Source organism: uncultured Phascolarctobacterium sp. (assembly GCF_934190775.1).
GTDB lineage: Bacteria > Bacillota > Negativicutes > Acidaminococcales > Acidaminococcaceae > Phascolarctobacterium_A.
The window spans coordinates 1-57,671 of record NZ_CAKPTG010000003.1 but is presented as its reverse complement, the minus strand read 5'-3'; the positions used below and the strand labels follow the sequence as shown (position 1 = coordinate 57,671).

The 57,671-nt window shown below is 43.3% G+C and carries 48 protein-coding genes and 3 tRNA genes (1 of these 51 running past the window's edge); 6 read left to right on the top strand and 45 right to left on the bottom strand.

Features of this window, described 5'->3' with window-relative positions; genetic code table 11:
* Both rpoD and dnaG read right to left on the bottom strand, forming a co-directional pair.
* Positions 1–834, bottom strand: the 5' portion of a protein-coding gene (gene rpoD, locus Q0G26_RS02270) for an RNA polymerase sigma factor RpoD (protein ID WP_293828199.1). 774 nt of this gene lie to the left of the window's left edge; 834 of the gene's 1,608 nt are visible here — the first part of the coding sequence; the start codon lies at positions 832–834; its stop codon lies beyond the left edge, outside the window.
* A gap of 25 nt (positions 835–859) precedes the next feature.
* Positions 860–2,632 carry a DNA primase gene (dnaG, locus tag Q0G26_RS02265; RefSeq protein WP_293828197.1) on the bottom strand — a complete coding sequence of 591 codons (1,773 nt, stop codon included), beginning with the start codon at positions 2,630–2,632 and terminating at the stop codon, positions 860–862.
* A 179-nt stretch (positions 2,633–2,811) separates the two neighbouring features.
* Here dnaG and Q0G26_RS02260 point away from each other — a divergent pair, with 179 nt between their 5' ends.
* Complete coding sequence (locus Q0G26_RS02260; protein ID WP_293828195.1) at positions 2,812–3,291, top strand: hypothetical protein; 480 nt, start codon at positions 2,812–2,814, stop codon at positions 3,289–3,291.
* A 185-nt stretch (positions 3,292–3,476) separates the two neighbouring features.
* On the opposite strand, the gene Q0G26_RS02255 is transcribed toward Q0G26_RS02260, so the two are convergent.
* Genes Q0G26_RS02255 through Q0G26_RS02245 form a run of 3 tightly spaced genes read right to left on the bottom strand, consistent with a single transcriptional unit; the run spans position 3,477 to position 6,606 of the window.
* Positions 3,477–3,827: a CGGC domain-containing protein gene (locus Q0G26_RS02255; RefSeq protein ID WP_293828194.1), complete on the bottom strand. Its 351-nt coding sequence runs from the start codon at positions 3,825–3,827 to the stop codon at positions 3,477–3,479.
* Positions 3,828–3,839: 12 nt separating this feature from the next.
* Entirely contained in the window at positions 3,840–5,648 is a 1,809-nt protein-coding gene (locus tag Q0G26_RS02250; RefSeq protein ID WP_293828192.1) for a TonB-dependent receptor, read from the bottom strand.
* A gap of 13 nt (positions 5,649–5,661) precedes the next feature.
* Positions 5,662–6,606 (bottom strand): ABC transporter substrate-binding protein, encoded by a 945-nt coding sequence (locus tag Q0G26_RS02245; protein ID WP_293828190.1) that lies wholly within the window; start codon positions 6,604–6,606, stop codon positions 5,662–5,664.
* Between the two features lie 145 nt (positions 6,607–6,751).
* Between Q0G26_RS02245 and Q0G26_RS02240 the strand changes: the two genes are divergently transcribed.
* On the top strand, positions 6,752–7,618 hold the full coding sequence (locus Q0G26_RS02240; RefSeq protein WP_293828187.1) for a LysR family transcriptional regulator: 867 nt from the start codon (positions 6,752–6,754) through the stop codon (positions 7,616–7,618).
* A 168-nt stretch (positions 7,619–7,786) separates the two neighbouring features.
* Here the strand turns inward: Q0G26_RS02240 and Q0G26_RS02235 are convergent, their stop codons facing one another.
* The 4 genes from Q0G26_RS02235 to Q0G26_RS02220 all read right to left on the bottom strand — a co-directional run bounded on the left by Q0G26_RS02235 (position 7,787) and on the right by Q0G26_RS02220 (position 11,595).
* Positions 7,787–9,010 carry a GNAT family N-acetyltransferase gene (locus Q0G26_RS02235; protein ID WP_293828185.1) on the bottom strand — a complete coding sequence of 408 codons (1,224 nt, stop codon included), beginning with the start codon at positions 9,008–9,010 and terminating at the stop codon, positions 7,787–7,789.
* A gap of 8 nt (positions 9,011–9,018) precedes the next feature.
* A complete protein-coding gene (locus Q0G26_RS02230; protein WP_246869339.1) occupies positions 9,019–9,864 on the bottom strand; it encodes a phosphatidylglycerol lysyltransferase domain-containing protein in 846 nt (281 codons plus the stop codon).
* Positions 9,865–10,211: 347 nt separating this feature from the next.
* Entirely contained in the window at positions 10,212–10,718 is a 507-nt protein-coding gene (locus tag Q0G26_RS02225) for a hypothetical protein (protein ID WP_293828183.1), read from the bottom strand.
* Positions 10,711–11,595, bottom strand: coding sequence for an aminotransferase class IV (locus Q0G26_RS02220; protein WP_293828181.1), 885 nt, complete (start codon positions 11,593–11,595; stop codon positions 10,711–10,713). Before Q0G26_RS02220 ends, Q0G26_RS02225 begins: the two co-directional genes overlap by 8 nt.
* A 208-nt stretch (positions 11,596–11,803) precedes the next feature.
* Between Q0G26_RS02220 and Q0G26_RS02215 the strand changes: the two genes are divergently transcribed.
* A complete protein-coding gene (locus Q0G26_RS02215; protein ID WP_293828179.1) occupies positions 11,804–14,107 on the top strand; it encodes a cation:proton antiporter in 2,304 nt (767 codons plus the stop codon).
* A gap of 104 nt (positions 14,108–14,211) precedes the next feature.
* Here Q0G26_RS02215 and Q0G26_RS02210 read toward each other — a convergent pair whose 3' ends face one another.
* Both Q0G26_RS02210 and Q0G26_RS02205 read right to left on the bottom strand, forming a co-directional pair.
* Entirely contained in the window at positions 14,212–15,198 is a 987-nt protein-coding gene (locus Q0G26_RS02210) for a PilT/PilU family type 4a pilus ATPase (protein WP_293828177.1), read from the bottom strand.
* The gene (locus tag Q0G26_RS02205; RefSeq protein ID WP_293828174.1) at positions 15,191–16,369 is read right to left on the bottom strand and encodes a GspE/PulE family protein; all 1,179 of its coding nucleotides are present in this window, start codon (positions 16,367–16,369) and stop codon (positions 15,191–15,193) included. Before Q0G26_RS02205 ends, Q0G26_RS02210 begins: the two co-directional genes overlap by 8 nt.
* A 198-nt stretch (positions 16,370–16,567) precedes the next feature.
* Between Q0G26_RS02205 and Q0G26_RS02200 the strand changes: the two genes are divergently transcribed.
* A complete protein-coding gene (locus Q0G26_RS02200; protein WP_293828172.1) occupies positions 16,568–17,647 on the top strand; it encodes a secretin N-terminal domain-containing protein in 1,080 nt (359 codons plus the stop codon).
* Positions 17,648–17,944: 297 nt separating this feature from the next.
* On the opposite strand, the gene Q0G26_RS02195 is transcribed toward Q0G26_RS02200, so the two are convergent.
* From Q0G26_RS02195 to Q0G26_RS02130, 14 genes are all read right to left on the bottom strand, one after another.
* Positions 17,945–19,342 carry an ATP-binding protein gene (locus tag Q0G26_RS02195; protein WP_293828171.1) on the bottom strand — a complete coding sequence of 466 codons (1,398 nt, stop codon included), beginning with the start codon at positions 19,340–19,342 and terminating at the stop codon, positions 17,945–17,947.
* A gap of 592 nt (positions 19,343–19,934) precedes the next feature.
* Positions 19,935–21,122, bottom strand: a complete 1,188-nt coding sequence (locus Q0G26_RS02190; protein WP_293828170.1) for a transposase — start codon at positions 21,120–21,122, stop codon at positions 19,935–19,937.
* A gap of 355 nt (positions 21,123–21,477) precedes the next feature.
* Positions 21,478–21,972, bottom strand: a complete 495-nt coding sequence (locus Q0G26_RS02185; RefSeq protein ID WP_293828169.1) for a hypothetical protein — start codon at positions 21,970–21,972, stop codon at positions 21,478–21,480.
* A 16-nt stretch (positions 21,973–21,988) separates the two neighbouring features.
* Positions 21,989–22,294 (bottom strand): ribosomal protein L7/L12, encoded by a 306-nt coding sequence (locus Q0G26_RS02180; protein WP_293828168.1) that lies wholly within the window; start codon positions 22,292–22,294, stop codon positions 21,989–21,991.
* 4 nt (positions 22,295–22,298) lie between these two features.
* Complete coding sequence (locus Q0G26_RS02175; RefSeq protein ID WP_293828167.1) at positions 22,299–22,817, bottom strand: zinc ribbon domain-containing protein; 519 nt, start codon at positions 22,815–22,817, stop codon at positions 22,299–22,301.
* A gap of 17 nt (positions 22,818–22,834) precedes the next feature.
* Positions 22,835–23,623, bottom strand: a complete 789-nt coding sequence (locus Q0G26_RS02170) for a hypothetical protein (protein WP_293828164.1) — start codon at positions 23,621–23,623, stop codon at positions 22,835–22,837.
* 4 nt (positions 23,624–23,627) lie between these two features.
* Positions 23,628–24,362, bottom strand: coding sequence for a hypothetical protein (locus tag Q0G26_RS02165; RefSeq protein WP_293828162.1), 735 nt, complete (start codon positions 24,360–24,362; stop codon positions 23,628–23,630).
* On the bottom strand, positions 24,362–28,474 hold the full coding sequence (locus Q0G26_RS02160) for a hypothetical protein (protein ID WP_293828160.1): 4,113 nt from the start codon (positions 28,472–28,474) through the stop codon (positions 24,362–24,364). Before Q0G26_RS02160 ends, Q0G26_RS02165 begins: the two co-directional genes overlap by 1 nt.
* Before the next feature lie 81 nt (positions 28,475–28,555).
* Entirely contained in the window at positions 28,556–30,130 is a 1,575-nt protein-coding gene (locus Q0G26_RS02155; protein WP_293828152.1) for an AAA family ATPase, read from the bottom strand.
* A 15-nt stretch (positions 30,131–30,145) separates the two neighbouring features.
* The gene (locus Q0G26_RS02150) at positions 30,146–30,607 is read right to left on the bottom strand and encodes a hypothetical protein (protein WP_293828149.1); all 462 of its coding nucleotides are present in this window, start codon (positions 30,605–30,607) and stop codon (positions 30,146–30,148) included.
* Between the two features lie 4 nt (positions 30,608–30,611).
* Complete coding sequence (locus Q0G26_RS02145; RefSeq protein ID WP_293828147.1) at positions 30,612–30,890, bottom strand: zinc ribbon domain-containing protein; 279 nt, start codon at positions 30,888–30,890, stop codon at positions 30,612–30,614.
* Positions 30,891–30,904: 14 nt separating this feature from the next.
* Positions 30,905–32,653, bottom strand: coding sequence for a hypothetical protein (locus tag Q0G26_RS02140; protein ID WP_293828145.1), 1,749 nt, complete (start codon positions 32,651–32,653; stop codon positions 30,905–30,907).
* A 17-nt stretch (positions 32,654–32,670) separates the two neighbouring features.
* The gene (locus Q0G26_RS02135; RefSeq protein ID WP_293828140.1) at positions 32,671–35,343 is read right to left on the bottom strand and encodes a DUF87 domain-containing protein; all 2,673 of its coding nucleotides are present in this window, start codon (positions 35,341–35,343) and stop codon (positions 32,671–32,673) included.
* A 15-nt stretch (positions 35,344–35,358) separates the two neighbouring features.
* Positions 35,359–36,273: a hypothetical protein gene (locus Q0G26_RS02130; RefSeq protein ID WP_293828137.1), complete on the bottom strand. Its 915-nt coding sequence runs from the start codon at positions 36,271–36,273 to the stop codon at positions 35,359–35,361.
* 371 nt (positions 36,274–36,644) lie between these two features.
* Here Q0G26_RS02130 and Q0G26_RS02125 point away from each other — a divergent pair, with 371 nt between their 5' ends.
* Positions 36,645–37,928 carry an IS110 family transposase gene (locus tag Q0G26_RS02125; protein WP_293828135.1) on the top strand — a complete coding sequence of 428 codons (1,284 nt, stop codon included), beginning with the start codon at positions 36,645–36,647 and terminating at the stop codon, positions 37,926–37,928.
* Positions 37,929–38,113: 185 nt separating this feature from the next.
* On the opposite strand, the gene Q0G26_RS02120 is transcribed toward Q0G26_RS02125, so the two are convergent.
* The 8 genes from Q0G26_RS02120 to Q0G26_RS02085 are packed head-to-tail and all read right to left on the bottom strand — an operon-like array spanning position 38,114 to position 44,066.
* Positions 38,114–38,569 carry a hypothetical protein gene (locus Q0G26_RS02120; RefSeq protein WP_293828132.1) on the bottom strand — a complete coding sequence of 152 codons (456 nt, stop codon included), beginning with the start codon at positions 38,567–38,569 and terminating at the stop codon, positions 38,114–38,116.
* Positions 38,570–38,589: 20 nt separating this feature from the next.
* Entirely contained in the window at positions 38,590–39,198 is a 609-nt protein-coding gene (locus Q0G26_RS02115; protein ID WP_293828130.1) for a L,D-transpeptidase, read from the bottom strand.
* A 14-nt stretch (positions 39,199–39,212) separates the two neighbouring features.
* Positions 39,213–39,929: a peptidoglycan recognition family protein gene (locus Q0G26_RS02110; RefSeq protein WP_293828128.1), complete on the bottom strand. Its 717-nt coding sequence runs from the start codon at positions 39,927–39,929 to the stop codon at positions 39,213–39,215.
* Between the two features lie 20 nt (positions 39,930–39,949).
* Positions 39,950–41,269: a hypothetical protein gene (locus Q0G26_RS02105; RefSeq protein ID WP_293828126.1), complete on the bottom strand. Its 1,320-nt coding sequence runs from the start codon at positions 41,267–41,269 to the stop codon at positions 39,950–39,952.
* A 27-nt stretch (positions 41,270–41,296) separates the two neighbouring features.
* The gene (locus Q0G26_RS02100) at positions 41,297–42,016 is read right to left on the bottom strand and encodes a lectin-like protein (protein ID WP_293828124.1); all 720 of its coding nucleotides are present in this window, start codon (positions 42,014–42,016) and stop codon (positions 41,297–41,299) included.
* Positions 42,017–42,027: 11 nt separating this feature from the next.
* Entirely contained in the window at positions 42,028–43,665 is a 1,638-nt protein-coding gene (locus Q0G26_RS02095; protein WP_293828122.1) for a hypothetical protein, read from the bottom strand.
* Between the two features lie 19 nt (positions 43,666–43,684).
* Complete coding sequence (locus tag Q0G26_RS02090; RefSeq protein WP_293828119.1) at positions 43,685–43,927, bottom strand: hypothetical protein; 243 nt, start codon at positions 43,925–43,927, stop codon at positions 43,685–43,687.
* Entirely contained in the window at positions 43,902–44,066 is a 165-nt protein-coding gene (locus Q0G26_RS02085) for a hypothetical protein (RefSeq protein ID WP_293828113.1), read from the bottom strand. The genes Q0G26_RS02090 and Q0G26_RS02085 overlap by 26 nt, the downstream gene beginning before the upstream one ends.
* A gap of 386 nt (positions 44,067–44,452) precedes the next feature.
* On the opposite strand from Q0G26_RS02085, the gene Q0G26_RS02080 reads away from it, so the two are divergent.
* On the top strand, positions 44,453–45,910 hold the full coding sequence (locus Q0G26_RS02080; protein WP_293828111.1) for a hypothetical protein: 1,458 nt from the start codon (positions 44,453–44,455) through the stop codon (positions 45,908–45,910).
* Between the two features lie 183 nt (positions 45,911–46,093).
* Here Q0G26_RS02080 and rd read toward each other — a convergent pair whose 3' ends face one another.
* From rd to Q0G26_RS02020, 12 genes are all read right to left on the bottom strand, one after another.
* Complete coding sequence (rd, locus tag Q0G26_RS02075; protein WP_009146201.1) at positions 46,094–46,252, bottom strand: rubredoxin; 159 nt, start codon at positions 46,250–46,252, stop codon at positions 46,094–46,096.
* Positions 46,253–46,388: 136 nt separating this feature from the next.
* Positions 46,389–48,236 (bottom strand): excinuclease ABC subunit UvrC, encoded by a 1,848-nt coding sequence (gene uvrC, locus Q0G26_RS02070; RefSeq protein ID WP_210684142.1) that lies wholly within the window; start codon positions 48,234–48,236, stop codon positions 46,389–46,391.
* Complete coding sequence (gene uvrA / locus Q0G26_RS02065; protein ID WP_293828108.1) at positions 48,233–51,082, bottom strand: excinuclease ABC subunit UvrA; 2,850 nt, start codon at positions 51,080–51,082, stop codon at positions 48,233–48,235. The genes uvrC and uvrA overlap by 4 nt, the downstream gene beginning before the upstream one ends.
* Positions 51,083–51,295: 213 nt before the next feature.
* The gene (locus Q0G26_RS02060; RefSeq protein WP_293828107.1) at positions 51,296–51,484 is read right to left on the bottom strand and encodes a hypothetical protein; all 189 of its coding nucleotides are present in this window, start codon (positions 51,482–51,484) and stop codon (positions 51,296–51,298) included.
* A gap of 38 nt (positions 51,485–51,522) precedes the next feature.
* The gene (locus Q0G26_RS02055; RefSeq protein ID WP_293828104.1) at positions 51,523–52,266 is read right to left on the bottom strand and encodes a PD-(D/E)XK nuclease family transposase; all 744 of its coding nucleotides are present in this window, start codon (positions 52,264–52,266) and stop codon (positions 51,523–51,525) included.
* Positions 52,267–52,483: 217 nt separating this feature from the next.
* Entirely contained in the window at positions 52,484–53,206 is a 723-nt protein-coding gene (locus tag Q0G26_RS02050) for an amino acid racemase (RefSeq protein WP_293828102.1), read from the bottom strand.
* A gap of 166 nt (positions 53,207–53,372) precedes the next feature.
* Positions 53,373–53,747: a cell division protein SepF gene (locus tag Q0G26_RS02045; protein WP_293828100.1), complete on the bottom strand. Its 375-nt coding sequence runs from the start codon at positions 53,745–53,747 to the stop codon at positions 53,373–53,375.
* Positions 53,748–53,858: 111 nt separating this feature from the next.
* Positions 53,859–55,685, bottom strand: a complete 1,827-nt coding sequence (gene typA, locus Q0G26_RS02040; RefSeq protein WP_293828098.1) for a translational GTPase TypA — start codon at positions 55,683–55,685, stop codon at positions 53,859–53,861.
* Positions 55,686–55,950: 265 nt separating this feature from the next.
* Positions 55,951–56,024: transfer RNA gene (locus Q0G26_RS02035), tRNA-Trp, on the bottom strand.
* A 1-nt stretch (position 56,025) separates the two neighbouring features.
* Positions 56,026–56,100: transfer RNA gene (locus Q0G26_RS02030), tRNA-Gly, on the bottom strand.
* A gap of 2 nt (positions 56,101–56,102) precedes the next feature.
* Positions 56,103–56,179: transfer RNA gene (locus Q0G26_RS02025), tRNA-Asp, on the bottom strand.
* A 178-nt stretch (positions 56,180–56,357) separates the two neighbouring features.
* Positions 56,358–57,170: a hypothetical protein gene (locus tag Q0G26_RS02020; protein ID WP_293828096.1), complete on the bottom strand. Its 813-nt coding sequence runs from the start codon at positions 57,168–57,170 to the stop codon at positions 56,358–56,360.
* Positions 57,171–57,671 lie beyond the last annotated feature (501 nt).

The following is a 57,671-nucleotide window of genomic DNA, read 5'->3' as shown; positions in this document are numbered from 1 at the left end:
GCAGTAGGCCTCAACAACCTTAGTATCCTTTTCTCTGCCATCACTCAGGCGTGCCTTGATTTCATCAAGAATTGCCTTAATATGGTAAAGCTTATGGTCATCCTTGTCGCTTGTCTCACGTGCAACAACAAACTGCTCGCAGTCAGGAATCATAGTTTTCTGTTCTGCCATCAGGCGCTGCAGATGCAGGCGTTCGTCCTTAGTGAATTCAAAAATCAAATCCTCGTAATCAGCGATAGTATAAGGATTACCTGCTTTATGACGCTCCTTAATCATTTGCGCTACGCGGAAAACAGAACGCATTCTGGTAATATGCCATTCCTCTTTCATGTTTTCACGCAGCTTTTCGATCAAGGTGCTGCCGCTGTCCTCAGCAGTAAACGCAGGCTCCTCCAGCTCAATCATCTTGCCGCGCTGAATACGCTCTGCCTGACGGCCCTTATCCATGCGCTTAGCCAGCTTAACCTCGTCCTCGCCTACAAGCAGAGGCACTCTGCCGATTTCCTTCAGATACATGCGTACAGGATCATCAATGCTGATGCCTTCCGGCACAGACAGATTAGCCAGCTCAGATTCGCTGACCTCCTGATCGTCACTATCGTCATCATGGCCTACCAAAGGCAGGACATCCTCATCAGCTGAATTGTCATCAACTAAATCTAACCCCTTGCGTGCAATAACCTCATAGAGGTACTCAACATCCTCAGTAGTAATGTCTTCAATAGTATTAGTGAGGCTCATTACATCGCTATAGGTGAGAACACCCTTATTAGCCTTGCCCTTGCGGATAAGCTCTTCAATTTGTTCTGGAGTTATTTTGCTCGTTGTAGCCATGGTGTCCCCTCCTTCCATAGTTTTTTTAGTTTCCATAGAGTTTTTTGATTTCATTCTTTATCCTTTGACTTTCCATTAATTCCCCAAGAAAACGCTCATCTGCCGACCTCTCGTATTCATCTGCCAACAGACGGTGTTTTTCATATTCCTTTTCCAAACGCAGCCGTCGCATCTGTCTGAGGCAGTCCTGCAGCAGCTTATCCGTATCGCCTTCCGGCAGCTGATGTGCCAAAATACGTGCCAATGCTGTCTGCGCTGCATCATCCAGAATATTATTCAGCTTATCCGTCGTATAACCAATGCCAAGCTCGCACAACCGCTCAAAAAGCTGTGCCAGCACAGCATTCTCAAAGCCGATTTCCTGCACATCCATGCTGCATGCATCACACAGCTGCGGCTGCTCCAAAAGCAGCCTGAGAAGCAGCTCCTCGGCCTGCTGTCCAACGCCGGCGCTTTTTTCTTCGGGCACCACCTGCAACTGCCCAGCCTGCTGTCTGCCACCCTTGCGTGCTGCCTTGCGGTATTCCTCCGCTATCAGGCCTTCATCGATAGTCAGCCGCTGCGCCAATCTTCGGATATGCTCCGATGCTTCAATTTCATTTTTACATTCTAGTAGGAATGGTAGTATATTCGACACAGCTTCAACTTTTCCTGCTAAATTTGCTACATTATTTTGCAGGATTGTTTCATCTATTTGAAAATCTATACCATTCTGCGCTGCCGCCAGCACCTTCTCAAAAGCATCCCTGCCATGCTGGCGAACATATTCATCAGGATCCTTGCCGTCAGGCACACCGGCAATACGCACCTTCAGACCTGCTTCCCTGGCAATGCTCACTGCCCGCACCGAGGCCTTACGTCCGGCGCTGTCGCTGTCATAGCAGAAGATTACTTCATCCGCCAGACGCTGCAGCAGCTTAGCCTGCTCCTGCGAAAAGGCCGTACCCATAGACGCTACCACATTATCAAAGCCGGCAGCATGCAGGCTGATGGCGTCCATATAGCCTTCAACAACTACAGCCTTACCGCTTTTGCGGATTGCCTTCAGCGCAATATCCAAACCGAACAACAAGCGCCGCTTATTGAACCACTGCGTTTCCGCTGTGTTCAGATACTTAGGCGTACTGTTGTCCAGCACACGCCCGCCAAAGCCGACTATACGACCGCGGGCATCGCGGATAGGGATAATCACCCTGTTGCGGAATTTGTCATAATAGCCGCCGCGTCCTTGTGCTGCCAGGCCGGCAGCCTCCAAAACCTGCGGCTGGCAGCCACGCTTGCCCAATGAGGTGACAAGTGCCGTAAAGTTATTCAGCGCATAGCCTATGCCAAAACTGGCAATAATCTCTCTGCTGATGCCACGCCCGGCAAGATATGCCAGCGCCGGTTCACCATAAGCAGTTTTTGTCAGACAGGCCTGAAAGAATTTTGACGCCAGCTCGTTAGCACTGTAAATGCTTTCTCTTTGTTTCTCGCGTGCAATTTCTGCGGCTGTTTTCTGCTTTTCCGGTATCGGGATACCGTATCTGCCAGCCAGCAGCTTTAATGCATCCATAAAGCTGCAGTTTTCGATTTTCATAATAAACTTAAAAATATCTCCGCCCTCATGGCAGCCAAAGCAATAAAACATGCTCTTGCCGGGGTTCACCGAAAAGGACGGTGTTTTCTCTCCGTGAAACGGGCAGCAGCCCCAATAGTTCTGGCCTTTCTTTTTCAACGGCACGTAACCGGAGATTATTTCTACCATATCGGCTGTGCTGCGCACCTGCTCTTTAAAGTTTTCAAAATCTCCGTTCATTACCCTCTCCGCCTCCAACTATATTTCACACATAATTTATATTCAATGTATAAAGGGAAAATCCTCTTTTTTTCTAAAAAAATCTTTTTTAACGCTTGCACCGACTCTCTAAAAATACTATAATAAAGAGTACACTAAAAATTTTTCCTGTTTTTCATGCTACAAGAGGTGATTTATTCATGAAGAAATTTCTTTTAATATTAACTATGCTTGTTATGATGCTGCCTTCGATGTGCTTTGCCGACCCGGTAATCACTAGCGACAGCCGCACCTTTAACCCGCTCACCGGCGTATATGACCTGCAGGGACACGTTTTTGTACAGTTCCCGGCACATGATACTACCTTAACTATTACCGGTGATGCCACCAAGGTATATCTTTATGCTATGGAGGTTCACGGCCAAGGCAATATTCATCTGAGCTTCGGCGATATGAGCTTTGCCTGCGATAAGGTAGATGTATATCATTCTGACAGGACTGCTTATGTAAATGGTAATCTGGTTTTCAATGACAACGTCAACAAAATCACTGCAGACAGCGGCAGCTACTGCTGGAAGACGAAAATTGCAGCCTTCCACGGCAACGTTACTGTCAACGGCCAACCGCATGACGGTGATTTAGCTTATAACGTTATGGAAAAGAGAATAACAGCGCAGTAAATATTTGCACTAACGAAAACAGCCCATGCTTTACAATACGTAAGGCATGGGTTTTATGTTGTAAAAAGCAAGATATGGCATCACTAATATTTTATATGGATAAGGTAGTTATTGCGGGCAGCATCCGCTAATTCCAAAAAAACAAAGAAGAGCTGTCACCTTTTCAGCAACAACTCTTCTTTATATTAGAATCCCTTCTCTACTCTTACACCTATTTTTTCCAATTCGGAAACAATAGCACTAACTTGGGGGCATATTTCCTCTGAACCATCCGTTTTCTTCTTAAAAACACAATGAGACAAATGAACTATATCAACTGTAAAACGCTCCATGGAAGCTATTTTCCGCCTGAGACCTTCTTCGTCACCCAACGATATATCTTTGCACCCATTGCAGGTCCAAAATGCTGCAAGCTGTATGTCTTCTTCCTTATATTTAGAATATACCTTCTCTTTATTAAATAAGATTTTCAAACAACCAGCACCGCTACAGTGAGAAGAACTTTTTAAACAACGTAAAACTGCTATTCTTTTCATATCTCTATGGCATTAAAAATCTAAATAATAAGTCAGGCTAACAGCTCGCTTCGGCAATTGGCTTCCACATGATTCAAACGACTTATCACTATCTACAATATTCTTAACTCTGAAAATTACAGAAGAGTTTTTATCAAATTTATAGCCCATATTAAAGTTGAAATTTACTGCATCCTTATCCTTGCTTGAAAGGGTTTGCAAGCCGTAATACTGAACATTCAAAGATGCATTATATTTGTCGAGCTGATAATGAATTCCTGCAGTACCCATAAATTTATAGTCAGCCTGAGTCCATCCTTTAGCAGCTGATTTTTCTTTAGGATTAGAATAAGTCATACCTACATTATATTTCCATTTACTGTCAATATTTTGCTCGTACAATGCCTCAACACCTGTATTTTTAAACTTATCATTATTCACAAAAGTTTTAGTAGCATCTTTTGAAATTCTGTTTTTGATATCCATATTGAAAACAGCAATCTTTACAGATTTATCATCAAACTGCTTTTTCCAGCCAATTTCACTTAACCAGCCTTCTTCAGGTCTCAAAGCAAGATTACCCGTATATCCATGGCCTGCATTACCAAATAATTCCTCTGCCAAAGGAGTTCTGAATGCTTTATTCACATTCAGGAACAGGCTGCTATTTTCATCAAGTTTATGCAACACATTGAATTGCGGGCAGAATTTATTACCCAGATCACTGATATACACCTGACGACCGCCAACACTTACAGAAGTTTTTTCACTTACCGGAGCATCTAACAGCATATATATTGCAGTTGTATCCTGTGTTCTACGATATTGGCCTTTGGTCTGTGCCATGCGTTCGCTGTCAAAGTTACCGCCAACAACAAGGGAAGCCTTCCCGATATCAAACTTATTATTTATATCAATACCGTAAATCTTGCTCCAGTTATCGGTAGTAAGGCCTTTTTTATCATTTACAATAGATAATTCATAATCCTTCCAATACGTGGACACATTCAAATCCTTATTTTTATATTTTACATTCAACAATCTGGATTCGGCATCAGGATCATTATAGCCATTAGGACCATGGTAGAAGTAATCATTCGAATAATCGCGCTGCATATATACTACATCGAAATGTTCATCGGGAACAAGATGTGCGAAATAGTTACTGCTGTCATATTTGCCACCGTATCTGATATTAGCTGGGACGCTGCTGTTGCCTAAAATGCCATCATGACCTCTTTCGCTGATTTTTCTGCCATCGTACGCAAGAGATAATTTATCAGCCTGGATAGCAATACCACCTTCACGATAACCATGCGTACCATAGCCGCCATAAAGCCTGTTTTTAACAGTATCTTTAAGAATAATATTAACCATACCATCTAATGCGTCAGTACCATAAAGAACAGAGCCACCTCCATTGAGCACTTCGATTCTTTTGATAGCGGTTACAGGAATTGCTGAAATATCTGCTCTACCCTGAATGTTAATAGGTGTGCCATTAAGCATTATTAAAGCTGAAGTTCTCATTCTTGAAGAAGAACCTGTACCTCTAAAATGTACACCATTTTTTGCAGGTGCGGTTGTATCCAGGACCTCCGCCCCCAAAACATTATACATAAAATCCATTACATTAGTTGCGCCGGTTCTTTCGATATCTTTTTCGTTATATACCTGAGTCATAGCGGGCACATCAATATCTTTTTTCTCGATACGCGATGCCGTAACGACCATCTCATCCAGCTTAAATTCTCCTTGAATATTGTCAGCAGCAGCGCAGCAATTAGCAGCAGCTAACATAGAGAAAAGAATACCTGTTGACAAAATTAATTTTTTCTTCACTCAACTCATCTCCTTATTTTTTATAAACAATGTTTGTCAAATCTTCTATTGATTCGCAAACATAGTGAGTAAAACAAACCGTTAGCTTCATCGGTATAAGAATAACATTATTGTTTTTTACAGCTTTTACATCTTGCAGTGATTCATCACTCATATAATCTTTATATACTTGAGATTCTCCTCTGTTAATCTTTTCAATATTCCAATCTATCAAAAGTAAAACATCAGGATTTGCTTTAATGATTTCCTCTTTACTTATGTTCAAATTAGCATCATTAGGTAAATCAGTATCATCCACAGCATTTTTCAGTTGGCTTTTATGGATAACATCATCTACAATCGTACCTTTAAAGCTTCTTGCACCCAAGGAACTTGCTATTATCACACTCTTCTTGTCTGCTTCCTTAATATGCAGATTATTAATTTTCGCTAATCTGCTTTTAAAAGTTTTGATAAGCTCTTCGCCTTTTTCTTCTTCACCTACAGCCTTGGCAACCTGCATAATATAGTCAGGTATATCATCAACCCTTTTAGGATTTTTTATTACAACCGTTTTAATATCAGAGCTTTCTAATGCGTCAATAAAATCCTTTTTAAAGTTTTCCCTTATGATTACAAGATCAGGTTTATTTGCCAGCATAAATTCTATATTTTCTTCTGTTGTCTTGTTGACCGCCTTAGCTTTGTCTACAACATGTGATAAAGCTCTTTCTTTGCCACCTTTGCTAACAGATAAAATTCTCCCGGAATCAACCATATCCAAAAGAATTTCATCAGTGGAGACATGCAAGCTGATAATTCGTTCCGGTTTTTTATCAAAACTAATCCTCTTACCGCGAGAATCTACAATACTATATGCCGTCTTCAGATCACTTTTACTGTTATCGGCAGTATTTCCGCCACAACCAGCTAAAGCAAGAATTACTACCAGAAGTACCAGTGTAATAACTCTATTCACACCGCATCCCCTCCTAAATATAAGACTATTTCTTATTGAATCGCTCTGCTACTTGTGGTATGATTATATCAGATAATTATACTTTTTAAAAGAAACATCTTTTTATAGCGGTATAACTTCTTTTTATGCAAGGATTTGATGTTCAATGGATTTTAAGCAATTAGAGTATTTTTTAGAGACAGCCGATGCCAAATGTATAAGTAAAGCAGCAAAAAAACTATTTGTAACACAGCCTGCTATTAGTCAGAGTATTAAAAGCTTAGAAAGAGAGCTTGATACTAAGCTATTTAACAGAGAAGGCTCAAATATTGTTTTGACAAACTCCGGAGAGATTTTTTATAAATATGCTCGTGACAGCATTCTATGTATTGATACTGCTGTTTCAAAAATAAAAGACCTGCAAGCAGGTAAATCTGGTATTATTTCTATAGGCTCCTGGAACTCAATCGGTTTAGAATATTTACCAAAACTTATGCAAGGATTCCATAAAAAATATCCGAATATCAGGCTAGATATAATTCAAGATGACAAGCAAGCTCTTTTCTCCAGACTTAACTTAGGTACAATAGACCTATGTTTTGCCAGAAAGCTTCCTGAAAACAGCAAATTTACTAAGCTTTCGCTCCCCAATGATTATTTGGTGATCATCGGAAAGAAAGAATTTTTTACAGATTCTAATGACTGCATCAATATTGCTTCTCTCAAAAACACACCTTTCATTATCAAAAAGAATCTTGTAAATTCACTTACTGCTTTATGCGAAAAAAACTCTTTTCAACCATTTATATATTGTTTTTGTGATGATTTAAATACGTTAGTTATGTTGGCCAAAGCAGGCTTAGGTATCACCATCATTCCTAAGTCTTACCTTAGTGAATATTCCGCAGATTGTCTAGCAGTGAAGAGAATTGTTGAACTCAATAAAATCAAGGAATGTTCGATACTCTACAACAAAAGCAATATTTCCTCGTCTGCTAAATTGTTTATAAATTATTTGAGACAGATACAATAAAACACTTTTCTATAATTACAGTAAAGCTAAATTTATCATCCGTACAATTGAAAAGTTATTGGTAATTTTTGCCCCCAATACTAACCAAAAAGTATTGGGGGCATTCTAATAATTTACAGATATAGATAAAAAACAGGCTGTCGTTTTCTTCCGACAGCCTGCATAGCTTTAAAAGTATTCGTTATTATACGTGCGGCATTTTGTGAAAAGCTCGTCGAGCAGCTGCAGCTTCTGCACATCGCTGCATTTGATGCGCCCTGCCTCCCACAGCTCCGTAGCGCTGAAGGTACCAAAGTAAAGCTGAGTAAAGGCGCCCATATCCATGGTAACCTCCTCCTGCTCCAGCGTGCTGACTGCCTCCAGCTTACCCGGCGACATCCGCAGCTGCAGCAGATGATTATTGCGCTCAATCATCTTATCCGTAAGCAGCACAACAACGCTGCCGCTGCTCATGCTTGCTGCTACCGGCAGCTTGGCGAGCGCTGCCCGTGCATCGAGGCAGCGCGCCATCATAAACGGCTGCAGCCTGCCTGTAAGTGCCTGGTCCGCAAAGCCCAGATATGTTTTATCCCACGGCTCCGCCAGCCAGCAAAGCTCCTGCGCTTCACTCTTGTGTCCTGCAGCATATTGCAGCAGACGGTTCTTCGCCGCAGCGTCCTGCGCCAACAGCTCCTGCACGTTGAACGTGCCGTCGCTCAACGTATAAAGCATATAGCCAACTGCTTCTCCCGCACGATAAACAACAGCGCACAGCACATTTTCCTGCGTAACTACCGACAACAGCTTGCGCCATTGGAAAGCGGTGCGCTTAGGCACACCGTTCCACGCTGCGGTAACACTTGCGTAAATATCTCCCAAAGGATTGAAAGGCTGAGCTTTTTCCTCAGTCACAGACTGCTGCAAAGAAGCTAAATCCAGACGTTCTACCGACAGGTCATCACCTATTGCAGGAAGCTGCAGCTGTGCCAGCGGCAGCTTATACTCGTGACGATAATAGCAATAAGCAAATTCGTATGGCAGATAAATTCCGGCGTTGATTGGCATCAGCGTCACAAAGGGGAAGCCCTGCGAGCGCAGCACCTCAAAGGCAGTTTCCAAAAGCGGACGCAGCAGGTGCTGCCCACGTGCTTCCGGAGCGGTGGCAATGCCCACAAGATACGGCAACAGCATCTCCTGCCCGCGCAAACGCAGCATATAGGGATTGACGTGCAGCATTGTGCGCAGTCTTTCGTCCTCGCCAACCTTGTCAAAGCCACCGATAACCATATTGTCCTTGCCGCAGTACTGCTCAAAATAGTACTGAAAGAAAGGCTCTGTCTTTTTTTCAAAGCAGTAATCCCAAAGCTCCTCCGCCTGGTACATACGCTCCTTGCTCACGACACGGTAAATCATAAGCTACCTCACCCAATAATTACATTATATTTTTTCACCATAAATTCCGGATGCAGCGCCATTTTTGCCTCACGCAGACCGGGATGTCCCATATCCTCCTCACGGTTGAGATATTTTACATCCGTCCAGGCATGAGCGGCGAACTCCTTGGTAATAGCAGTATACAAGCCGCGTACATCATGACGCGCCTTTTCTACATGCAGCACCGCTGTATCGTCGTTAATCTTCTTGCCAAAGCTGAATGCTTGAATTTTACCGTCGAAACGGATTGCACCGCCGCGCAGCTCCAGCTGTTCAAAGCTCAGAAAGGCCTCCTGGATAGCATATTTTTCGCACAGCAGCGAAGGATCCTCCGCCATATGCTCATCGCACCAGCGCTCGCCGAAGTTCAGGCATTCCATCATATTATCCATAGTAATCGGCTCATAAACGAAATCCGGATGTGCCTTGACAAAAGCATTGTAGTGATTCTTCTGTCCGTGCAGCTTGCGGCCGGAAAGCGTTGCCAGCTTTTCCTGCAGATATACATAATCCCAGTTATCGCGGTCTTCTTCATATGTCAGACCCGGCATCACGCGCTCAAAGCGCTCCTTGGTAAAATCATAGATACCATGCATTTCAAACGGTTTGCCCTGGTGCTCCTCCTTCAGCTCCTGCATCAGACGCGGCAAATCCTCATCGCGTCCGCCAAAAGGCTGAATGTAAAAATCAACGTTGTTGCGTTTAACCTTCAGCAGCAGGAAATCGTGCGCTACGCACCAATAAATATGATAGCAGTCACGCCAGACAAAAAGATTGGAAAAGGCACATTCGCTGCCATTTTGATGTGATTTTGATATATAGCTTTCAAACAAAGGCTTTTGTGCCAATGTTACAGGTTTAAATTCTAAAATACTGATAACCCCCTAAAACTCATTACTGCTTGTATATTATAGCATATGAAATATAGCTTGCGGCAGCGTATTTGCATTTTTAACATTAACTTCACAAAATAGATAACTACTATCCATTGCCTATATTATAATATGCTGTTTCAGCTTTTCTGTAAAGTATGCACAAAAAAGTGCTTCAGTTACCAAAAGGTTACTGAGCTGTCTTAGGTTTACGCACAAAATAACCGCACAGCTTTTACACCGGCGGTTATCTTAGCTGTCGATTAATTCGACACGCATAAACTCGTTATATCATTACAAAGTCCAGCTTAATTAAACTGACGCAGGCGCTTTTTGACCTGCTCTGCCAGCAAAATACCGGCAACAGCCGTCAGCAACTGCGGTACGCTCATCGCAAACATCACTGTTTTACGCAGCGCAGGATTCGGCAGGGTCAAAAAGCTGACTACCACCCAGGCTGCCAGCAGCATAATACAGGCCTTTGCCAACGGCGGCACGCATAAAGACAGCTTGCGCCTGCCCTTAAACTGTCGCACAAGCAGCACAAAGATAAAGTTGCCCAGCCAGATTACAGGAATCAAAAGCGGCAGCAGCACCTGCCCCTGCACATAAGCAGTCAGCGGCAGCAAAAATGCCAGCAGGAGTGCTGTCTTCAATCCGTTGAGCTGCAGCGTCAGCACCAGCATCATATGCACCAAAGTACCGATGATAAACGTGGAAAGCATTTGCGGCATCGGCAGCACCAGACGCAACGACTGCAGCGCCAGCGCCAAGGCCACCAGCAGTGCTCCCCGCACCAGCTTGCTGTTATTCATGCTTAGCAGGGCATTCCTTAGCTACAAACGCCATATATGCATCCTGCAGCTTTTGTGTCAGCTCGCCAACCTTGCCGTCAGCAACGAAACTGCGGTCAATTTTGGTAACAGGCATAAATTCGCAACGCGGTCCGCAGAGGAAGGCTTCGTCTGCTTTGAGGGCGAAGTCCTTGTCAAAGGCTCTTTCGATAATCTGCAGGTCCAGGTCTTTAGACAGGCGTTCCATCAGCAGACGGCGGGTAATATTTTTATGGATAAAGTTGTTTTCGGGATGAGTCCACAGAATACCGTCTTTATAAATGAAGAAGCTTGCTTCCGTGCTTTCGGTAATTTTACCGTCGCGAACAAACAGGGAATCAAAAGCATTGCCGATAACAGCCTTCTGTTTCGCCATTACCTCCGGCAGACGGTTCAGAGTATTGATATCGCAGCGCGCCCAGCGTACGTCCTCAATAGTAATAACATTTACACCCTTAGCACGCTTTTCAGCCAGTGCCTCGCGGTCAACCGGTACAGCATACATAGTCAGATGCGGAATGCTCTGCTCAGGATAAGCCAGAGAATAAGCACCGCTGCCACGGGTTACCTGCGTATAGATTTCGCAGTCCTGCAGACCGGTTGCGGCCAACAGGCTTTCATGGAACTCTACGAGCTCTTCAATCATGTAAACGCCGGGGATTTTTACGGCGATTACAGAATCGAATAAATTGTTCATATGCGGCAGCAAAGCAAAGCAGCGGCCGTTATAAACCGGTACAATTTCAAAAACGCCATCGCCGAAGTTATGGCCGCGGTCGTTAACGTCAATAAACGCTTCAGCCTCCGGCATAATCTCGCCGTCTACCAAAACTAATTTTTCTTGTTGATTTTCGTTCATGTTTATTCCTCCAAATGCGATAAGTCACAATAAATTAACATAATAAAGCATTATTTATGCAATAATTCCAGTCAAAAATATTGTATAATATATATTGAGATTATTTGTTTTGCAGTCTACAGAGCTTGTAAAAAGCTAATGACTACATTTCAATTATTATACACCATTTAAAGCCATTTTGGCAAAAAATATCGCAAAGGAGATTCCCATGACGCATCTGCCAACTATTATTAATGATTTAGCAATGATTTTGCTCGTAGCCGGTGTCACAACAATTCTTTTCAAAAAAATCAATCAGCCGCTGGTACTTGGCTACATTGTTGCCGGCTTCATCACCGGTCCGCATTTCAACTTCTTCCCGACGATTACCGACAAAGCCAACGTCCACGCCTGGTCCGAAATCGGTGTTATCTTCCTGCTGTTCGCGCTGGGACTAGAGTTCAGCTTTTACAAGCTGAAAAGCGTAGGCAGTACCGCCTTCATCGCCACCGCGGTAGAAATCGGCGGTATGCTGGCCGTAGGCTACTTCGCCGGTACGCTGCTGGGCTGGAACCATATGGACAGCCTTTTCCTTGGCGGTATGCTTTCTATGTCCTCCACCACGATTATCATCAAAGCCTTTGACGATTTAAAGCTCAGGGCGCAGCGCTTTACGGAAATCGTTTTTGGCGTGCTGATTATTGAAGATATCGCCGGCATCGTGATGATGGTGCTGCTGGCAACTATGGCTGTAGCCAGCGCCGATGTTTCTACGATGGAGCTGCTGCTCAGCATCGGACGTCTGATTTTCTTCCTCGTTTTATGGTTTGTCCTGGGTATGTATCTTGTCCCCAGCTTCTTTAAATGGGCCAAGCAGCTGATGAACGAAGAAACTCTGGTAGTTGTTTCCATCGGCCTGTGCCTTGGCATGGTTGTGCTGGCAACTCAGCTTGGCTTCTCTTCCGCTTTGGGTGCCTTCATCATGGGCTCTTTGATTGCCGAAGCGCCTAACGCCGAAAAAATCGAGCACCTCGTTGCGCCTATCAAGGATTTGTTCGGCGCAGTCTTTTTCGTGTCCGTCGGCATGATGGTAGATCCCGCTATCCTGCTGGAGCAGGCGCTTCCTATCTTCGTGCTGGTAGTAGCAACAATTATCGGCAAGCTGATTTTCTCCACTGGCGGCGTGCTGGCCTCCGGCCAAAGCCTCTACACCTCTGTACACTGCGGCTTCAGCCTGGCACAGATCGGTGAATTCTCCTTTATTATCGCTTCCCTCGGTATGAGCCTTGGCGTAATCAGCAGCTTTTTATATCCGATTATCGTAGCGGTATCCGTAATCACTACCTTTACTACACCCTTCTGCATCATGGCAGCCGAACCCTTCTACCAGCTTGTGCTGAAACTGCTGCCGCCGCAGGCTAAAAGCTGGCTGGACCGTTACACCGGCACCAATACCGATGATGACAAGGATCAGGACTGGAAGAACCTGCTGACCGGTTATACGATGCGTATGCTGATTTTTATCACCCTGCTGGCAGCTATTGCTTTGGGTGCAGAATATTACCTGCTGCCTTATTTGGGCAACACGCTGAAACTGCCGTACAGCAGACTGCTGACCGCTGCAGCCACCTTTATCATCATGTCACCGATTTTGCGTGCTGTGCTCGTCAACCGCGCCGGTAATGGTGATTTGTTCTCCAAGCTCTGGTTTAAGAAGCGTGCCAACCATCTGCCGCTGATGTTCCTGGTATTCGGCAAGCTGCTTGTAGCATCTGCTTCGCTGTACTTCATCTTCCACACTCTGCTTAATCTGCACGGCTTCCTGGCCTGCGTATCCATATTGCTGGCAGCGTACTTCATCTCCTCCTCCGACTGGCTGATGAGCGAATACCTGCGCATTGAATCGCGCTTTTTGGTAAACCTTAACGAAAAGCACATGCGTAAGCATCGTGAAAGTGCTCCCGATGACAGCCGCACCTGGTTCGACGAGGACCTGCAGCTTGTTTATTACGATTTGCAAAAGGACTCGCCGATTAAGGGGCGCAGCCTGCGCAGTCTGGGCTTCCGCGAAAGCTATGGCTGCAACGTTCTGCAGCTTTTGGGCAGCCACCGCACCGTTGATATGCCCGGTGGCGAGCAGATAGTTGAGCAGGGCGACAAGCTGCTGCTTATCGGTACCAGTAGTCAGCTGCAGGTTTTTGACGCTGCTGCAAGACAGCGCAGCTTAGGCCTGGAGCGCTGCGACCTGCCGCAAAGCCTGCGTGAATTTATGCTTGATAATCACCAGAACAAACCGGAACAACAATTCCTCTCCCTGGCGATTACGATTGATAAGCATTCTCCTATTTTAGGAACCTCGCTGAAGGCTGCCGATTTGCGCAACAAGTGGAGCTGCCTCGTCATCGGTCTGGAGCGTGGTGCCTTTACGATTACCAACCCTCACGTTTCACTTGTTTTTGAAGAAAATGACCTGCTGTGGGTATTGGGCAAGCAAAAAATGATGAATACTCTAATCAGAGAAGAGATTTTGTAATGACCGCTTTCTAACGCTGCTTCCGCTACGTTACCTTGTGAGAGTTATCAGTGCGTTAACCACAACGTCCCTATTCAGCCGCTGCTTTTCGCAGCGGCTTTTTTTCATGCGATTATCCCGCGCAGCTGCAAGGCCTTCACTGCGTCCTCCATCGTCTGCATGCCGTAACGCGCGCCAGTTTGCAGATAAGACTGCAGCTGATGCGTACGCCCCTCACGAATCAGATTGCGCATAGCAGGCGTTGCCACCAGCACCTCAAAGGCTGCCGCTCTGCCTGCTCTGTCGCAGCGCGGCAGCAACCTTTGGCAACAAATTCCCAGCAGACAATCAGCCAGCTGCGTACACACGTGCTGCCTGTCAGGCAGCACATCAAGAATTCGGTTTACCGTGCCTGCAGCGTCCTGCGTGTGCAGCGTTGCCAAAACAAGGTGGCCTGTTTCCGCCGCCGTCAGCGCAATACCAATTGTTTCCGCATCTCTGAGCTCGCCCACCATAATCACATCCGGATCCTGCCTCAGCGCACTGCGCAGACCGCTGGCAAAGCTTTTGGTATCACGCCCCACCTCCCGCTGGTTAATCAGCGCCAGGCCAGGAGGATAAACGTACTCTATCGGGTCCTCCAGTGTCAGGATGTGCACAGCACGCATTTGATTTATCTGCTGCACCAGCGCCGCCAGCGTTGTACTTTTGCCACTGCCTGTAGCCCCTGTAACAAGCAGCAGTCCCTGCCTGCTGCCCGCAAGCTGGCTGACAATTTCCGGCAGGCCCAGGCTGCGGCAGTCGGGAATTTCGTGCGGCAGCAGGCGAATTGCCGCTGCATAGCCATTGCCAAGACGATATACATTAAGGCGGCAGCGCTCCTGCATACTGTCACTAAAAGCTGTATCCACCTCGCCATTTTGCAATAGCTGTCGCTTTTCCTGTTCCGGCAGCAGGGCAAGCAACGCCTTCTCCAGCTTTTCCCGGGAAATAACTGCGCTTTTTAAAGGCTGCAGGCTGCCATCTATGCGCACCATCGGCACACTCGCAGGCGTAAGATGCAAATCGCTGGCTCCCATATTCCGTGCCAAAAGCAGCAGCTTATCAAGCATTGTCAGCCTCCCCGGTGATACCAACGCGCCACAATTCTTCAACCGTAGTTGCCCCCTGCAGCACCTTCGCTACTCCGTCGGCGTACAGGCTGCGCCAGCCCTGCCTACGTGCCTCCTGCAAAAGCTCTGCTTCATCAGCACCATTCAGCAAAAGCTGTTGCATGCGTTTATCCACCGTAACCAGCTCATGCAAGGCCAAGCGACCTCTGTAGCCTGTGCCATGACAATGCTCGCAGCCATGAGCCTGCAGCACCTCCAGCTTTTCATCCGCCCTGCGCCCCAGGTACTGCAGCTCCGCTGCAGTTGCGAAGCGCCGCTCGCCGCAATGGCGGCAAGGGCGGCGCAGCAAACGCTGTGCCAGCACGCCGCGTAATGCAGCCGCTAGCAGATAATCGGCAATCCCCATGTCCAGCAGACGATAAACCGCCCCTATAGCATCATTCGTATGCAGCGTACTCAGCACTAAATGTCCTGTCAGCGCCGCATGTACCGCCATCGCCGCTGTTTCCTCATCCCTGATTTCCCCCAGCATAATCACGTCCGGGTCCTGACGCACCACCGAGCGCAAGCCTGCGGCAAAGGTCAGTCCGCTTCTGCGATTTACGGCCACCTGATTAATCCCCGCCAGCTTATATTCCACCGGGTCCTCCAAGGTGATAATATTATTGGCCGCCGCATCAAGCTCCTGCAGCGTCGCATAAAGCGTTGTCGTTTTGCCGCTGCCCGTAGGCCCGGTCAAAAGCACCAAGCCGTTCGGCTGATGAAAAAGCTGGCGGTAGCGTTGTAAATTGCTCTCGCTGAACTGCAGCTGTTCCAGCGATAGCAGATTATCCTGTCGCTGCAAAAAGCGTATGGCCAGCTTTTCGCCATTGACGGTCGGCAGGCTGGACAGACGCAAATCAACCTCAGTGTCGACATATTTAAGGAGCATGCGTCCGTCCTGCGGCACTCTTTTTTCAGCAATATCCATGCCGCTCCACACCTTTAGCTGCGTCAGCAGCGTGCTTTGCTGGGCGCGTGGCAGCACGCAAAGCTGCTGCAGCAGGCCATCTACACGAATGCGCACGCGCACTCCCTGTTCATCAGGCTCGATATGCATATCACTCGCCCCCTGCGCCAAGGCCAGGTGCAGTAAATCTTCTGCCAGTTTATTATTACGTAAGCCTTCCATTGCATCACCTCATTTTTCTTATGTTGAATTTTATTGTAGCACAAAAAAAGCGAAATGCAATACAATAATTTTAAATTTTCTCTATTTTCACAATTTTCTCTTGAAATTATTCTCCGCCTGCGTTACAATGAAACATGAATTCTACTATACAGCATTCGTTATCTTGCTCTTAACAGATAACACCGAAAGGAGCTCATTATGTTAAAACGTTTTTTCCCATTAATACTCAGCAGTCTGCTGCTCACTTTAACTATGCCCTGCAACGCCCAAAGCACTCTCATCAATCCCTTTGTACCCTCTCCCGCCGCCACAATCAGCAAAACACCTGCAGGAAACGTTCCCGCAGCAGCACCGCCAGTCTGCGAACGACTGGCCTGCTATCCCCTGAGCTATGCCAGAGCCAAGGACGTGCAGGAAGCGTTGACGCCACACTTCGGCACCAAGCTGGGGCTGGATACTATCACCAACAGCCTCATCCTTTTGGGAGATGAGCAAAACCACGCACGCTTAAGGCAGCTGCTGCCCAAGCTGGATATAGCAACAAGACAGGTAACACTGGAAGCCAAAATCATCGCCGTCAGCCGTGAGGACAGTAAAAACATGGGCGTGCGCTGGGACTGGGATACTATTCCCCAACGAAAGCAGGAAACGAACAATGGTGACAGCGACAGCAGCAATTATGACGGCAGCTTCAAATTTTGGCGTGGCTTTGCCTTCCGCTTCAACGCTACGCTCAATGCCCTCATCAATAGCGGTAAGGCGCGCATTTTGGCAACGCCGCGCATCATCACTATCCCCGGCAAGGAGGCCAGTATTTTTATCGGTGACCATATCCCTGTGCAGACCGAAAAGCACGACAGCAGCGGCAGCTACACGGCAACGGAATATCTGGACGCCGGCATCAAGCTGCAATACGCTCCTATCATCAGCGAGGATGGCAGAATGGTGACCGCCAGCGTCCACACTGAGGTAAGCACGCCTGTGCTCATCAGCGAATTGAAAAACTATCGCATCACCAGTCGTACTGCCGACACCAACGTGCGCATGTACAGCGGCGAAACGCTGGTTATCGGCGGATTGATAAGCGAGGAACAGCAGCGTACTATGCAGAAGGTGCCTTTTTTGAGCAAGATTCCACTTTTGGGCGAACTCTTTAAAAACCGTTCGCGTTCGCACAGCAAGACGGAGGTTTTGCTGCTTTTAACGCCGCACATTACGGAAGCAGGCGCTTCACCGGCAATTTATAATGAGGGGCTGGAGAAGGAGGAAGGGAAGTAGCAGGTAAATACGTTGGATGCTTACAACCTGTTTTCGCTGTAATCTGTATTTTGTCAACCACCATTCCTCAAAAAGAGCGAGTAAACTCCATGTCGCTCTCACATGGAGTTAAGCCTGTAGATAGTAACTCCAGATGCTAGCGGAAAAAAGTATATCCGTAACCGGAAATCCAAAAAAATGATTAAGGCTATTTGTTTACCCACTAATGTTGATCAAGAGCAAAAAAGACCACCGCCGGTGGTCTTTTTTTCATGTAGGTACGTTTTACGGTTGACTGTTTGACGCTTATGAAAGGACTTAATTATACAAGTCAGCCAGCGTCACAAGCGTCACTTCGCCACGCTGCGCTGCTTGCAGCAAGCCATCAGTAAAACCGCCTTTAGAAAAAATATAAAAATAATACTTTGTTCCCTTGCCAAAAACTCTTGCGTAATCACGTAAAAGCTCCAGCTCATCTAAACCGATTTTCTCATTACGATATTTACAGGAACCGATAATATAAGCATCTGGTGTAATTCCGGTTGCAACAATATCAATCTGCACCTGCTTTTTCTTTTGTGCATCTGTTCCCCACCATTGCCCGATATCAACAAGCTCTATAGGCAAGCTCTTCGCATAATACAGCAAGTAATCCTGACACATTTTTTCAAAAACAAGGCCCATGTAATCTGAAAAATAGCGTTTTACCATTTGCGAATAAATCCTTGCAATCCTGCCAGAATCAATGGCATTCACATTATTCGGCACAAACTTATACCAGAAACGGAAAAAATTATCTGCTAAAAGATAAATCGTCTTGCGCCCTGCTTTTTCTGTGAGCGGCGTTTCCTTTTTGACTATTCCTAATTCCATCAATGTTTTTAAGTACTTTAAAACAGTTGTGCTTGTCTCCTGCACTTTACCGCAGATATCAGCAGCTCGCGATGAACCTTCAGCAATGGCTTTAATAATAGCATTATAAATTGCAGGCTCACGTAACTCCTGCTTAAGCAAATTAGCTGGTTCTTCATACAAATAACCCGAACGATCAAACAAATTGGTCAGCAACGCTTCATCAATATCTTTCTTTACGCCCAGCTTGTTAATATAATGCGGCACACCACCAGTAATGCCATAAATCAAAGCATTGTCTTCATACGTCAGCTCAGGATGGAATACGGCTGTCTCTTTATAATCCAGCGGCTCAATTTTAAACTGACCTGTTCTTCTGCCATATAGCGGACTTTCCTGCCCCAGTACCTGATTTTCCATGAAGCTCATAGATGAACCACACAAAATCAAATAAAGTTTTCCCTTGCTCCATTGATGATCAATTAAATGCTGAAGCATTGCTGAGATAGCAGGCTTAGCTTTTGCTAAATAAGGATATTCGTCAATAACAAACACAAGCCTCTGCTCACGCGCCAACTCTGTTATCTCTGCCAAGGCATCATCATAACTTTTAAACTCCGGCGCAACCACAGCGTCAGGCTTTTCGTAACTCATAATTGCTTTTGATAAAGCCTTTAAATTTTCTTTCCCCGTTGTATTGAGCGCAGAAAAAAATATCGTTGGCTTATCTGCACAAAACTTGTTAATCAAGGCTGTTTTTCCTACACGACGACGGCCATAAATAATCAGGCACTCAAATTCTTCATCTTCATAACGTGCATTAAGCTTGCGCAATTCCTCTTCACGACAATAAAATTTTTCCATCTGCTTCACCACCATTCAAAATTATATAACTCACGATTATGTTACTTATAAGTATGTTACTTACGAGTATTATAATTTAGAATGGAGAAATTTGCAAGGGGTGGGCTTTTAAATTTAAAACTTGCGCACGTGATAAAGGTTAAAAATAGTGTAATAATGAAACCAAATATTCCACTAATAGGAGACTCCCAAAATTTTCCAGTAAAAAGCTGAGTAAAATTGCAAATAAGAAAATGAATAATAAAACTCTCTAAGAGAATATATTTCCACAGACGTTTGATATTATGTAACATAAACATCACTTCTCCTATCTCTGATAATTCTATTTATATTGTTACGCTAGTTAAATATATACATTCTTTTATATGCACCAAGATCAGGTTGATATAGCCATATAGAAAAGTAATTATTTCCAGTAGCTAGTGACATGATTATCATAAATATAATAGGTAGATAAATGAGAGTGACTCTATTGAATTTCTTATTCGCAACTACTGAAATAATAGTTGCTATAATATAACTAAAACTTCCCACATGCAAAATATAGCAAAAATGCATTTTGTCCTTTGAAAACTCAATAATTCAGCTAATTTTAGTGCACTAAAACAGCCCGTTGAATGTATAACGGCAATTTACCGACAAAATCATTTATAAAATCCTGAATCTGTTCTTCAGTATGGGTAAATTTATCCAGCAGGCTTTCCAGCATGGCAGTCATTAGTAGCTGCAATGCACTTGAAAACTTAATATCATCCAACTCCTGGCACATAATGTAAAAAAGCTCGCCAAGACTACGGTCATCAGAGTTCTCTCTTTGGCTGAGCGCAAGGAACATATAGCGCACAAAAACAGTTGCGACATGTGCTGTTAACGCATCATAGCTTAAGGAATGACATTCTTTGACAAGGTTGAGATAGGATTTACAGGTTTTGAAAAACACTTCTATCTGCCAGCGCTTGCCATAGATGCGAATAATTTCGTTCTCCGTAAGCTCTGGATTGGTGCAGATGAGAGCTACCCAATCTTTTCTGTTGCTTTTATTCCTAACACAGACGATTCTGGACGGTATTTGGGTGGAACCTTTAGTGACCATGACATCTACGGAAACAAGATACCTGCTACGGCCACGACGTTTAGGGCAACTGTTGAAGATTTGCTTTAAGGTCATTGCCTTGCCTTCATATTCGTAGCGTATTTTAGGGGATTTTTTAACCATGGCAATAGCATTCAAACCCAAGTTTTTAACATCAACAAGCTGATCTGGGCTAGAAAACCATGTGTCGAACAGAACATAATCAGCAGTATGGCCTGCAGCCATAGCTATTTTAAGCTGTTCTAACATAACATGTGTGCCTTTTGCCCTTGTCCTTTTGCGCCTTCTGGCTGCTAGAGAGCGACCATCAAATATTTTGCTTTCGCAAGCAACATTCTTATCGTTAGCAGAAGCCAGAAATGTGCTGTTTACCGGAATAAAGGTGTTGCCGTCAGTCCAGCCCAATGTCAGCAATCTGTAGCCAAGCTTGTAGTTACCATTTGTATGGTCAAAAACTTTGGAGCAGAGCTCTGTACATTTGCCGCTGATCCTTTCAAAAAGGCTATCATCAATAATGAATGCATTAACTCGCTCCTCGCTTGTGAGGGGCGTGAGGATGTCGACTACCTTTTTGGCAAGCGTTGTTGTAAATTTTTCCCAGTTGATTCTAGGGTCATTGAAAAATCTATAGAAAGTGTTCTTGCTGAAATTCTCTTTAAAAGTGCCGAGCTTGTGCTGCATGTACATGCTTTGACCGGCAAATATGTTCTCAACCTTGTATTGCAACAATTTGGTAGGTGAAATACCATTTTCTTTAGTGAAATTGCACTTGTTAAGAAGCTTTCCAATATTAAATTTAGAAAAAACAAGAAATGTTATTTTTTAGTTCCTTTACATCATTGTTTTGTGATAAAATAGACATGGCATAAACTGCCCTTTGCTATGTTTTTGTTTGCACTTTAATTATACCAAAGGGATGCGGTTTATGCCTTTTTTATTGGCTGAATTATTGAGTTTTCAAGGTTCTATGCTTTATTTAGGTGTGGGAAGTCTTAGTTACTTAGGTGTGCAACTTCATTATACAATCTACCACCTAAAAATCTTAGCAAGAAATCACGGAAACAGAACCGTTTGAACTGATAGCACGACAACAATCAACATACACTTCAATAAAGTCGTAACCACCACGCATAGCAATAGAACGAGCTTTCTCAAGTCCGCCAGGAAGCATTTGACCACCCTTATAATGTTCAATTATCTGACCAGTTATATCCAAAGTGTGAACCTCGTAGGGTTTACCAAGATAGCAAATAGAAACGATACCCAACATAATGCCGGTGATTTCAACTTCTGGGAACTCACTTCTAATGGTATCTACGATTTCATTTACTTTATGCTGATTATGAACGTGACCACCAGCATCGAGCTTGTGCATCGCCTGCATATATTCTTTAGAGCGAGGCTTGCGAAGCAATCTGTCTAACTTCATCTTGTCCATTTGCTGAGTCTGTTGGGTTTGCTGCTGCGTTTGAGTAGCGCTCAAGATGGTGTTTGTTTGCTGTTGGGTTTTGGGTTGTCTTAACATTGGTTTCGGCATTGTTCTATTCCTCCTATTATCTAATTTCTATGGTTGCACCGATAGCTTCAAATGTATTTTTAATCTGCATAGCTTCAGCTTCGGTTATATTTTCCGTTAATGTCGAAGGAGTGCGTTCAGATAAGTTTTTAGCTTCTGCAAGACCTGCCCCAGTCAACATTCGGATTTCCTTAATCATATTTAATTTGTTTCTTCCGCAATTAACTAAAACAACTTTCTTATATGGATTATTTACAAAGGAGTCATTTTTTAACTGTCTTCCACAAGCTCGGCAAAAACGAGCTATTTCTTCATTTTGAGTTCCGCATTTATGACAAAACATTTATTCAACCTCCTTTTGTTGAAGCTCCGCATTTTCCACAGAATCGTGCGTTCGCTTCTAATTCAGAACCGCAAGACGGGCACACAAGTCCTCCTCCGGGAGCCTCGCCTGTAAGTTCAAACAAGTGAAGCTCACAAGTTTCAATTTCATATTGCAACTGAGCTATATCCTCTGGAGGCAAAGAATATGTGGGAATCTGTTTTAGCCTTTCAAGCTGTTCTTTTGTTTTCTCTACAGAAAAGGAAGAAACCTTCTGTTGAATCATCTGTGCAAGTTCATAATCTATAGTAAGTTCTTCGTCACCACTTTCTATAGGCTCTGCATCATATGAATCGCCATCATCTTCGTCGTTATACATAATTGGTGAAGATGTCAGATTATATTCTTTGTTCTTGCGACGGTAAGCTTGCTCTGTTTCAAGCAATTCTTTGTAAACTCGTGCCCAATCAAAAATATCTTTTAACTGACATTCTATTTCTTGGTCCGTCAAAGAGGAAACGAAGCGTTCCATCTTTTTTATCATAGCAATCCATCCAATCTTTAGGATTTAACACTTTTCAAAATAAACACTATACCGATAATCATTACAACTACCGGACCGAAAGCAACCAATACAGCAGATAACTGAGATAATCCGTTTACAATGGAGCCGAAATGTTTTTCAAGCATCCAAATTCCGCAAACATAGACGATAGCTTTCAAGAAAGCTGCTCTCAATATTCCTACCACTTTACTTTGTGAGAACAGCAGAAGCGCACCAATCGCACCAATTCCTGCGGTGCTGTTTTTCTTAAAAAGAGAAACTATTAACATAGGGATTGTTCCAACCGAAAGCAAAGCGATGGCACTTCCTATTACGGATACAATCCATTGATACACCGAGGAACCTTTTATTACATAGTTAAGCAATAACAATGATGCAATGGCAACTACAACGCCGGTAAACAAATTAACCATAAACTTCCCGGTTGCACTACCTTGGGTTAATGGAAGGAGCATTATTATCTCTATTGTTGCTGAAAGAATAACCGTGTCTAAAAATGATACTGAAGCAGATAGTGGACTTTCGGAAAAGACTTTTTGCAAAGACCCATAATCCGCTATTTCATTTAAGAAGGGAATACCTCCACAAATCCCCTCAAAGAATGAAGCAAGTTCTGAAAAAGAACCCAAACTTAAAATCAAGAAGGCATAAGTAAAGAGTAGTCCTATCGCTGCAGCAACATTTTCGCTAACATCCGATATTCCGTCTGTTCCAACTCTACCCAAGAAACCTGCGACCACCAAGAACACGCCGATAACAAATAGAGTTGATAATACAGAGTACATATGGTTAATACCTCGGCAATCCTTTTTCCAAAGCTTCGAGTGCCACTTTTGGTGATTCTCTCAGAAAAACAAGATAGTTATATGCTCCGAGCAAGGATAACGGATAATTTGAATTTAATTGTTCTGCTGTGAAGCCTTCGACAGAAATTGCTGTGTATTTACTTTTCCATTTTCCACATTTTATGACATCTATAAATTCAGAAAAAATATCCGTATATCTTGACAACTTCAGCAAAGTCTTTATTGCCGCTTTCAGCTTCGGTTCAAACTTCTCCAATACAAATGTCACAAGTTTCTCATCAAAAGTATGATACTCATACGACTTTTCTTCAACGGCATAAAGCAGAGGAATGAGGTTAGCTTTTTTTGTTGCTGAGTACGATACGCCAACAATCGAAGACCAAGTTCGTCCAGTAGCAACGATTTCTTGATTTTGATAAAGAAATCTCAACTCCCACTCGCTTATGTTTGAGGATGATATATTTCGCATAAATGATTCGATAGTCTCAAACTGAAAGATAAAATCCGAACTATCGCCAGCAATAATTTGTCGTTGCCCACCAATTTCCGTTTCTTCTGAAAAATGAAAACTAAGAAGTTTTACATCGTGATTAGTAGATAACAAATAGGCAATAATAGCACCTGGTGTAAAGTCAGAACGTGCAAGCAACAAATCATTTAATTCGTATTGCTCTACGCAGGAATCATATACTATTTGTGTTTTCTTTACTATTTTCATTATCTCACCTTCACTTCAATATTATATTTTTGTTCCATTCTTGCTGCAAAGTTCTTGTATGACTTTAATGCAGTATCGGATGCACCTGGTAAATCAATAATGATTTGTGAGTCGATTTTAGCTGTTTGGTCAACACATTCGGCTTTTAGTTTATTATAATCTTCATCACCCATACCGGGAAGCCTTTCCGGCACATAATCATTATCAATCTTTGCTGTGTTAATCTCTTTAATTCGTTCTTCGATGCAAAATTGTGTGGAAAGGGGATAAGCATCACAATTCTCTAATTGAACAATTTCGCTGGGTTTTCCTTCAACGAGTTCAAACGACATATCCTTAAAGTTTCCCTCACCAAGAGAAAATGCTCTTGATATGCCCGCTTTGTCATCCTCGTTTGTGAGCAGTTTATCACCGACATAGACATTTGAATGTTCCACTTCGGACAACAATCCACTTCCGTCAGCTTCTTCAATCTTTTTTATGGTTTCTGCTGAGTATTCACAATTCTGCAACTCGCAATTTTGCAAATCAAACTTAATGTCCTTTCCACTTTGCGAAACATCAGATTTAGAGTCGTGTCCATTAGCATCGCCAATTCGCAAAGCAAGACTTTCAGACCGCAATTCTGCTAACACCTCTGGTTTAAGCGAACCATCCTTATTCATAATAAAGGAAGTATCAAACGTGATTCGCTCTGTGGGATTAGCTTTATTAAAGTCATCGACACCTTGCTTCAATCTTGAAATCGCAGTTTCCCATTGTTCAGCACTTGAAAGATTAGTTACCCCAGAATTTGATTTACTATGAAGCAAACAACCAAGAGCCACCTCGTCGGCATTTACTTCTTTGGATTCGATAAATTCTCTGTCTCTCAATGCGTGAATGGCTGCTTGCAAAGAATGTGCATCACGTATCTGTTTTGCAGACAACTCACCATTAAACTTGTCAGCATCAATGTTAGCATCCATTCCTGTGTCGTGATATATAGCCACCATCTCTACGGTTTTGCTATCTATATTAGAGGAATACAATCCGTTGTAATTATTTTCCGCAAAATGTTCAGATAACACTTCTGCAGCCTCAACAGATTTTTCTCTAACTTTTTCGATATGACCACTTTCTAAATCATTATGTTCCTTATATGTATCAAAACCTCCATCTTTAATTTTTTTTGCTATTTCCACACCATTTTCGTAAGCAGGAGCGACTTTTTCTTTGATTTGTGCTATCTCTTCCGCTTCAAAAACTTCTTTTGGATTTCTTAACTCTTTGAAGTTTATGATTTCGTTCTTTTTCTCATCTACTTCCGATGTAAATTCACTAACTGCAACCTTGTCAAAAACAGCCCCTTTTTCGGGATGAGTCTCACTAAAATCTGCAGTTGCTCCTTCATAATTATCATCAAACTTGATTTCTGCTTTGGATTTTTCAGCGGAAGTAATTTTATCTTTGATTACTTGCCCATAAGCACGAGCATTGACTTCAACAAGCTGATTGCGATACTCCATATAACTGGCATAGTCGTTTCCAGGCGATTGATAATTATCAAAGTTTTCTCTAAATGCCAAATCTCGCTCGTTTTCCAACTTATCTGCTCGCTGATGTTGATATTTGTGGCGATATTCGTGAGAAACTGTATCAGCAATTCCCACCGAATCATCCAAACAATGTTCGTTTATGAAAATAGAATTGTTGGTGGGGTCATAGTATCCACGCTCAATCATTCCATCCTGCGGAGGTTTATTGAAGAACACAATTCTTGGCTTATCTTCAACGCCGAGGATTTCAGCATTATAATCAGCCAACTTTTCAACTGCCTGTTTCTGCTCCTTGATAGATAATTGTTCCCAATTATCTTGTTTGAAAGGAGACAGCACTTCGGCAGCTTTGGACTCATTAACAAAATAGTTGGTTTCTCCAGGAATATCTGTGCCGGTATTCACCTCTGATATTCTTGAAGCAGGGGGCAACTCAGCCATAGATACACATTCATCGCCGAGCTGTTCGGTAATAGCCTTGTTGTTTTCATCCAACTTCACAATAGAATATCCAATTCTATCATAGCTTTCTCGCATTGCGTTATATTCTGCAGACAACTGCTGATAACGTAAGTCGTGAGCTGTATCATATCTATCCATATTGTTGGATGTAACGTACTCCGAAATTTCATCCATTTTAGCATCCATAGCCTGCTTAATGGAGTCTTTTTCGGCAGAGAGTTCCTTTATTGTAGAGCAGCTTTCTTCTCTTATATTTGCAAGCTCTCCCTTATCCGGCTTTGTGTCATAATACGTTTGGTCATATCTCTCTTGAAGTGCATTAACTCCTGCGAGAGTAGCAGCAGAGGCGGCTACAGCTTCGGCACCCTTTTGAATTTGAGCATCTCGGAGTTCAAGACTCTTTTTATCTAAAAGTTCTTGTTGCTTTTCCATTGATGCAATTTGTTCATCAAGGCTTGCCTTTTGATCTCGGAGGTCATTGTATTCTCTGAGAGATTGCTTATATTCTTCGCTACCTTTTTCTTTGGACAGAACTTCATCAAACTTACTCTTTAATTCTGCCTCTGTTGCAGCTTTTTCCTCGATTTTAGCTTGGAGTTCAGTAGCGTTTTCCTCTCTCAAGTCGTTAATTTCAGAAGAAGAAACGTCGTCTTTCTCGAAAGCACCGTCGATTCTTTCTTGCAGAGATTTACTTGCCGCTTCAGAGTTCTGCTCAGTCTGGTCGCTCTCCAATTCCTCCGCGGTTTCTTCGATTGCCTCTACAGATTCTTGTTCTTCTTTCTTTTCCTCAATACCATCTTCGATTTCGTCGGATTTTTCTTCGGCTATTACTTCCGCTTCTTCATCTGAAAGGTTTTCGCTTGTTGATTCGTTAACTTCATCAGCAATTTGCTCTTTTGCCTCATCATCGGTTAAATCTCCATTTTCGACGATTTCATCAGCACGGGCATCAATGGTCTCATCAGCAGAATCCTGCTGTTCTTCGATGTTATCAACGTTCTCCTCAATATTTTCGGCAACAATTTCCTCGGCTTTTTCAGAGGAGATTTTACCATCCTCAGATTCATCGTTGATGTTTTCGGCTACATCCTCTTGGATTTCCTCCTTGGTTTCGTCGCTGAGTTCTGTTTCGGTTTGTTCCTCAACTTTTTGAGAGACATCTTCGCTGACACTTTCATCGTTAATTTGGGATGTTTCAACCTTAGTATCATCATCCATTTGCTCCAAATCATCAGCTTCAACATCCTCGGTGTTTTCTTTGGTCTCAGAAGATGTACCCTCATTCACATCTTCGTCGTTCTCATCCGAAGTCTCAGCGGTCTCCTCGGTGTTTTCAGTCTGTTCCTCAATCTGCTCACCGTCAGGCTCGACTTCCTCGGTATTTTCTTCGGTTTCAGAGTATTCAGCTTCCGCTGTATCCTCTAATTTCTCTGTATCATCTTCGGAAACTTCATTGTTTATATTTTCTGTTCCTTCCGGAACCTCATTTTCGTTTTTATTGATTTGGTTTTCCAAATCGTCTTTATATTCTTTGGCAACTTCTTGCTGAGCTTCAAGTGTTTCTTCTGCTTCTTCCAGTTCTTCTTGTGCTTGCTCGTATTCTTCTTCTGTAACCTCATCGGCTACTTCGTTAGCTTCTGGACGTTCAACAACTTCTGCATTATGTACTTCGATAGGCTCATTCTCATTTGCGTTTTCTTTGAGTTGTTGCATATCTTCGGGGTCATCACATTCATTGTAAGCTTCCTGCAATTCTGCACTTGCTTCTTCTTGACTAACTTCTCCATCTGTTGTGTAAGTAACTTCTGCTACATATTGACCATCAGTTTCTTTGCCACAATCATTAAAATCGTCATCATCTTCTTCAGCCAATTCGGGATTTTCTTCTTCCATTTCTTCCATCTTGGCTTCGCAATCATCGTAATTTTCTTCAGCTTCTTCTAACGACTCTGCATTTACTTCATTGCCCTTGCTGTCTTGAACTTCATTCAGAGAGCAGTCATCAAAATTTTCGGCAGTTTCCTCAGTTTCGGACAAGTGTTCACTATCAACTTTGACTTCGGGAGTTTCGTTGATTTCTCTATTCTCGCCGTTTTCTAAATTGAAGCTCATAATCTATCCTCCATATATAAAATAACGCAGACACGGTATGGTTTGCATAAATCAAGCCACATCCGTGTCTGCGTAGAATTATCACACCAACACTTTTCGTGTCTTGAGTCCAGATTTCTTCTGGGAGAGTTCCTCTCCGCCGATTGGCTTACCGGAAGCAGGCACAGCACGCTCTTTTCCCCAATCACGGATTGCTTCAATTTTTTCGGGACTTGTCTGAGAAAGGGGTACAACATTGTTGAATGCTGTAATCATATTTTCTTCATTAAGCACGAAATTACTGTTAGCAATAGAGCGATATGCCAAGTCTCTCACGGTAGATTCAAGGTCGGCGCCAGTAAATCCATCAGTAAGTTCTACAATTTTATCTGCAAATGGACCGATAAAATCAAGTTTCAAATATTTACGCATATACAGCGAAAGAATGTCACGACGTTCATCGGCAGTAGGCAAATCGACAAAAAACAGCTCGTCAAATCTACCTCTACGCAAAAGCTCAGAGGGGAGCATAGAAACATCGTTTGCTGTCGCAACAACGAACACCTGCTTTTTACACTCCTGAAGCCAGAATAAAAACTGTCCAACCATTCGTGTCGATACACCGCCGTCGTTTGAACCACTTGCACCGGACAATCCCTTTTCAATTTCATCAATCCAGAGAATACAAGGAGATACATTCTCAGCGGTTGTAAGGGCATCCTTCAACTGTTGCTCGGACTGCCCCACATAACTTCCTTGAACTGTAGCGAAGTCCAAGCGATATAGCGGCAATTTCCAGTTAGCAGAAATTGATTTCGCAGAAAGAGATTTACCACAGCCAGGAACACCAACAAGCAAAATTCCTCTCGGCGGTTGCAATCCTTTTGCTCTTAACTCATCACGCTTTTCAGGAGTGAGGAGTTCTTTCTTTTCATTCAGCCATTTTCTTAAACCGGCTAATCCGCCGACATCCTTAACGCTCTCATCCACATCAATTTTTTCCAAACCGGAAATGTCAGAAAACAATCTGTCTTTAGCGTATCTAATTTCATCCATATCGGATTTTTTGATACTCTTATTTGCTATCAAGGCAGCAATTACATTTTCCGCTTCAATGCGGGTTACGCCAGCCAAAGTAGAAGCGGCTTCACGAATATCGGTATTATCCCATTCAATAGGAATTTCCGAACGATAGTCGTCTATGTACTCCTTGATAATCGAATACATTTCATCTTCGTTGGGGAGGTCAATTTTAATGACCATACCCAATCTTTGTAGCTGATTCCAAACAGCATTATTAGTCAAAACTATAACAACGCCGCCAGATTCGTTTGCCAATGTAACCAAGTCCAGAATCTGTCTTGCATCACTATTGTCGCCACTAATATCGGGAACCTCGGTCAGAATGAGCGTCATATACTGCTTACGCTTCATTTGCTCACTCATAAAGTCAATAGCTCCATACACGGATTTATCATCGTTAATTGACTTTTCCGTGCTTAAATCGTAAATACCCTTTGATAGCGTATGAACATAAAAAGGTAGAGTTAGTTCCTCGGAAATCTCTTTCAAAATATCCAACGTTCTTGCTCTTTCGATTGTGTTTATAGCTATGAAAGGGATACGAGCGATAGAGTATCTTTTCAAGAGTTCTTTGCTCTTTGCAACATCACTCATATATCAGCACTCCTTTCAAAATGCGTTTACTTTATTGTTTCTCACAATGCTTGCGAGTTTACCGCTACGGTCTTTCTTCGCAGAATCCTCAAGAGAAGTCTGCATACTGTTTGCTTGACTTATTACCAACTGGTGATACTGCTGACGGTCCTTCTCCGGGATTGCAGGAAGATTGATCGCTTTAGATAAAAAGCACATCTCCTTGCGGAGGGCAAGGAGAGCCTGCACAATGGCTCTCTCTTGCCCATTAGAACGAGTCATTTCCTTCTGGAACTTATCAGATGCAGCATTCATTCGATAGTTGATAACATCAATCAGTTTTTTTGCAAACCGTTCGGCAACACCGGATTGCCATTCAATAGTGCCTCTCTGCATAGCAGACAACACAGCTTCATCATCGGATTTAGCTTTTAGCATATTCAAAACAGCAACCCATTCAGAATATGTTTTCGGAGGTGCAATAGCTGTGGTCAACATCGAATTAGTGCCTCCTTACCATTACCTGGGGCGGTTCGATGCTCCACGCAGGAAGGCCCTCTGCAAAAGCACTGCTGGGTGCAACATATTTCGCCACCTTTGCAGGTGTTTCCTTTGCGGGGGCGAAAGCAGGAGCATTGTTGGCTTGTGGCACAACAATTTCTTCGCCACAGGAAATGCAAAATTTACTATCAGCTTTATTACTTGCACCGCACTTAGGACAAGGAATATTCGTTCCAGCAGCAACAGAGTTTATAAAATTCGCTTTGCTTTTAGCATCCATCTTTCTTTCCTCCTTTACTGAACCTTAATTCTACGGTTTGAATCCGCAAGCTTTCTCACATACTGTTCGGGGCTAATCTGCTCAAGGAAGTCAATAACCTTTTGACTTTCACCATCTTTTTCAGCGAACTCAGCTCTGAAATCGACAACCTCAGCGAGAATAGCTCTGATAATCTGAGAACCGTTCTTGCGTTTTTCTTCAAACTTTGCTTCGATATTCTGACGATTCTGTTCAACTTTCTTCTTCTTGGAGAAATGGTTGATAACCATACCAATGCCAGCGATAATCGCAATCAAACCGAGGAAACCGTTGCCGGCAATCATCATAATCAAACCGATAACACCTATTGCCGCACCACCCCACAGACAGAATTTCTCAAATCCGGAGAGGACAACCTGAGCAAGCGCACTTGCTTTTTCCTTGTCAACCAGGGCGTTGAACTTGCTGATGAGTTCTGTTTCATTCTGACCATCAGTAGTCTTATCGTTAAAGGTATCAACATTGATTTCGATTTCGTTTGGAATTTTCATCCTGTTTTGAGCTACAACGTCGTTGTAGGCATCGCTGACCCATTCCTTGGAAAGAGCAATAGCAAACTTCTGAGTAGAAGCGCTTGCATGGGAACTGTCTGGCTTCATAGCTGCATCAGTAAGCAACTGAGTAAAGTCCTTGTGTTCCTCAAAAGCGGTCTGTTCAACAGCCATATTCAGGCGAGCACAATCCTCATCGCCGTCAAAGTCAATAACAAACTGGTTGTACTTTTCTTCTTTTCGGAGAGGAATTTCTTCCTCGTCAAATTCAGAAACCAAAGTGTTCAAAATCTCGTCGAGCTGTGCCTTCAAAGAGTCTGCTGAACTTTCCTGTTCAAAGATTGCGGTGAAATAGCCCAGGATTTCAGCATGGAGCATAGCTCCTTCCATGATATCCTGCAAAGCAGGCCATGTCTTGCTGTACTTGCGAAGATATGTATAATCGTTAGTTGCAAGAGGTTTTCTCTTGAGGTTGATTGCATCGGACCACTGCTTTGTCTGCTGCTCAACAAAACCAGGCTTGTCCGCAAGATGCTCAAGCCATTCGCCCATCTGTCTGGAAACGATGCCTTCGGAATCTGACCCAAGCAAACCGCTTGCAAAAGCGTCGAGAATAATCACCGTCTTCCTGTCAAGATTTTCTTCATCCTGGTTAGCGAGATAACGCTGAGTCCATTTGAGTGCAGCGCTCTTGCGGTCGGCTCTACGGCAAATCAAAGCGAAGAACAGAGAAGTCTTTTCGTCGTTTCTCTTGATACCTTCCTTGAGAGCACGTTCAGCTAATTCTGGCTGGTCGTTAATCCAAGCAGCGAGTGCCACCAAACAAGGCGCCAACCAATATCCAGGGGTGGAGATCATAAGTTCCTCAGTAGCATTGCTTATAGTGTCTTTCTTGACAATACCAATGTCATCCGCTTGAAGAATGCCAGTGGTAGTTCTTCTTACGATGTCGTAGTGACCAAACCGCTTCTCCATCTCCTGCCTGATTTGAATAACTCTCTGCTGTGCTTTGGACAAAGCGTTCGCTCTAACCTGAAGCTGCACAAAGTTGTGGAAGTCACGTGCCAAGGCACCAATTTCATCGTAAACTATCTTGACGTTGTCGTTTACACGGTCAACGTTATTGTCGATTACTTCGAGGTTGTTGTTCAGCGTACCGAGATTGTTGTTGATAGCTCTTAAGCCATCTTCAATTGCACTTAGATTAGCTGAACTGATTGCATAATCCGCCATTCTCTTTCTACCTCCGTTTATTTAGTGGATTTTTTATATCTAAGATAATCTGACAGGTATTTCTGCCTTTGACCATCATTTAGATCTTCGTTTTGAGCCAAGATATAGCCTAACACGCAAAGACGCTCAAAATCATTTTGTATGTTTAACTTTTTAATCAGTTCCGAGTTCAAAAACGCATCGAATGATTTGGGGGCAAATTTTTTAACTACCCACTTTTCCAAAACCTTGTTTGTGGCTACATTGGTGTCTATGTACTCGGAAATCTTCTTGTGATATTTGCAACGATGTTCACAATACGAGCATCCTGCATGGTGGCAAATAACCTCATCGTATCCGCTTGCAATGTCATATACTTTCTTTTTCACCTCGGCAATAACTTCGCCTCGGTTTTTTTCGTAATAAGACTTAACAAGAGGCAACTTCACACACTTGGGCCTATTGTCACCTTCGGCATATACAGCAGCATAACCACGTCGCAATGAACTGAGATACTCAATTTGCTCTGGACTCATATTCATTGCTCTGCCAATCGTTTCTCTATCCTCTAACGCAACTGTACGATGTACAATTTTAAGGTTTGTGTTCTTAATCGTATCCGGTGCGAGTTTTGTGGGTATCTGGTCAGCAATCAAGATACCTTGCCCAAAAGTACGAATTTCGGCAAGAAGGTTACAGAAAAACTCAACAGATTTAGCACGTGTGTTACCACCTTCACCCGACTCAGAGACATTTTTCAGCAAGCGGTGTGCTTCTTCAACCATAAGAATATGGGAGAGCTGTTTGCTACCTTTGGTCATCTGAGACTTTCGGTATTCGTATAGCTGAACAAGCAGAATGCCTATTACGAAAGATTTTGTTTCGTCGTCACCTAAATCTTCAAGCTCCATTACAACAGGACGAGACAACAGTTCTTCTATTGGCACAGATTTTGGCGTGTTCAACATCGCACCTTTACCGCCAATCATCAAAGAGTAAACTCGTGCTTGTAGTGCAGCCTTTACGTTTGATTGAACCTCTTGGTGATACCCCATATTATCGACTATTACATCAATTTTATTGTAAAGGTCTGAAAGAGTAGGGTACTCGGTCAAACCAAAACGATTTATATTTTCTACAATGTCCCATCCACGGTCGCTGTATATTTCATAAACAGCTTTTTCAAGGATATATGGCATTGGAGGGTACAAATCGAACGCAGCCTTAAAAGTTGATAGCAAATAATCAATGTGAGTTTGAAGCGAAATTTTGTGGTTCGTTTCAAAGGGATTGATTCTATATTTTACCGATGTTTGAGCTGCCTCAGCGCCCAGCGTAAATACAAGCAAGTCCTCAAAACCTTTAAGGTTTCGCAACTCCCAATATTCACGTTTCGCTGACTCGATAACCATAAAGGGAACTTTCTCTTGTCGGTCAGCAGGGTTCCACAACGTATTCAAAATGGATTTAGACGTATTTGTTTTACCACCGCCGGTTATTCCAATAATCAGAGCGTGACGTGTGAAGTCGTCTTTTTCCATAGAATATATGTTGTTGGCAGTTGAATTGTCTTTGCGTCCTGCAACACAAATATCTCCAATCGGGATAGGCTTTTTAAATAATTTTTTTGTTCTGTTAGATACATCGAACTCAACATATTGGTCAATGTAGTAGCCTGGAAATTCCTTTGTTGGCAACTGACACATAGTAGCTAATTGGTCGCTGTTTAACACGGTTTGATACTTGTATATAAACAACGTGATTGACTGAGCAATTCCAGAGCGTTGCCATCTTCCCAAGGGATGCAAGTCTGGATTTTCAATCAAATCAGCCATCATATATGTATTGGAAATTACATCTTTAATTGAGTTGTAATCAATTACTCTGAAAGGTTCGGGCTTTGATTCTTCACCCGAATAACTTGCTTTTATGATATTTCCAAGTCGCTTCGCATCCATAGCGTTATCGGATGCAAAGTAGCCGTTTACACGCCACATTCCTCGTGCTGTACCGACCTTTAACATATGCTCAAGAACTTCAAGATTTTCAAAATAATTCTTGCTGTGAAAATCCTGTTTTTGTGCAGACAGATTGCCTTGTGCTCCGCCAGAAATGGTCTGGTTAATAAGCGTAAAGACACTTTCCATTTCCTCAAGAATTTTTTCGTGTCCGAGTGTAACAGCGATATTGCTGATGCCAGATGCAAGTATTAAATAAGTAAATTTTTTTCCTTGCATACCTCGGCAAATGTTTTCAATTTGAAAACTCTTTTTTTCAGCCGCAAGTTTATCGGTCGGAATACCAGTGAACATTCCACCATATTCTCGTGGGCTTGTTCTTAAAGGATTTTCGGAGACATATTCTATGTCAATCCCCGGAAAAACAGATTCGTACGAAGAACGCAATCCGTCTCGCAAAACTTTCATTGTTCCTATGTATATGTCAATGCCGTTTTCATTTCCGATAATCGCATATGCAAATGGCACACCGTGACGAACGCTACTGTTGAGAATGTCACCAACTAATGTACTTATTGAAAAATCTTGTTCTGTTTCCCAAAAGCGAGTTAAACCATTCACCTTGAAAAACTGCATATTCTGACTTTCTTCATATCCATTAGATATAAAGTTGCCGTTAGGAATAAAATCAAGGTCTTTCCTGCAAAGAGCGTGATTCTTTTCGGCAGAAGTATATCCGTTATAATTTGCCATTGGCCACCCTTCTTGTTAAAAAAGTCGTTTTATTAGCGAGAATATAGCCCCAAAAATAGCACCGAATATTTTCAATGCTTTGGGTAGGTTTGTAAGGCACAGAATGATAATAACTGCCCAGATAATTCCTTCGACACCAAGACCGGTAATCATCATAAACATAAGGGCAACGACAATCGCTGTGATAAACCAAACAACACCTTGTCCGATTGTTCTCGCAGGGGTAATAGTGGTTCCGCTTGCTTTATTTTTTATGAGTTTGGCAATAATGTTATTGTTGGAGTCTCTTCGTCCATATACTTCAATATCATTATTTTCACTAACTGCACCATTATTTAACCTTCCGTACACAATAACCTGATCGCAGGCATTACCAAGGGCGTTTAATGCAGTACCCGAAAAATCGGGAAACACCTGGAACATCGTAACATCATCATCAAGTGTAAAGGGGATTCCCATAAACAAAGCTCTAAACCACTTTTCCAAAATAGACCGCTTTTGATTATCCACGACAATGTTTTTGGTTATTCCCGTTGTTAAAGGTTGATTACCCGAAACACGAGGAGCAGATTGAGAGTTGACTACAATTGTGTTCTGCTGAGCGACTTGAGGAGCTTGACCTGCTGAATACACTTGAACCGAAGGCTGAGAGGCAACGGTTGTCATATCGTTACCATATGGGGCTTGGTCAGCCAACGAAGCTCCACCGCTTAATAAAACTTTTCGGTTCCCCCCTCTTTTGGGGGCATAAGTATCGGTGTTTTGATTGCCGCTATTATTTATAATATTTCGTTTGTTATGTGATGCGATTTGAGTTTGAGTAGGTGACACACTTTGAGCATATGGATCTTGACCAATCGCACAAAGTTCACATATATCGCCTTGATTATCAACTTCATTTACGCCACAAATTCTACACTTATACGCCATTATCATTCCTCCTCGTATAATATATTTGTAAGCAACATCCGCCGTTAACTTACCAGCAAAATTTGTTCTTTAACAACTTCATAAGGCTATCCCAACAGGCTATCCTGATGCTACAATATTCTTAATGAACTGTAACTAAGATACCGGCTGTCACCTCCTGCAAACCCTTAGCGGGTATTGCTTAAAAAGCTTGCCGCCTGACTCCTGGATCATTATCTGCTCACTCAGATGTTGCATCTCTGGGCGGAAGTTCTCCAGCAAGTATGCTTCCACAGATGAATGCTTATTATGCGAGATTGCAGTCAGTCCCTGAGATCAGGATTGCCCTTAACTACTCTTCCATCTTTAGCCGGAAAGGTGGTGTTTACTCTATGAAGAAGGCGGATCTTCAATCTACTTTGTTTGTCGGTATCGACATTAGCTCTCGCGAGAACGTTGTCTGCTTTTTAGACTTCTTCTCTACTACTGTCCTAAAGTCGTTCGCTGTCCCCAATAACCAGCCTGGTGCCGAACAGTTGGCTAATACCATTCTTGAATTCGTAGCAGCTAAGCATGACTTTACTAAAGTGTGCGTAGCACTGGAATCTACATCCTATTACGGTATCCACATCGCCAACTATCTCTCAGCTTGTTCTGAGCTTATGGCTCTTGGTATTGAGGTATACTGCTTAAACCACAAGATGATTGCTAATTACAAGAAATCTTTTCTTGGCAAAAGCAAGAACGACTATGTCGATGCTATGGTGATTGCCGACTTTGCCAGAGTCGGCAGGATACCTTCAAAGCCTTGGCGTGGTAGCCAGTTTTTGGCTCTACAACGCCTTACACGGCACAGGCTTCATCTATCTAAGTGCCTAGCCAGAGAAAAGACTTATATGTGCTCCAACATATTCCTGAAATTCAGTGAGTTCTCTATTCTAGATAACGAGAACAAGCCCTTTTCTAACAACTATGGTGCCACAGCTACCGCTGTGCTCACCGAGCTTCTTTCCACAGATGACATAGCAACTATGTCCATGGAAAACTTGGTTGATTTTATCTGTTCTAAAGGCAAGAACAGATTTACTGATCCAGAACGGACTGCGCAGCTTCTACAGAAGGCTGCACGCGATTCCTACCGTCTGGACAAGTGCCTATATGAGCCTCTAACTATTGCCATTGCCTCATCTTTCAATGTAATTCGCTCTTATGCTGCAGAGCTCAAAACCGTTAACACGGCTATTGAGCATACCGTTAGAGGACTGCATCCAGAAGCCTATACTGTCCTGCGTTCTATACCTGGAGTGGGTCCTGTATATGCGGCAGGGCTATTAGCTGAACTGGGCGCCATTGAAAACTTTAGCTCTGATGACGCATTAGCCAAATATGCTGGTCTCACGTGGCGTGAAACGCAATCTGGCAACTTTAGAGCTGATGATACGACAATGACCAAAGCGGGAAATAGTTACTTTAGATACTACCTACTCGAAGCTGTTGGCTCACTTATTAGGCATGATGCTGTTTATGCGGAGTTCTACCAAAAGAAATATGCTGAAGTAAAATTGCACCAACATAAACGTGCTTTAGTTTTAACTGCTCGCAAATTTGTCCGGTTGATTTTTGGATTGCTGGTCAAAAACCAACTTTACTCTCAAAGTGGAGTAAGCCGAACTTAATATTTGCTCGTTACAACTGCCTCTTTTTTGAAGATTAATCCGGCAGTCTTATTAAAGTTACCCTTTTTGAGGCCAGTTGCTTACATTTTTATCTTATTAGGGTCTTGACATATTACCAGATTGCTTAGTAAAATTAATGCTTTCCGTAAATTGTTTTCATATTTTTCTCACTTATTACCATAACTTTACCAATAAGACTTTACCTTATACGTTGCACTAACATACCAATACGGATTACCTTCCATTCTAGCATTTTTTAGCCTAGCATATTTTAGCCAAGTTCCATTTCCATCATATGAAACTTCAATATAATAATGCTTATCAGGCTTTAAATTAATTTTAACTGTTTTACTGCTCATGATACGAGAAAATCTCTGCTTGCCATCTGCACTTTTAATTTTAATATTAAACTTTGGATAAATAGTTTTACTTTTTTCTTTTCCAAATAGATTTAAATATTTTATTGTAACAGCATTGTTTACTAAAGTGATAGATTCTGCGCCAGTTCGTTTCCAATCTGCTTGCGTCTGCACATTGATAGTAGCTGTATTCATTCCCCCGCTTGTAGCAGCTTCTGCAAATCCATTAATCCCCATCGCAAAAAACGTTGCTAGCATAATTGACATTAATCTTCTCATCATAATTTTTCATCTCCTTGATTCTACTCTTCAATAACCACTTTCATACCAACTTTAGCAAAAGCTTTAAGCTTCTGAACATCATCATTCTTTAATCTTATACAACCTTCAGAAACTTTTTTACCAATCGAATCAGGATCATGAGTTCCGTGGATGCCTATACCTCCCCACTTACCTTTACTCAGCTCATTAGTATCTAAACTAATAAACCAAGGTCCATAAGCTCCTGCAATTTCTCCTTTCCCATCCTTAAAATCATGAGTCCAACTAGAGGCATCAATGATTTCATCAATCGGGAAAATGCCTGACGGAGTCTTCATGTCTCCTTCTTTTTCCTTTTGTCCGCTATTTTTTCCTAAAGCACACGGATAAACTGCTACTACCTTTCCCATATCATCAATAGCATAGACCTCGAATTTGCTTTTAACGATCAAAATGAAACTATTATCCATTTTGTACTTCTTTAATAAATTTTCATTAGTTTCATTTTTATCTCTCACTATTTCTGCCTTATTATCAGTATTGCCTCGTTGCGTATCATCATCTCGCCCATCCCCATGATTAGCCGAACACCCGCCAATAGAAATAATTGAAAACACCAGTATCAAAATATAAAGGACATACTTTTTCACGACCAACACTACTCCTAGTAAAATTTCAAATTTAAATTACTCAATCCCTGTTTTAATTTACCCATAAAAACAGGACCAGGATCAATTTTTTCCGCATAATAATCTGGTACTTTCTCTATAAACAATCCGCTACTTGCTGCTTCATGTTGTTGATAATGTCCCCACACATACTTAATTGTAGGATACTTTGCCTGTAAATAGCGGATAATAGCAATGTTAGCCTTCACCTGTGCTTCTGTCAAATCTTCTTTTCCATCAACGCCGCCAACATTTTCAATACCAATTGCACACCAATTATAACCTATTGCATGCCTATTTAACGCTGTCTCCGGCGTCAACTGATAAATAGTACCATCTCTATCAACCAAATAATGCGACGCAACATTTAACCGTCCACCGCCATCATCTGGCATTGTCTCACTATAAAAATACTGATAAACCGATTCAGCATCATTAGATACCGTCCAATGCGTAATTACAACTTGCGGAACAATACTAGTTATATCCTTTCCATAATGCATTTGCGCATATTCTTTTATAAGTTGTTCTCTTTGATCTGTCCATTTTATTGGTTTATGTACAACTTCCAACTTAGCTAATTCCCGCGTTGCTTGTTCATGAACGGCAGTCTTTAGAGCAACTTCTTTTTCAGTATTTTCTTCTGCTCCCAAACAACCTAAATTAGTCCAGCAAAGCAAAAGTAACAAAGATAATGTTAAATATTTACCCATCTACTAAGCCTCCAGCAATGTTACATATCTCTTTTCAGTTGAATAAAATCCTTATACACCCAACCTTCCGTACCACCTGGCAAACGTACCTTATACCAAGTATCACCATAAAGCTTTTTGACATTAACTTTATCAACATAGATTGTGCCACTGCCATTTTCTAAATTCAGCTGACACTGATAAGTTCCACCATTTTCACCAGTTATTGTCAAAGGCTGTCCCTTTGCTAGTCTTATATTCTGACCATTGAAGCCCACAACCACATTATCAGTATTAATCATACCAGCTCGCTCATCATCGCATGTCTGTACAGCAATAGCATCTAGTCCACTATTACGTTTCAATGTTTTTATCACAGAACTGTTAGTAGACGGTGCACTTCTTAAAAAAACATCGTCGCCCTTAACATAGGCCATTTGAGGTTTAAAATCACCTGTTTCAAAGTGCATATACTCGCTGTTTAATCTTTCATATTCATAATATCCTTCGCTACCACTTTTAAATCCAGCTTGATAATCCAATCCATTAACGCCTGCTTTAAGACCATCTACCAACCCGTTTATTCTTTTTTGTTCTGCTTGAAGAATTCTGATAAGCATTCTTCCCTTACGCGTATTTGCTTCACTGCTATTACGTAGCTCTGTTAAAGTATCTAATACTTTTTGCTCAACACGCATTGCACTGTTAAGAAGCTCTGTTTCCCCTTTTAAATTACCTTTTTTGTTTATGGTATCATTAATCAGCGCGGCTATGCTCGCAATACTACTATTATGCTTATCTTTAGCTGCTTCAATTTTAGGTATAATCGACTTTTGTTGAACAGGCGCAACAACTGTCGGCAGTGTTGTGGTATTCTTTAGGTAACTGGGTTGTATAAACACAAAATATACAGCTATTCCTAATACCAAAACGCTCAAAATCATACCAAAAATTATCATCATATTTTTGTTTGCTTGCAAAGTTATCACGTTGTTGTCCGGCTTACCTTCAACAGGTGGTTTGGACTTAGTAATCTTTTCAGGTGGTGTTTTTATTTCTGTACGTCTAGAAATAACAGTACCTTTATCGACAGTTTTTCCAGAAGCACTAGTTCCTTTAGCATCAGTTGAAGGAACATTAATTGCGTTAGCATTAGTTGAATTAGTATCGATTATATTAGCCACAACAGCTTTATAAGCACTTGTCAATTCTCCCAGTTCTTTTACAGCTGCAGCTCGTTCTTCAGAATCCAGAGACAGCATTTTTCCCTGCACTTCTTTTTTCTTAGACATAAAGGCATTTTTTGCTTCATCTTTTGTACAGTTTTCATTTAATCCAAGCAAATCATAATAATCTTGCATGTACACTCCACTCCTCTACACAGCAAATTAACCAGAAATCTCTTCCTCATAATCTGGTTCTTCATACGAGCTATTTCCCCACGATGGTTCATAATAACCGCCATCTGCTGGTTCTTCTTTTCTTACAACTTTCTCCTTATATTCTTGTGGCTTCACTTCTTTATCCCATTCAATTATAAATGCTGTAGTATTACTATTTTCTAATAAAGGCGAAAATGAACCAGCTTTCCATGTAGCATTTTTATATTTGCGATATAACATCGCATACCTTTCATTACTTTCTTCCTTTGTCGGTTGCCCAGAATGCCAATTGGTAAATTTAGGCTTCTGCCCATTAGGCAATACCCAATTGCCATTAAGATCTTCATCAGTCAAACCAAAGTATGCACTGTCGTATCCTTGCGAAACCATGAAATTATACAACATTCTGCTCTTTTCTTTAGAATCAATTATTGCCAAATGTCCACCCACACGATCTGCATATAATTCAGCTTTTTTATACCCAGAACGCAAATCAACAATTTGGTACATGCGATTATTTGCCAATATCGTCGGTTTAGATTCGCTAGGCTTAGTTTTATCTTTCTTTACTATTTTAGGTTTAGATGAGTGCCCTCCATTGGAAATGCCAACAGACCTTAATATTTTATTACCAAAATTTCCCCAATCAAATGCGTCAGCAGGCGTTGCACAAAAGCTGCTAGTTGTTAATGTCAAAACTAATAAAATACCACATATCTTTTTCATAATTTGCTCCTTCAATGCGTCCTTAATCTGAAATTATCTATACCAACAGGTACTACTTTATCATTTTCTAATTTGTAAACTACACCAAGCTCACCTTCACCATTGCCAATTCTACTCTCTTGAATACCATTTCTATTCTTTCTTGTATAATTAAATTTAAAATTAATTTTATAAATTCTATCTTTGAACGGATTATACAATCTATTATTGTACTGTTCATTGCTTGTAACTTCAGTAATATCCATAGAGTATATACCGCTCCCATCAGCTCTGTTGAAGAAACGCTTATATTTATCATACATGCTGCTCAACTTTGCTTCCGAAAAGCCTAATTGCAAATTCTCAAGGCTTTCATTTTTGACTGCTCCTTCTACAATTTTTCGCTGAATATCTTCAGATTGCTTCTCCATGTCCTGTAAAATATCTTTTTTTAAATGTGATTTCCAATAATATAAGACTGGAGATTTCGTACCGGGCGTTAAAATCAGCTTTGTTTCATAAGGATCGCAAAATGGTGCTTCTACCTTAATATTATGCTCACCATAAAAAAGGGGACAAATATAGTTATGGGTACCTCTGTTGGTACTGCTTGGTGATTTTAACAACACCCCATCAACATAAAGCTTGGCATTAACTTCTACTTCCATATTAACTGCTCTAATAATCTCATAACTTTCTCTAATAGTCTCATAACTATAGATTTTATAATTACCAAGTAGTTTATCCAAATAACTAACAGGAGCTTTCATTAATAAACTCCCCTCAACTTCACTGTTATCATTTAATCTCAATTTATATTTATAGGATTCTTGCCCTGCTTCTTGTACAAAGTTGATGTCAGCTATTCCTTTAGATAGCTCCACAACTAGGTTATCCTTATAGTCATTAGGATTTTTCTTCATGAACTCCATGCTCTTTATATAATTGTCTTTATTTATAAAATCATTATCATTCTCTTTTACATACAAATATCTATAAGCTGTACCATAATCTTGTTTGCCGAGAGCAGTTAAATACTTCTCTACTACTTTTTCCGGCGTATTAACATAATTTTTATAAGCGCCAATGCCACACACCATAATAATAAGTATTACCAAAATGCTAAAAATGTAGTTTTTATATTTTACAATTGTTGTAACTACACTATTCCCCTTGCCAATATCATCTCTGCCAATAGATTTTCTTAAATCTGCTCCACAATTTCCACAGAAATTCAAGCTAATATCATTTGCATACTTACATTTAGGGCAAATCTTAAAATTATCTTCAGGATGAATTCCCTCTTCTACCGTAGGAAGAACTGCAGATATTTCATCATCACTGTTCTCGCCGTCATTAATCTCTGTATTTTCTATTTGCGAAACATGCTCCACATTTACATTACCAGAAGCAGTCTTCTCTGGCGCATCATAAATTACGTTATTGCTTTCAGGTTCTTGAGCTTCATCTTTTTTACTATTGATTGAAGCTATAATTTCTTTATATGCTTTTGTTAATTCCTGCAATTGCTGTAGGGCTTCCTTGCGCTCGCCAGGTTCTTTAGATAAGAGCTTATTTTGCAATAGAGCTTTTTGGCTTAAAAATGCTTTTTTTACTTCATCTTTGCTACAAATCTCATCTATTCCTAATAAATCAAAATACTGTTTCATACTAATCATTACTCCTCGCTTAATAATGTTTTAACATTCCTTCTCGTTCTTCTAACAAGTTGTATATCCTAGTATATTTATCATTAACTTCTGCACGATCATAGCTTTCATCAGAAACCATTTTTTCTAATGAAAGCAATTCATTACAGATGAGAGTTTCTAATTCTGTAATATTATCACTGCCATACCCAAACTCTCCACAAGCTAAAAACCGCGCTTCTAAAGCCACCGCTTTTTTATAAAATGTCTTGCGCCTGACCATTTTTTACAAATATAGCTTCTTGTCCAGGTCCAACTATTAACTGCGAACCTAATATAATATCTTCCCTTTCCCATTTATAAATTAACCATGGTTCGTTGTTACGAGTACCATCAAATTTTATTCTATTCAATATTGGCATTAATATCACCCTCTCTACTAAATTGATATGAGAAATTTATTGATACACTAATAGTAGTCAAGTCGCAAGCTAAAACCATCCACTATACCCTCCAATGTATACCTCTAATACCCATTTTACCCCCCCCACTACACAATAGCGTTTCTACGAAGTACTTGTCTTTTGTTCCGCAAAGCATCGCCATATAGGGGTATCTCTTATCAATCCTCTTATATATCATTATAAAATTTCTATTATACTTTTAATTTTAACCAAATCGACATACATCTGACACATGTGACAACTTTTGTGACAGGCTTTTTGCATATTCAAGACTTTATTATTGTCACAAATTCGTCTATAATATAAATATTAATTGGTAAATGATTTGAGGAAGGGTTTTGCTTATGACATTATTTGCAGATACGCTCAAAAAGTATCTAGAAACCAAAAATACAACGATTTACACTATCTCAAAAATTAGCGGTGTAAACAGAACAATGATACAGCACATGAAGGTTGGTAAGCGTATGCCTGCGAATGTTGCAGACGTAACTGCTATTGCCAAAGCCATGATGCTCAACCCCAGTGAAACAGCAGATTTACTGCGTGCCTATCATATATCACATATGGGTGAGGAAAATTATTTCCGTCGGGAGCATGTCAGCAAAATCATCTCCGGCTTTTACGATATGAATTCTGCCGACGAGCTTGTGATCCCCACAGGTGTGCAGGATATGCTTGAAATGAATGAAGCTCTGAAAATAATCAACGGCCAGGGCAATATCAATCGCATTTTAAAAGCTCTTTTGGAGATTGAAGCCAATAAAAAATCAGGCCATATCAAACTCATGGTGCAGCCTGAATATCAGTATGTTTTCGATTGTCTTACTTCTATTGATTTTAACCGCAATAACACTCTTGTGGAAGCAATTATCGTTTTTGATAAAAATGAAGGACATAAAGGCACAACCTACAATCTGAATATCCTGCAAAAGCTTGTGCCGATTTTATTCCAATGCGAAGTTTTCCATCCTTACTATGTTTATGATAATGTTGATACACTGTTCAACAACACCAGCATGCTGCCGTTCAAGATTATCACCAGTGATTTCGTGCTGGCAGTGTCCTATGAACAGGATAAAGCTGTGCTTTGCAATTCGCAGGATATGGTAGCACTCACCGGTGACACCTTCCAAAAAAGCCTCAGTGTTGCCAATCCTATCTGCCACACCTTCCATCCTACGCCAGAGGAATATTTGCAGTCTACCTTCCTCAGCGATGAGGAAATCAACGCTGAAGAAGTGCATGAGCTTTTCTACCAGCCTTGCTTCCCCAGCTTCTGTCCGGAAAATATCCTCATGGACAGGTTGAACACTGAAATTATCCCGCCAGAAATGCAGGGAGTTATTGCCGATTACTTTGCCAAAATCCGCTCACAATACAGCTCTCACAGCATTTCCTTTACGCTTGAAGGCTTGAACCTCTTTATGGAAACAGGACGCGTAACCGAGATTCCTGATTTCATGTACACCTACCTGACGCCGCCGCAGCGCCTGGCGCTTTTAAAGAATATTATTAACAGTGTAGATGACGGCAGCTTCACGCCAAGGATTGTGCGCAGTGAAAAGCTCTCCGTGCCTTCGCCTATCTGCATTTGTGCACCGAGCGAGCAAAAGGTTATTATTTATTACTTCAGCCCCAATAAAGGACAGTATATCTTCCATCTGCAGGAATTAAGCCTGGTGCATGCATTCCATGATTTTCTGGTTTACCTGCCGGAAAGCAGCATGGTTTATTCTGAAGAGGAAAGCAAAGAGCTTCTCCATTCTGTCTACGAGAAATACAATAATATTTATAATTGATAAGTAACATCAACGAAGTTGTAACAAACCAACTTCACAAATAAAAAAATCGCTAGAATTAAGTATTTTTTAAATTTTTTGCACTAAAAAACCAGTGGAAATTTACCTGACGGTAAACCTCCACTGGTTTTTCTGTTTAAGGCTGGGAGAACCCCGGCCTCGTTTGCTATATCCTATGCAATTTTACATTTCCGAGAATTGATCCTTGCCTACACCGCAAAGAGGGCAAACCCATTCTTCCGGTACATCTTCCCAGGCAGTGCCTGCTGCAACGCCGTTATCGGGATCGCCAACCTCAGGATCATACACATAACCACAAACATCACATACCCATTTTGCCATAAGTTTCGTCCTCCTCTTGCCATAGCCTGCGCTTTTAAGAATAGCTAAGCGCCAGCTACATAATAATTATTATTTTTGACCTATAATTATTATAACATGTTCTGCGAGGATATTCTGCAAAATAGCTGTGAACCTTTTACTGCAGCGCCTGCTGCTTTTCCGGCAAATCCAGACGGAAGAAGTCGTACAGCGTCTGCGCCGCCGCGTGGTTCATGCCTTCTACCGCAGCCAGCTCTTCGACGCTGGCTGCCCGCATAGCGTCCAGCGTTTTGAACGCCTTCCACAGCTCCTGACGTCGCTTTGGCCCGATGCCCTCCACATGGTCGAGCACGGAAACAAGATTGCGTTTACCGCGCAGCTTGCGGTGGTAGGTAATAGCAAAGCGGTGCGCCTCATCGCGGATGCGCTGGATGAGGTGCAGCGCAGCGCCTTCACGGTCCAGCATAATGCTTTCGCTCTGATGCGGCTTGAAGATTTCCTCCTCGCGCTTGGCCAGGCCGACAACCGGCAAATCGTCAAGGCCCAGGCCGCGGATAACCTCCAGCGCCGAGCTCAGCTGGCCCTTGCCGCCGTCGATAACCACCAAGCTTGGCAAATCCTCATAATCCCGGTAACGGCGGTAGACAACCTCCTGCATGGATTTAAAATCATCAGGCTTGCCTTCTGCCGAGACAATTTTATATCTGCGGTAATCTTTTTTACTGCTGGTGCCGTTGCGGAACACAACCATGGAGGCAACAGTTTCGCTGCCCTGCGTATGGCTGATATCGAAGCAGTCCATGCGCTCTAAAGGATGCTCCAAGCCCAAGGCCTGCTGCAGCTCTTCAGCTGCCTGCAAATCATTTTTCAGCGACAGGCTGCCCTTGCGCAAGCGTTCGTTCAATAGCTTAACGGCATTTTCATTCGCCAGCTTCAGCAGGTCCTTTTTCACGCCACGCTGTGGCAGCAGCAGCTCCACCCGTCGCTGCGCCTTATCCGCCAGCCAGGTTTCAATAAGCTGCTTTTCTTCCTCCTCGGGCAAATACGGTAGCACCACTTCCTTGGGAATAAAGGTTGCCTCGTTATAATACTGCTTGACGAAGGCCGTCATAACCTCCTGCGGCGTATCGCCGCCGTCGGGCAAAAAGAAGTTATCCCTGCCGATGAGCTTGCCCTTACGCACGAAAAATAACTGCACGCACAGGCCCGTCATATCCTGCCCCAAGCCGAAGATATCCATATCACCGCCGTTATTGGTGACAGCCTTCTGTGCTTCATTCAGACGTGCTACAGCCTGCAGCTGGTCGCGCAGTCTGGCAGCCTCCTCAAAGGCGTAGTTATCCGCCGCCTCCTGCATCTGCTGCTTCAAATCACGTTCCAGCTCCGTCGTGCGTCCGTCCAGCACCATGCAGACGGATTTAATCATCTTATGATAATCCGCCTTGCTGATATAACCGGCGCAGGGCGCAAGGCAGCGCTTAATATGGTAGTTCAGGCACGGTCGGTCCGGGTTCATTTTGCGGCAGGTACGCAGCGGGAACATGCTGCGCAGCAGTTTTACCGTGGCATGCATAGCGCCGGCGTCGGCATACGGTCCGTAATAACGTGCGCCGTCACGCATGTGTCTGCGCGTTACATATAAACGCGGGAAGTCCTCCTGCATGGTTACCTTAAGATAGGGATAGGTTTTATCGTCCTTCAGGCTGATATTGTAGCGCGGGCGATATTTTTTGATTAAGTTACACTCCAAAATCAGCGCTTCCACCTCACTGGAGGTAACAATCGTTTCAATCTCCGCGATTTTCGCCACCATCGCCTTCACCTTCGGCGTATGGCTGGCCAGATTGCGGAAGTAGCTGCGCACGCGGTTTTTCAGCACTACGGCCTTGCCTACATAAATAACCTTACCGGAAGCATCGTGCATCAGGTAAACGCCGGGCTTTTCCGGCAGTACGGCCAAGGCATTTTTAATGTTATCGCTAAAGCCTGCGGCTAATTCTGTCATACGTACCACCCGTTCTTCTTCGCCTTAGCCAGCTCCTGCTTGATGTACTGTCCGGTGTAGGATTTTTTAACCTTCGCTACCTCCTCCGGCGTACCGCTTGCCACCAGAGTGCCACCCTTGTCACCGCCCTCGGGACCGAGGTCAATAATATAATCCGCTACCTTGATAACATCCAGATTATGCTCGATGACGATAACGCTGTCACCGCCTTCAACAAGACGCTGCAGCACATCCAGCAGCTTGTGTACATCCGCAATATGCAGGCCTGTCGTAGGCTCGTCCAGGATATACACTGTGCGTCCCGTACTGCGGCGCGAAAGCTCTGTTGCCAGCTTAACACGCTGCGCTTCGCCGCCGCTCAGCGTTGTCGCTGCCTGTCCCAGATGAATGTAGCCAAGGCCTACGTCCTCCAGCACTGCCAGCTTGCGGTAAATACGCGGCTGATTCTTAAAGAATTCGCAGGCCTCGCTCACCGTCATATCAAGAACCTCCGCGATGGATTTGCCCTTATAATGCACCTCCAGCGTATCGCGGTTGTAACGCGCGCCGTGGCAAACCTCGCAGGGAACGTAAACGTCCGGCAAAAAGTTCATTTCTATCTTATTCATGCCGTCGCCCTTGCAGGCCTCGCAGCGTCCTCCCTTTACGTTAAAGCTGAAGCGGCCTGCTTTATAACCGCGCAGCTTGGCCTCGTTGGTCTGGCTGAACAGCTCGCGGATAAAGTCAAAGACGCCTGTATAGGTTGCAGGATTGGAGCGCGGTGTGCGCCCGATTGGGGACTGGTCGATGTTGATGACCTTATCGGTATATTCTATGCCCTCGATGCTGTCATGCTCCGAAGCACGCAAACGCGCACCGTTGAGCTTGGCAGCCAGGGAGTTATAGAGAATATCATTTATCAGAGTTGATTTGCCGCTGCCGCTCACGCCTGTTACGACAGTAAAGACTCCGAGCGGAATGCTGACATCAATATTTTTGAGATTGTTGGCGCGGGCACCGTGAATCGTCAGCATCCTGCCATCGCACTCGCGGCGATGCTTAGGAACAGGGATAAATTTGCGGCCGCTAAGATAGGTACCGGTAACGGACTCCGGCACCTGCTCAATTTCTTCTACCGTACCCTGTGCCACCACTTCACCGCCATGCTCGCCTGCTCCCGGACCGATGTCGATAATCTGGTCGGCAGCATACATCGTTTCCTCATCATGCTCTACAACAATCAGCGTATTGCCCAAATCACGCAGATGCTTGAGTGTTTCCAGCAGCTTGCCGTTATCGCGCTGATGCAGACCGATGCTCGGTTCGTCCAGAATATACAGCACACCTGTCAGGCCGCTGCCTATCTGCGTTGCCAGACGGATGCGCTGCGCTTCGCCGCCGCTCAGCGTACCGGCGCTTCTGTCGAGCGTCAGGTAATCAAGACCTACGTCATTGAGGAACTGCAGACGCGCCATAATCTCCTTCAGCACCTGATGCGCAATTAGCTGCTGCTTCGGCGTCAGCTCCAGCTTTTTAAAGAACTGCAGACAGTCACGCACCGTCAGCGCTGTCACCTCGCAGATATTTTTACCACCGATAAGAATTGCCAGAGCCTCCGGCTTCAAGCGGCTGCCATGGCAGGCCGCGCAGGGAGTGCTCGTCATAAACTCCTCCAAATCCTGACGCATAGCATCACTGAAGGCTTCACGGTAACGACGGCGCAGCACGTTCAAAATGCCGTCAAAGGTTGTGTTGTGCTCCTTGACCTCACCCTGCAGATTTTCATACAGGAACTTAAACTTGCTCTCACCGGCACCGTCCCACAAAAGCTGCTGCATCTCGGGCGAAAGCTCATTCCATTTGCTGTCGTAGCTATAGCCATAAGCAGCAAGAACTGCTCCCAGCTGCTTCATAAAATAGGAATTCAGATTGTTGCTGAAGCAGGCAATGCACCTGTCCGCAAAGCTCTTGTCAGCGTCAGGCACAATCAAAGCCTTGTCAAACTCCATATGCATGCCAAGACCGGTACAATCAGGGCAGGCACCGAAGGGATTGTTAAAGGAAAACAGGCGCGGTTCAATCGCAGGCAGGCTGATGCCGCAGTCATTGCAGGCAAAGTGCTCGCTGAAAAACTGCGTTTCCGTTGTTTCGCCCAACGTTGCCACCTCGGCAAAGCCATCGGCCAGCTTCAGCGCCGTTTCCACGGAATCCGTCAGGCGCTGCCTGATGCCTTCACGCACCGCCAAGCGGTCGATGACCACCGACAGGCTGTGCTTTTTATTTTTCTCCAGGCGGATATCCTCATCCAGCGTACGCACCTCACCGTCGATAAACATACGCACATAGCCTGCACGCCGCATATCGTCGAGCACACGCATATGCTCACCCTTGCGCCCCCGCACCAGTGGTGCCATCACCATAAAACGGCTTCCCTGCGGCAGCTCCAGCACCTTGTCGACAATCTGCTGTACGCTCTGCTGCTCTATGATTTTACCGCACTGCGGGCAATGCGGTTCACCGGCGCGTGCGAAAAGCAGACGCAGATAATCGTAAATTTCCGTTACCGTACCTACGGTAGAACGCGGATTGCGGCTCGTGGTCTTCTGGTCGATGGAAATTGCCGGGCTCAGGCCTTCGATGTAGTCCACATCAGGCTTGTCCATCTGTCCCAAAAACTGGCGGGCGTAGGCCGAAAGTGATTCCACATAGCGGCGCTGGCCTTCGGCGTAAATTGTATCAAAGGCCAGGCTGCTTTTGCCGCTGCCACTGAGGCCTGTGATAACTACCATTTTATTGCGTGGTATTTCTACCGTTATATTTTTCAGGTTGTGCTGACGCGCACCCTTCACAATTAAAAATTCTTGCATATGTTTTACCTCTGTTAACAAAAGGCAGCAGCTGCTGCCAGCGATAGTATGTTTATATTATAGCACACTACTAGGATAAACGCAGTAAAAATGCTTTTCCGGAAAATTACGCTAAAGGTTAATTTTTACATTAGATTGCACTAAAAGCAAAACTCCCCGGCTTACAAATTAACTGCAAACCGAGGGCATTTTTCGTTTTAAATTATTATTGTTTCAGGCGCTGCGCTTGTCTGCCAGCTCTCTTACCTGTTCTTCTGTTATATCCAATATACTTGCTATCTCTTCTACCGACATTCCTTTAGCTGAAAGCTTTACTACAATTTTCTTATTATTTTCTCTTTCTGCTTCTGCAACAGCCTTTTGTGCTCTTTTCTCTGCATATTCTTCAATAATATCCCGCATGTCGGCTTCACGCTCCTTTGTGTTTTGCAAATAGCCGCTTAGGCACTGCGCTTGTCTGCCAGTTCTCTTACCTGTTCTTCTGTTATATCCAATATACTTGCTATCTCTTCCATCGACATTCCTTTGCCTAGAAGCTTTGCAACAACTTTCTTATCGTTTTCTGCAACAGCCTTTTGTGCTCTTTTCTCTGCGTATTGTTCAATAATATCCTGCATGTCAGCTTCACTCTCCTTTACATTTTTCAAATATCCGCATTTCGCAGCTAATTCACTATAATGCATCCTTGCGGGATCCTTACAGTAAAAATCCTGCATCAGCTTGCCTAATGGTGTATCATCCTGTACCTTACTGTTTACATAAACGATATGCGTACCATCGCCAAAATCAGCACCGTTTTGCTTAATCACTCTATCAATATCGTATAATGGCAGATTACCTTGAAGCACATCATTTTCAGTGATAAAAATTACATAGGTAACCGGTAACTGTTCGTATGGCTTACCGGCCTTCAGCAAATTACTGTCCAGCAAGCTGCTGTAAAAGCGTGCTCTTTTTGCTGGCGCACCTTCATCACTACGTTGAACCTCAACATTGAAGTATACTCCAGCCTCATCCTGTGCTAGAATATCCATTTGTGCCGAATGTCCATAAAGATTTTGGATAAAATTCTGCACCTTAACTTCTTTCACTTTGATTTTATCATTTTTCAAAATAATGCGCAATAACAATTCTGCTGCAGGAATATTGTTTTCAAAAACCTTATTCATAAACTTATTATTCATTAAGCACAACTCCTGAACAATTTGCTGCACTTCGGTAAGCTCCTGTGTTTGCACCTTATCAGCTCCTCATCTTTGTAATTTTCAGATTTTTTTACTTATTAGATTATAAAGCATCAACATCCGCTAGTCAAGTTATTTTCTGAAAATTATGTGTAATTTATCGCAGTAAAATAAAAACCACCTCAGCCTCACGCCAAGGTGGTTCAGCGAACAAATATTATTTTACTTCTTCATAAAGAGCACGCACGCAGGCATCTGCCAGCGCACCGATGCTGGAAACGCTGCGCTCCTGCGGCAGTCCGGAAGCATCATAGCCAAGCGGCAGCTCAGTGCAGGCAGTCATTACAGGGATATCACGCTCAGCCCACAGCTCCTCTACAAGCTCCTTCATAATAGCACCGGCCTTTGCCAGCTGGTTAGCCTTAACGCAGTTGATAACCTCCTGAGATTTATCGCTCTGCTCCTCATTCGGAATGTACAGCGTCAGACCACGCTTTTCAGCATATTTCTGATACAGTCCGCAAGCACGCGTGCCTTTAGTAGACAGCATCCAGGCACCCTTTTCCGGAGACAGCTCTTTGGCAGCCTTAACGGTTTCGTCAACGATATGCAGCAGCGGTACCGGCAATTCATCAGCAAATTGGTCGATAAAGAAATGTGCGGTATTGCAGGGAACAGCAAGTACATCCGCACCCATATCGCACAGCTGCAGTAAATCAGCCTTCAGCTTCGGCAGCGGGGATTCACCCTTGCCGAAAATTGCTGTGCCGCGGTCCGGGATATCGCAGTCACCAATCATATACACTACCGGGTGCTCCTGGTCGCAGCTTGCCGGGCATCTCATAGTAAACTGACGCAAGAACTCTGCAGCAGCTGCAGGGCCAAGGCCACCGACAACACCTAATTTTTTACCATTCTTCTTCATTTTCATTTCGCTCATATATACCTCTTCTTTCCTGTTTAGCTTCACTGATAGGATTAATAAAGTTCTTTTAATTTTAGCACACCAAGCTGGTATTTGCAAATATTGCCAGGCCCTGCAGATAGACAAAAAGCCGCTGCCAGCCACCCCTCAGAGTGACAAGCAACGGCTAACTTTTTAATTTTTATTTACTAAGCCAGGAACGTACACTGGAAGAAGCTCTTGTCTCTTCCTTGCTAACCTGTACCTGTTCAGGCGCATAAAGCAGCAAATCATCATTAATTTTTTTCACATCGGCATTTACAATGTAGCTTACGCCGTTCAGATAATCAAAAATGCGATATCTGAGCGCTTCGTCAACTGCATCGAAGCATACCATAATTGCGCTGCCGTTCATCAGAGAATCTGCATACTCACGCACATCCGCAAATGATTTCGGCGTACGCACCATAATATTCAAATGACCGGATTTCAGCAGACGCGGACGGGCATATACCTCCTGCTGCTCTTCCTGTTCATCTGACCAAAAGAATTTCATTGCTGTATTTTTTAAACCCATGGCCATCAGCCTCCAAACCAAAACAGTTATTTAGACTATTATTCGCTGCCTATAGGCAAAAGTCCTGCTTAGTAATCTAATTGTAGCAAATTTTCAACAGGTTGTCAAAAATTATGCCTGAACATTCTTCATACGGCCACGCAGCTTGCCGCGTTCCAGACGGTCCAGAACCTTCTTACGCATACGGATGCTCTTCGGAGTTACCTCAACCAGCTCATCATCGTTGATGTGCTCCAGAGCCTGCTCCAGAGAGAAGGTCTGAGGAGGAATCAGGCGGATAGCGTCATCACTGCCGGAAGCACGCATGTTGCTGACATGTTTCTTCTTGCAGGGGTTAACGTCCATGTCGTCTTCACGGCTGTTTTCGCCAACCAGCTGGCCTTCGTAAATCTTTTCTGCAGGAACTACGAACATGGTGCCGCGCTCCTGAGCATTTCCGATACCATAGGAGGTGGTTTCGCCAGTTTCAAAAGCAACCAGGCTGCCACGGGTACGGCCGGGGATTTCACCCTTATATTCTTCGTAACCGGCAAATACGTGGTTCATAATGCCGTTACCTTTAGTATCAGTGAGGAACTGGTTACGGAAGCCGATCAGGCCACGAGCCGGAATCTTGAATTCCATACGCAGATAGCCGGCCATTTCGGTCATGTTCTGCAGCTCAGCCTTACGCAGGCCCAGGCCTTCCATTACAGCACCCATGAAGTCCTGCGGTACGTCGATGGTCAATGCTTCCATAGGCTCCATCAGCTTGCCGTTTTCATCGCGGTGCATAATAACCTTAGGTTTACCAACCTGCAGCTCAAAGCCTTCACGACGCATGGTTTCAATCAAAATAGACAGATGCAGCTCGCCACGACCAGCAACCTCATAAGCATCCGGGCTGTCGGTTTCTTTAACACGCATGGAAACGTTGGTCTTAACCTCTTTGAACAGACGATCACGCAGGTGACGGCTGGTAACGAATTCGCCTTCACGACCGGCAAACGGGCTGTTGTTAACGTAGAAGAGCATGGACAGAGTAGGTTCGTCAATCTTGATGCCCTTCAGAGCTTCCGGATTTTCGCTGTCAGCGATGGTGTCGCCGATGTTAGCGTCCTGCAGACCGATCAGCGCAACGATATCACCTGCTTCAACCTCAGGCACTTCTACACGCTTCAGGCCCTGGTAGGTGTACAGACGGCCGATTTTGCCGTTGCGGTTGCCTGCTTCGTCCATCAGGGTAATGTTTTCGCCGTTGTGGATGGTACCGCGAACTACACGGCCTACAACAATACGGCCTACATAATCATCATAATCCAAGGTGTTAACCAGCATCTGCAGCGGTGCGTTAACGTCAACGTCCGGAGCAGGAATGTTTTCCAGAATTACTTTGAACAAAGGCTCCAGAGAATCGCTTTCCTCGTCCATGGACAGCTTGGCAATACCGTTACGGGCGGAAGCCAGAACAACCGGGAACTCCAGCTGATCTTCATCTGCGTCCAGCTCAATGAACAGGTCCAGAACCTCGTCAATAACTTCATCAACACGTTGGTCAGGACGGTCAATCTTGTTGATGACAACAATCGGTTTCAGGTGTTGCTCCAATGCTTTACGCAGTACGTATTTGGTCTGCGGCATCGGGCCTTCATAAGCATCAACCAGCAGCAGTACGCCATCAACCATGGTCAGTACGCGTTCAACCTCGCCGCCGAAGTCAGCATGGCCCGGGGTGTCCAGAATGTTGATTTTTACGCCATTGTGCATTACAGCGGTGTTTTTAGACAGAATGGTGATACCACGTTCACGTTCCAATGCGTTGGAGTCCATAACGCGTTCTTCCACGCGCTCGTTAGCACGGAAAACGCCGCTTTGCTTCAGCATAGCATCAACCAGGGTAGTCTTGCCATGGTCAACGTGGGCAATAATTGCTATATTACGAATATCGTTTCTAATCATTATTCCTTTTCTCTCCTTCATAAAAGACAAGAAAAAGGATGCTTGTCAAGTGCATCCTTTCACAGTATTACTAAACTATTTTATTATATGCTTTTTCAGTCATACTGTCAATAAAATTGTCTTGAAAGTTACAGAAAAGCTTGTAAGATGCAAGGTAAAGGGGTTAGCGTCGAAGCTTTGCATAAACTATTTGCTAATAAAGTAGTATCTTGCTAAACGCAGGCACAAAAAAACCTGAGAGCGAACTCTCAGGCTACTTTAACTATGGCAGGGGCACTAGGACTCGAACCCAGATCGACGGTTTTGGAGACCGTTGCTCTACCATTGAACTATGCCCCTATGGAGCGGAAAACGAGATTCGAACTCGCGACCCCCTCCTTGGCAAGGAGGTGCTCTACCACTGAGCTATTTCCGCATTGGCGACCCGGATGGGACTCGAACCCACGACCTCCGCCGTGACAGGGCGGCATTCTAACCAACTGAACCACCGGGCCAATGTCAGGTGTCTGACAGGTATATATATTACCATATGTTTAGCGTTTTGGCAAGTGTTTTTTTGCAATTTTTCAAGAAAGATTTTCCAGCTGCCAACGCAGGTCTTTGAAGCAAAAAAGTGTTGGCAGTCTTAACCTGAATCAGGTCAAAACCCCAACACTTATTTTAGAGAATCAATTATGCTTCGTATTCAGCTAACTTGGCAGCAGCTTCCGGGCAGCCTTTGGCAGCAGCCAGTTCAAAGTAGGTTTTGGAGCAGATCTTGTGGCCCATTGCCAGATATTGCTCGCCCAGCTTGTACATGTCTGCAGCGTATTCCATGTCCTTCAGTTTAGCAGCAGCCTTCGGGCAGCCTTTGGCAGCAGCTAATTCAAAGTAAGTTTTGGAGCAGATTTTGTGGCCCATGCCCAGGTATTGCTCGCCCAGCTTGTACATATCTTCTGCGTATTCCATGTCCTTCAGTTTAGCAGCAGCTTTCGGGCAACCTTTCGCAGCAGCCAATTCAAAGTAGGTCTTGGAGCAGATGCAATGGCCCATTGCCAGGTAATGCTCGCCCAGACCGTACATGTCTTGTGCATATTCCATGTCCTTCAGCTGTGCGATTGCTTCTTCAGAGCCTTTGGCAGCAGCCAGCTCCAGGTAGGTTTTGCCGCTGATGCAGTGGCCCATGCCCAAATATTGTTTAGCAAGCATCAGGCAGCCTGCAACATATTCTTTTTCTTTAGCTTCGGCAGCAGCGATTTCTTCGTCGGTAACGCCGGCTTTTTCTTTGAACCATGCCATGATGGTGTCCATGTCTTCAGCCTTGTGCAGTACGCTTCTGAATTTATAGTCAATCACTTTGGTAGTGTACAGGTATTCAACACCCAAATCCAAGTCAAAATAATCCAATCCGAAAAATGTCAAAATGCCATCAATAACAACCTCTGCATTAGCAGGATCCTTCGCCAGCTTAGCAATTTGTAAGTATTTTTCAGCTACAGTCGTCATTTACAAAACCTCTCTTTTTTCATTCTTTTGTAAGAATAATCAATTTTTGGTTCCTTAGGAACCAATATAATCATATCACGATTGAAATTAATTATCAACTATTATATGGGAAATAGTGGGAGAAAGAGGGTGAAGTGACACTTTTCCTGCGCTGTGCAGGAAACACCCTCGGCAAATGCTGCGCTAATTTTTCGATAACTTTAATTTTGTTTGCAAATACGTTTTCATATATTAAATATAGGTGCTGTAATGCGCATAATATAGGCTGATTTGCAAAAAGTGCTTGTCAAATGCTGTTCGATATGTTATAGTAAATTTATCACAGGAGGCAAACGGTTTGCCAAAATGCTGGAAGGCTTGCGCCAGGCGCGTTTTGCTTTTAGCGGAGGCGTAAAAGTACCGCTCTTGTGAGCAATTTTGCTGTTTTTGCTATGAACAGTTTTTTGATTTTCCATTGTAGGGCTTTAAGCCCGCTCTGTGAGCCGTGTGCGAGCCACAGGG

Bases quoted from the DNA above. Each gene is read 5' to 3' on its own strand.
- Q0G26_RS02105 (WP_293828126.1), bottom strand. From the start codon at position 41,269: ATGCAAGATTATTATGATTTGCTTGGATTAAATGAAAACTGTACAAAA.
- Q0G26_RS02190 (WP_293828170.1), bottom strand. From the start codon at position 21,122: ATGTACATGCAGCACAAGCTCGGCACTTTTAAAGAGAATTTCAGCAAG.
- Q0G26_RS02170 (WP_293828164.1), bottom strand. From the start codon at position 23,623: ATGTACTCTGTATTATCAACTCTATTTGTTATCGGCGTGTTCTTGGTG.
- Q0G26_RS02150 (WP_293828149.1), bottom strand. From the start codon at position 30,607: ATGTTGACCACAGCTATTGCACCTCCGAAAACATATTCTGAATGGGTT.
- Q0G26_RS02215 (WP_293828179.1), top strand. From the start codon at position 11,804: ATGACGCATCTGCCAACTATTATTAATGATTTAGCAATGATTTTGCTC.
- Q0G26_RS02260 (WP_293828195.1), top strand. From the start codon at position 2,812: ATGAAGAAATTTCTTTTAATATTAACTATGCTTGTTATGATGCTGCCT.
- Q0G26_RS02200 (WP_293828172.1), top strand. From the start codon at position 16,568: ATGTTAAAACGTTTTTTCCCATTAATACTCAGCAGTCTGCTGCTCACT.
- typA (WP_293828098.1), bottom strand. From the start codon at position 55,685: ATGATTAGAAACGATATTCGTAATATAGCAATTATTGCCCACGTTGAC.
- Q0G26_RS02175 (WP_293828167.1), bottom strand. From the start codon at position 22,817: ATGATAAAAAAGATGGAACGCTTCGTTTCCTCTTTGACGGACCAAGAA.
- Q0G26_RS02135 (WP_293828140.1), bottom strand. From the start codon at position 35,343: ATGGCAAATTATAACGGATATACTTCTGCCGAAAAGAATCACGCTCTT.
- Q0G26_RS02160 (WP_293828160.1), bottom strand. From the start codon at position 28,474: ATGAGCTTCAATTTAGAAAACGGCGAGAATAGAGAAATCAACGAAACT.
- Q0G26_RS02180 (WP_293828168.1), bottom strand. From the start codon at position 22,294: ATGTTTTGTCATAAATGCGGAACTCAAAATGAAGAAATAGCTCGTTTT.
- Q0G26_RS02240 (WP_293828187.1), top strand. From the start codon at position 6,752: ATGGATTTTAAGCAATTAGAGTATTTTTTAGAGACAGCCGATGCCAAA.
- Q0G26_RS02130 (WP_293828137.1), bottom strand. From the start codon at position 36,273: ATGGCGTATAAGTGTAGAATTTGTGGCGTAAATGAAGTTGATAATCAA.
- Q0G26_RS02110 (WP_293828128.1), bottom strand. From the start codon at position 39,929: ATGGGTAAATATTTAACATTATCTTTGTTACTTTTGCTTTGCTGGACT.
- dnaG (WP_293828197.1), bottom strand. From the start codon at position 2,632: ATGAACGGAGATTTTGAAAACTTTAAAGAGCAGGTGCGCAGCACAGCC.
- Q0G26_RS02140 (WP_293828145.1), bottom strand. From the start codon at position 32,653: ATGGCGGATTATGCAATCAGTTCAGCTAATCTAAGTGCAATTGAAGAT.
- Q0G26_RS02145 (WP_293828147.1), bottom strand. From the start codon at position 30,890: ATGGATGCTAAAAGCAAAGCGAATTTTATAAACTCTGTTGCTGCTGGA.
- Q0G26_RS02050 (WP_293828102.1), bottom strand. From the start codon at position 53,206: ATGAGCGAAATGAAAATGAAGAAGAATGGTAAAAAATTAGGTGTTGTC.
- Q0G26_RS02255 (WP_293828194.1), bottom strand. From the start codon at position 3,827: ATGAAAAGAATAGCAGTTTTACGTTGTTTAAAAAGTTCTTCTCACTGT.
- Q0G26_RS02155 (WP_293828152.1), bottom strand. From the start codon at position 30,130: ATGAGTGATGTTGCAAAGAGCAAAGAACTCTTGAAAAGATACTCTATC.
- Q0G26_RS02165 (WP_293828162.1), bottom strand. From the start codon at position 24,362: ATGAAAATAGTAAAGAAAACACAAATAGTATATGATTCCTGCGTAGAG.
- uvrC (WP_210684142.1), bottom strand. From the start codon at position 48,236: ATGACAGAATTAGCCGCAGGCTTTAGCGATAACATTAAAAATGCCTTG.
- Q0G26_RS02100 (WP_293828124.1), bottom strand. From the start codon at position 42,016: ATGAAAAAGATATGTGGTATTTTATTAGTTTTGACATTAACAACTAGC.
- Q0G26_RS02185 (WP_293828169.1), bottom strand. From the start codon at position 21,972: ATGCCGAAACCAATGTTAAGACAACCCAAAACCCAACAGCAAACAAAC.
- Q0G26_RS02045 (WP_293828100.1), bottom strand. From the start codon at position 53,747: ATGGGTTTAAAAAATACAGCAATGAAATTCTTTTGGTCAGATGAACAG.
- Q0G26_RS02085 (WP_293828113.1), bottom strand. From the start codon at position 44,066: ATGCCAATATTGAATAGAATAAAATTTGATGGTACTCGTAACAACGAA.
- Q0G26_RS02210 (WP_293828177.1), bottom strand. From the start codon at position 15,198: ATGCTTGATAAGCTGCTGCTTTTGGCACGGAATATGGGAGCCAGCGAT.
- Q0G26_RS02095 (WP_293828122.1), bottom strand. From the start codon at position 43,665: ATGAAACAGTATTTTGATTTATTAGGAATAGATGAGATTTGTAGCAAA.
- Q0G26_RS02055 (WP_293828104.1), bottom strand. From the start codon at position 52,266: ATGAATAATAAGTTTATGAATAAGGTTTTTGAAAACAATATTCCTGCA.
- Q0G26_RS02090 (WP_293828119.1), bottom strand. From the start codon at position 43,927: ATGGTCAGGCGCAAGACATTTTATAAAAAAGCGGTGGCTTTAGAAGCG.
- Q0G26_RS02195 (WP_293828171.1), bottom strand. From the start codon at position 19,342: ATGGAAAAATTTTATTGTCGTGAAGAGGAATTGCGCAAGCTTAATGCA.
- Q0G26_RS02060 (WP_293828107.1), bottom strand. From the start codon at position 51,484: ATGCGGGATATTATTGAAGAATATGCAGAGAAAAGAGCACAAAAGGCT.
- Q0G26_RS02205 (WP_293828174.1), bottom strand. From the start codon at position 16,369: ATGGAAGGCTTACGTAATAATAAACTGGCAGAAGATTTACTGCACCTG.
- Q0G26_RS02220 (WP_293828181.1), bottom strand. From the start codon at position 11,595: ATGAACGAAAATCAACAAGAAAAATTAGTTTTGGTAGACGGCGAGATT.
- Q0G26_RS02225 (WP_293828183.1), bottom strand. From the start codon at position 10,718: ATGAATAACAGCAAGCTGGTGCGGGGAGCACTGCTGGTGGCCTTGGCG.
- rd (WP_009146201.1), bottom strand. From the start codon at position 46,252: ATGGCAAAATGGGTATGTGATGTTTGTGGTTATGTGTATGATCCTGAG.
- Q0G26_RS02235 (WP_293828185.1), bottom strand. From the start codon at position 9,010: ATGATTTACCGTGTCGTGAGCAAGGAGCGTATGTACCAGGCGGAGGAG.
- Q0G26_RS02120 (WP_293828132.1), bottom strand. From the start codon at position 38,569: ATGATGAGAAGATTAATGTCAATTATGCTAGCAACGTTTTTTGCGATG.
- Q0G26_RS02080 (WP_293828111.1), top strand. From the start codon at position 44,453: ATGACATTATTTGCAGATACGCTCAAAAAGTATCTAGAAACCAAAAAT.
- uvrA (WP_293828108.1), bottom strand. From the start codon at position 51,082: ATGCAAGAATTTTTAATTGTGAAGGGTGCGCGTCAGCACAACCTGAAA.
- Q0G26_RS02125 (WP_293828135.1), top strand. From the start codon at position 36,645: ATGAAGAAGGCGGATCTTCAATCTACTTTGTTTGTCGGTATCGACATT.
- Q0G26_RS02020 (WP_293828096.1), bottom strand. From the start codon at position 57,170: ATGACGACTGTAGCTGAAAAATACTTACAAATTGCTAAGCTGGCGAAG.